The organism is Pseudomonas sp. PD9R, from assembly GCF_019200975.1.
GTDB lineage: Bacteria > Pseudomonadota > Gammaproteobacteria > Pseudomonadales > Pseudomonadaceae > Aquipseudomonas.
In genome coordinates this window covers 115,343-173,013 of sequence record NZ_JAHTMR010000007.1, presented here as the reverse complement: position 1 = coordinate 173,013, position 57,671 = coordinate 115,343, and the positions used below count along the sequence as shown (strand labels likewise).

The following is a 57,671-nucleotide window of genomic DNA, read 5'->3' as shown; positions in this document are numbered from 1 at the left end:
CCTTGGCGCCGTTGCCTGGTAAAGGCGCATTTGCCGGCGCGATTCTGTCTCACGACTTCGTCGAAGCTGCGCTGATGCGCCGTGCTGGCTGGGGCGTATGGATTGCCTACGACTTGCCGGGCAGCTATGAAGAGCTGCCGCCAAACCTGCTGGACGAACTCAAGCGTGACCGTCGCTGGTGCCACGGCAACCTGATGAACTTCCGCTTGTTCCTGGTCAAAGGCATGCACCCGGTACACCGTGCGGTGTTCCTGACTGGCGTGATGTCTTACCTGTCGGCGCCGCTGTGGTTCTTCTTCCTCGTGCTGTCCACGGCGCTACTGGCAGTCAATACGTTGATGGAGCCGCAGTACTTCATGGAGCCTCGACAGCTTTATCCGCTTTGGCCGCAATGGCACCCGGACAAGGCGGTCGCGCTGTTCTCGACTACTGTCGTGCTGCTGTTCCTGCCGAAGCTGTTGAGCATCATCCTGATCTGGGCCAAGGGCGCGAAAGAGTTCGGTGGCAAGTTCAAAGTGACGATGTCGATGTTGCTGGAGATGCTGTTCTCCATGCTGCTGGCGCCGGTGCGGATGATTTTCCACACCCGTTTCGTGCTGGCTGCGTTCCTCGGCTGGGCTGCGACCTGGAACTCGCCGCAACGTGACGACGACTCCACGCCATGGAGCGAAGCGGTCAAGCGCCACGGCCCACAAACGTTGCTCGGTTTCTTCTGGGCACTGTTGGTGATCTGGCTGAACCCGAGCTTCCTCTGGTGGCTGGTGCCGATCGTCGGTTCGTTGATGCTGTCGATCCCTGTTTCCGTGATCTCCAGCCGTGTCGGTCTGGGCCTGAAGTCGCGAGACGAGAGCCTGTTCCTGATTCCTGAGGAATACAATCCGCCACAGGCGTTGCTGGCAACCGACCAGTACACCCACGAAAACCGCTGGCACGCGCTGAACGACGGCTTTGTCCGTTCGGTGGTCGACCCTCAGCAGAACGCCTTGGCGTGCTCGCTGGCGACCTCCCGTCATCGTCAGGCCGAGCCGATCGAATGGCTGCGGGTCGAGCGGGTACGGCACGCGATGAAAGTCGGTCCAGAAGGGCTGACCAACAACGAGCGTGTGGCGTTGCTGAGTGATCCGGTGGCCCTGGCTCGCCTGCATGAGCAGGTCTGGAGCGAAGGTCACGCCGAGTGGCTGGGCGCTTGGCGCAAGTCGGTGAAAGCCGACCCCCATGCACCGATGCTGCCGCTCAAACCGTTAAGCATTCAGGCGCAACCGGCCTAAAAGAAAAACCCCGCGAAAGCGGGGTTTTTTTTGATCTGAATTTGATCTTCCGCTCGCGCGGGGCATTGAATGGCATGTAGATGCGGGCGTTCTGCGGCAGGTTCTGTAACGCTGGCGCCTGTCAGATTGCAATCGCCTCGGTCCATAGCAAACCGAGGCAATTGAATCACCTCAAACCTTGAACCGCCCCACCAGCATCTGCAGATGGGTGCCCAGTCGCGCCAGCTCAACGCTGGACGCCGCCGTCTCTTCACTGGCTGCCGAGGTCTGATCCGACACATCACGTACGTTCAGCACGCTGCGGTTGATCTCTTCGGCCACGGCGCTTTGCTGCTCGGCGGCGGCGGCGATTTGCTGGTTCATCGCCTGGATCGCCGACACCGTGCGGGTGATGCTCTCCAGCGAACCACCGGCGCGGCGTGTCAGTTCAACGCTGCTGTCGGTCAGGGCGCGGCTGTTGTCCATGATCGTTGCTACTTGCTGCGTGCCGTTTTGCAGGCCGACGATCAGCTCTTCGATTTCTTCGGTGGACTTCTGGGTGCGCTGCGCCAGGCTGCGGACTTCGTCGGCGACCACGGCAAAACCACGCCCGGCTTCACCGGCACGGGCGGCCTCAATCGCCGCGTTCAGCGCCAGCAGGTTGGTTTGCTGGGCCACGGACTTGATCACATCGAGCACGCTGCCGATCTTGTCGCTCTCGCGCTTGAGCTCGCCCATGGCTTCGGTCGAGTTGCCGACTTCCTTGGCCAGTCGCTCGATCTGGGCGATCGCTTCACCGACCACTTTGTCACCTTCGCGGGCCTGTTGGTCGGCGGCGACGGCAGCCTCGGAGGCTTCTTCGGCGTTGCGTGCGACTTCCTGCACGGTGGCAGTCATTTCGTTCATCGCCGTGGCGACCTGATCAGTCTCGACCTTCTGGCTGTTGACCCCGGCGCTGGTCTGCTCAGTGACCGCCGACAACTCTTCGGCGGCGCTGGCGATTTGCGTGACGCCATCACTGATGCCGCCGATCAATTCGCGCAGGCCGTGGGTCATGCTCTGAATGGCGCGCTGCAACTGGCCCAGTTCGTCGAGGCGCGGGGACGCCAGGTTGTGGGTCAGGTCGCCGGCGGCGATGCGTTCGGCCACTTTCAGGGTCTGGTTCAGCGGAATCACGATCTGGCGGGTGATGGCCCAAGCGGCAAACAGACCAAAGACCAGCGCCAAAGCGGTGGCCAGCAGCAGCATGTTCTTGGCGTGCGCTACGTCGGTATCGCGCACGACAGTTTGCGAAATCGTGAGCTTCTTGCTGACGTCGAGCAGGATCTCGCCTTGCGCTGCCATGCGCTTGAGTGCGTCGGCACTGGCAACCTGGGAATCACGGAACTGGCTGACTGCTGCGCGGTAGGCTTTGAGGGATTCGGCGGCCTGTTGCAGGTTGGCGATGTGTTGTTCCGGCAGTTTGGACGGCAGGCCTTCGAGGTATTTCAGCGCGTTGTCGATGGCGTCGAGTGCCGGCTGCTCAGCTTCGGTCTTGCCGCTGTAGGTGTAGCCGCGAACCTGAAAGCGCGCCTGCTGCAGCAGTTTGCTCAGGTCGATCACGCTGTTGAACTGCGTAACGCTGTCGCCTTGCAGCATGGACTTTTCGACTTCCGCGACCTTGGCTACAGCATTGTCGGCGGTGGCGCCGAGTTTGCTGCGGGCGTCTTCACGGTTGGCGCCAGCCTGAGTCATGGCAGCGAAGGCTTGCCGGTACTGACCGACGGCAGCCAGTTGCTGCTCGATCATGGCCACGTCGGCGGGTTGCTCGATCATCTGACGCCCGCTTTGCAGGCCGGTATCGAGCTTGCCCAGCAGGTCGTTGACGGCACCAGGACCTTGTTCGCCACGGCGCATTTCGTAGTCCAGGCGGGCAATACGCAGGTCTTTGGTCAAGTCATTGAGACTGGAAATGTACCCCAGTTTGTCGCCGCGACTCGTCACGTCACTCAGGCCGGTCCAGCCGGTGACGGTGATCAGCATTGTCAGCAGCAGCACCAGCCCGAAGCCGACGCCCAGTTTGCGATTGACGCCTACGTTTCCCAGCTTATCGGCCAGCCATTGGTACATGCTGCAACTCCCCCGGACCATACATTGGTTTTATGGACGTTGTATCGGCAGGCGAGCGCGAACCTGTAGGAGCTGCCGCAGGCTGCGATCTTTTGATCTTGATCTTTGGCGGACTCAAAAACGCCAGAATCAAAAGATCGCAGCCTTCGGCAGCTCCTACATGGGGGTGGTGTATGGCTAGAAGAGGCGGGCAAGCAGCGCGGTGACGGCGGTTTCGACGCGCAGGATGCGCTCGCCGAGCTGCACGGGTTGCAGGCCGGCCTTGCCCAGCAGGTCGATTTCGTAGGGGATCCAGCCACCTTCCGGGCCGATGGCCAGGGTCACCGGTTCGTCCAGGCCCCGGGGGCAGGGCGGGTAATTGCCGGGATGGCCGACCAGGCCGAGCGTGCCTTCGGCGATGGCGGGCAGGCGATCTTCGACAAACGGTTTGAAACGCTTCTCGATGACGATTTCCGGCAGCACGCTGTCCCGTGCCTGTTCGAGGCCGAGAATCAATTGCTCGCGAATCGCTACCGGCTCAAGGAACGGGGTTTGCCAGAAGCTCTTCTCGACGCGATAGCTATTCACCAGCACGATGCGTGGCACACCCATGGTCGCCACGGTCTGGAACACCCTGCGCAGCATTTTGGGCCGTGGCAGGGCCAGTACCAGCGTCAATGGGAGCTTGGTTGGCGCCGGTTGGTCGAGGACGACGCGCAACTCTGCTTCAGCAGCGTCCAGGCGCAGCACCTCGGCGGAGCCCATCAGCCCGCCGATGCGCCCGACGCGCATGCTGTCACCGACTTCACAGCGATGTACTTCCTGCATGTGCGTCAACCGCCGATCACGCAGGATCACCCGGTCGGCCGCAATGAAGTCGGCCTCTTCGAGTAACAGCAGGTTCACGGCTGGGTTGCTGGTGGCTGGTCGTTGTGATCGTCAACCGGTTGGTCGTCCGGGTGTTCGCCACGCTTGCTGACCAGGCTGCCAAACAGGATGCCGATCTCGAACAACAGCCACATCGGTACGGCGAGCAGGGTTTGCGAGAAGATGTCCGGCGGCGTCAGGATCATACCGACCACGAAGCAGCCAATGACCACGTACGGGCGGATTTTCTTCAGGTATTTGACGTCGACCACGCCGATCCATACCAGCAACACGACGGCGACCGGAATCTCAAACGCCACGCCGAAGGCGAAGAACAGCGTCATGACGAAATCGAGGTAGCTGGTGATGTCGGTCATCATTTCCACACCGGCCGGGGTGGCAGCGGCGAAGAACTTGAAGATCAGCGGGAACACCAGGTAATAGGCGAATGCCATGCCGGTGTAGAACAGCGCGATGCTGGAGACCAGCAAAGGCACCGCGATGCGCTTTTCATGCTTGTACAGGCCCGGCGCGATGAAGCCCCAGATCTGGTGCAGGATCACCGGGATCGCCAGGAACAGCGAGACCATCATCGTCAGCTTCAGCGGCGTCAGGAACGGCGACGACACGTCGGTGGCGATCATCGTCGCGCCCGCCGGCAGGTAAGCCCGCAGCGGTGTCGAGACGAAGGTGTAGATCTGCTGGGTGAAGGCGAACAACCCGGCGAAGATGATGAAGATTGCCGCTACGCAGCGCAGCAGGCGGGTACGCAACTCGGTGAGGTGCGAAACCAGCGGCATGTGCTGGTCGTTTTCAGGAAGATCGCTCATGGGGCTCGCGGCGGCAATGTTGGGTCATGAGGGGCCGGCGCAACAGGCTCAGCCGCGGGTGTTACGGGTTCAACTGGTGTCGCTGCAACAACGGGCGCAGGTTCGGCAATCGCTACGACGGGTGCTGGTTGCGCAGTCGCGGCGGGAGCCTGAATCGTCTGCTGCGCCACGTGTTCGACCGTCGTCGGCTCTTGCAGGGGCGGGGTGAAAATCTTCCGTGCTTCCTGCTCAAGCGACATGATGTGCTCGTTGTGCAGCTGCCGACGAATCTCGTCGGCACCGATTTCACGTTCAACTTCCTGTTTGATCGCGTTGAAGCTGCGCTTCAGACGCCCGACCCACAGGCCTGCGGTTCGCGCAGCGCCCGGCAGACGTTCGGGGCCCAGCACCAGCAGGGCAACGAGGCCGACGAGCAGCAGTTCAGAGAAGCTGATACCAAACATTAGTCAGTGCTCACACGTCTTTGCGGATTGGCTCTTCGACTTTTTGCGCCTGCACGTCGATCGTGTGCGGCTGGTTTACAGAAGCTTGTGGCTGCACCGGCGGAACCGGTTGGGCCGGGGTCGCAGTCGGGTCGGCCGGTTTTTCGTCGTCGTTCATGGCTTTTTTGAAGCCCTTGATCGACTCGCCGACGTCGGTGCCGAGGTTTTTCAGTTTCTTGGTGCCGAATACCAGTACCACGACGACCAGGATGACGATCCAGTGTTTCCAGTCAAAAATGCCCATGTTGCTGCTCCTCTCTAATAGTTATTCAGGCGGACGGGCGCGAGGCTTTCTCAGCGTGTCCGGACAGACCGAAACGACGGTCCAGTTCATCGAGTACAGCCTGTGGATGCTGCCCCAATTGGGCGAGCATGACCATGCTGTGGAACCACAAATCGGCGGTCTCGTAGATCACATCGCTGCAGTCGCCGCTGACGGCGGCGTCCTTGGCAGCGATGATGGTTTCGACCGACTCTTCGCCGACTTTTTCCAGAATCTTGTTCAAGCCCTTGTGGTACAGGCTGGCGACATACGAGCTGTCGGCGGCGGCGCCTTTGCGCTCTTCCAGTACCTCGGCCAGACGGGTCAGAGTGTCACTCATGTTTGTGTCCTGCGGAATAGATGGCGTGCGGATCTTTCAGGACGGGGTCGATGGTTGTCCAGTCGCCGTTCTCATAAACGCGGTAGAAGCAGCTCTGGCGGCCGGTATGGCAGGCGATGTCGCCGATCTGCTCGACCATCAGGATGATGACGTCGGCGTCGCAGTCCAGGCGCATCTCATGCAGGGTCTGCACGTGGCCGGACTCTTCGCCCTTGCGCCACAGCTTGCCACGGGAGCGCGACCAGTAAATGGCGCGGTTCTCGGCAGCGGTCAGTTCCAGTGCTTCGCGGTTCATCCAGGCCATCATCAGGACGCGCCCGGTCTTGTGATCCTGGGCGATCGCCGGCACCAGGCCATTGGCATCCCACTTGATCTCGTCCAGCCAGTTTTTCATCTTCGACTCCGACAGCGGGTTTGACACTTCATTAGTCAAACCCAGGCGTTCAAACAGTGTGCCAGTCGTTCACGCAACTGGCTATCGGCGAACGACCAGATACAAGCCGACGGCCATCATGATTCCGGCCGGCCAGTAGGCCAGATCGTTCAACGGCCCGCCGGCGGCCAGTATCGCACCGCCGGCCAGGTGGGCGGTGCCGAGCAGGCGCAGGAACCAGTCGTCGCGGCGACGGTGCCACGGTGGTGGCGGGTCATAGGCGTGGGGCTGGGACATGCGTTCGAGCAGGTCGCGAGCCATGTTGGCCAGGTGCGGAATCTGTTCGAACTGGCTCTGTACATTGCCAAGCAAGGCTTTGGGGCTGACGCGCTCGCGCATCCAGCGTTCAAGGAACGGCTGGGCGGTGTTCCACAAGTCGAGGTCCGGGTACAGCTGACGGCCCAGGCCTTCGATGTTCAACAGGGTTTTTTGCAGCAGAACCAGCTGCGGTTGCACTTCCATGTTGAAGCGTCGGGCGGTCTGGAACAGGCGCATCAGCACCTGGCCGAAGGAAATATCTTTTAACGGTTTTTCGAAAATCGGCTCGCACACGGTGCGAATCGCCGCTTCGAATTCGTTGAGTTTGGTTTCCGCCGGCACCCAGCCCGAATCGATGTGCAACTGCGCTACCCGTCGGTAGTCACGCTTGAAGAAGGCGAACAGGTTGCGCGCCAGATAGTCCTGGTCTTCCGGGGTCAGGCTGCCGACGATACCGCAGTCGATTGCAATGTATTGCGGGCTCCATGGATTGACGGTGCTGACGAAGATGTTGCCGGGGTGCATGTCGGCGTGGAAGAAGCTGTCGCGGAACACCTGGGTGAAGAAGATCTCGACGCCGCGCTCAGCGAGCATTTTCATGTCGGTGCGCTGGTCGGCCAGGGTCGCCAGATCGGTGACCTGGATGCCGTAGATGCGCTCCATCACCAGCACTTTCGGCCGGCACCAGTCCCAATAGACTTGCGGCACATACAGCAGGGGCGAACCTTCGAAATTGCGTTTCAACTGGCTGGCGTTGGCGGCTTCGCGGAGCAGGTCGAGTTCGTCGTAGATGGTTTTTTCGTAGTCGCTGACCACGTCCACCGGGTGCAGCAGGCGTGCATCGGCGGAGAGTTTTTCGGCGGCACCGGCGAGGATGAACAGCCAGGCCAGATCCTGCGCGATGATCGGCTTGAGGCCCGGTCGGATCACTTTGACCACGACTTCTTCGCCGGTTTTCAACTGCGCCGCATGCACCTGCGCCACCGAAGCCGAGGCCAGCGGTTCAACATCGAAACGGCTGAACACTTCGCTGATTTTTTTGCCGAGCTGCTCTTCGATCAGCTTGACCGACAGCTGTGAATCGAACGGCGGCACGCGGTCCTGCAACTTCATCAGCTCGTCGGCGATGTCTTCGGGCAGCAGGTCGCGACGGGTGGACAGGATCTGCCCGAACTTGATGAAAATCGGCCCCAGGTCCTGGAGCGCCAGGCGCAAGCGCGCGCCTCGGCTCAGGTCCAGCGTCTTGCGCGGGAACCAGCGCCACGGCAAGGCATAGCGCAGCGCCCGCAAAAACCAGGGCAGCGGCAGGGCGAACAGCAGGTCATCGAGGCGGTAGCGGATCACGACGCGCTGGATGCGCAACAAACGGCGGACGGCAAGCAGCTTCATGCGTTATCGCTTGGGTCGAGGGATCGGGAAAGGCGCTCGAAACGCGCCTCGAGACGTTCCAGATCGAGTTTGATCTGGTCCAGTTCACTGAATCGGGCTTCGGCTTCGCGCTGACCGACGAGGGCGCGCGATTCTTCGGCCAGGTATTCGCCCAGGTTCTGGCCAAGACTGGCGAACCCTTGCTTGTACCAGCGGGCGCGGCTGCGCAGGTGACCGCCGACCAGTTGCGTGGCGACGGGGCCGAGCCAGCGAGAGAGTTCGTACTCCCAGTCGAGCTCCAGGTCCTGGAGGATGGCCGCCAGTTCCAGCAGCACGCCGCTGTCACCATCGAGCTCGACTTCGGGGCCATGCAGGATCGAAGTCTTGTCCTTGCTCATTGCCAGCTTCAGCAGGCTGGAAGCCGGTGCACGCAAGGTGCAGTCGGCGCCGGTTTCCCACTGGGACGCGAGCATCAGGCCTTCATCGCTGGGCAGGATGAACACTTGCAACGCCGGGCTGCGGCAATCAACGGCAATCACTTTGCCGGTCAAATGCGCCAGCCGCGGCAGCGCCGTGCTGTCGAGGCGCAGCACCCGGTTCAGACCGAGTTCAACGCTGGCGAGCAGGCCGGCGAGCAGCATCAGGGCTTGATGCCGCGGTGCAGGGCGACGATGCCTGCGGTCATGTTGTGGTAGGTGACGCGGTCGAAACCGGCCTCGACCATCATCGACTTCAGGGTTTCCTGGTTCGGGTGCATGCGGATCGATTCGGCCAGGTAGCGATAGCTTTCCGAGTCGTTCGTGATCAGCTTGCCCATCAGTGGCATGAAGGCGAACGAGTAGGCGTCGTAGGCTTTGGACATCAGCGCGTTGGTCGGTTTGGAGAACTCCAGCACCAACAAACGGCCGCCAGGCTTGAGCACGCGCAGCATCGAGCGCAGGGCATCTTCTTTGTGCGTCACGTTGCGCAGACCAAAAGCGATGGTCACGCAGTCGAAATGGTTGTCCGGGAACGGCAGTTTTTCTGCATCGGCCTGGACGAATTCGACGTTGCCGGCGACACCCAGGTCCAGCAGGCGGTCACGACCGACCTTGAGCATGGACGCGTTGATGTCGGCCAATACCACCTGGCCGGTCGGGCCAACGAGGTGCGAGAATTTTTTGGTCAGGTCACCGGTGCCGCCGGCGATGTCGAGCACACGATTGCCGGTGCGTACGCCCGACAGTTCGATCGCAAAACGCTTCCACAGACGGTGCATGCCGCCCGACAGAAGGTCGTTCATCAGGTCGTACTTGGCGGCTACCGAGTGGAAAACTTCAGCGACTTTTTCCGCTTTCTGGCTTTCCGGAACGTTTTTGAAGCCGAAGTGAGTGGTGGGTTCGGCATCGCTGCCTTTGCGCTGATCAGTCATATCGCTGTCACCAAAAGAGAATGCGCGACATTCTAATCCCCAAGGGATGCTTTGTCTTGGAATGGCTAAAGGTAAGATAGGCAATCGCCGGGACGATTTGACGCAGCAAGGGTCAAGATATCCCGAACAAGCATTCATAAAGCAGGAGTCATTTGATGGCCCGTATTAGTGTTGAACGTGCCCACAGCCTGGGTAAGGACGCGGCGCGCGAGAAGGCCGACAAGCTGGCGCAGAAACTCTCCGATCAATATGGTCTGGAGCCGCAGTGGTCCGGCGACACCCTGAACCTCAAACGCTCGGGTGTTAAAGGCGCGGTGCATGTCAGTGAGGATTCGATCAAGGTTGATGTGGAACTGGGCCTGATGATGTCGGCCATGAGCAGCATGATCAAAGCGGAAATCGAGAAGGCGCTGGATAAAGCGTTGGTGTGATGGATGAAAGATCGCAGCCTCGTTGCATTCGACAGCTCCTACATGCGGCGGCATCCACCTGTAGGAGCTGCCGAGTGCTACGAGGCTGCGATCTTTTCCAAAAGCCACCATCGATTCATGTCAGTTGTTAGGGTGCCGTTTCTAATTTTTCTCCCTACTTTGTGCCAGAGCCCGACACTTTCGCGGGCAGTTCCTCAAACCTTCTGCGCGTGAGGTGCACCATGGCCAAAGTTATTTTGAAGAAAAAAATCGACGCATCGACCACTGCTCTGGGCGACGTCAAATCCTATGCCCGCAAGATCTGGCTGGCAGGCCTGGGTGCCTACGCCAAGGTTGGCCAAGAGGGCAGCGAATACTTTCAAGAGTTGATCAAGGCTGGTCAAACTGTTGAAAAGAAAGGCAAAAAAGTAGTCGCTGAGAAACTCGAGGCGGCGAATGCCGAGATCGATGAAGCGAAGACTGAAGTGAGCACTTTCAAAGGCAAGGTCGAAGTTCAGCTCGACAAGGTCGAGAAGGCGTTTGACTCGCGTGTCGCAAGTGCCTTGAATCGTATCGGCATTCCGTCTAAACATGACGTTGAGACACTCTCTGCTAAGCTCGATGAGCTGACGGCATTGCTCGAACGCGTCGCGCGTAAATCTTAAGGAGAACGGGATGGCTGGTAAAAAGAACACTGATAAAGAAGGCAGCTCGTGGATCGGGAAAGTCGAAGACTACTCCCGCAAAATCTGGCTGGCTGGTTTAGGCGTGTACTCGAAGATCGACACTGACGGCAGCAAACTCTTCGATGCATTGGTTAAGGACGGCGAGAAAGCCGAGAAACTGACCAAGAGCGCTGTTGGCAAAACTGTCGACGCCGCCAAGGACTCCGCTTCTTCGGCCAAATCGCGCATCAGCGGCGTGAAAGATCGCGCACTGGGCAAGTGGGATGAGCTGGAAGGGGCTTTCGACAAGCGCCTGAACAGCGCCATTTCGCGCCTGGGTGTACCGAGCCGCAATGAAGTCAAAGCACTGCACAGCAAGGTCGATACCCTGACCAAGCAAATCGAAAAACTCACCGGTGCCAAGGTTGCGCCTGTTGCGGCGAAAACCGCAGCGGCCAAGCCAGCGGCCAAAACTGCTGCCAAGCCACTGGTAAAAGCAGCGGCTAAACCAGCAGCCAAACCAGCGGCAAAAGCTGCTGCCAAGCCAGCGGCCAAAACTGCCGCCGCCAAACCTGCTGCTGCCAAGCCAGCGGCAAAACCGGTTGCTGCAAAAGCAGCGGCTAAGCCAGCAGCGAAACCTGCTGCCAAGCCTGCGGCCAAAACTGCCGCCGCTAAACCTGCTGCAGCCAAGCCAGCGGCAAAACCCGCTGCCGCGAAGAAACCCGCAGTGAAAAAACCGGCTGCTCCGAAAGCCGCCGCACCAAAACCAGCAGTGGCTGCCGCCAAACCGGCCGCCCCGGTCAGCCCGTCGAACTCCGCGGCTGCACCAACCCCTGCTGTAACCCCGACTGCCGCGCCAGCTCCGTCGACGCCAACCAGTCAGTCCTGATTTCAGGGCTCAAAAAAACGCCCGGCCTGCCAAGGTCGGGCGTTTTTGTTTGATTGAAAAAGTCAAAAGATCGCAGCCTTCGGCAGCTCCTACATTGAAACGCATTCCCCTGTAGGTGCTGCCGAAGGCTGCGATCTTTTGATCTTAATGGTCTTCGAGATACTGCATCGCCATTTGCTCCGTCGCCACCTTGATCGGCGGCAGCAAATGCGGCGCCACCAGCATCATGATCTGGTAAACCACCAACCGCACTTCGCCTTCACGATCCAGAATCCGCTGATAGTCCAGTGAGAACAGCAACGTCAGGGTGATCTGTTCCACCAACTGCCCCAGCGCCTGAGTATCGCTGACCAACTGACCCTGTGCCTTCAATCGCGCCAATAACGACGCCAATGTGCGTTTCAACGCATTGAGCAGGTTGCGAATGCCCTTGGCGAGCTTCGGCAAGCGTCCGGCGAGGTTAGACAAGTCCTGGAACAGAAACCGGTAGTGAGCCAGGCGTTCGACGATCAGGTGCAGGAACAGCCAGTAATCGTCGGGTCCCAGTTCAACGTCGGACGGTGGGTCGAGCAGCGGCGCCAGCTCGCTCTGGAAGCGTTCGAACAGCCCGAGAATCAGCGGCTCCTTGCCGTGGAAGTGGTAGTAGAGGTTGCCCGGGCTGATGCCCATTTCGTTGGCAACTTCCATGGTGGAGACGTTGGGTTCACCCTTCTGATTGAACAACTGCAGGGCACATTCAAGGATCCGGTCGCGGGTTTTCATCCAGTCTTCTTAATGATCGGGTCATGTCACGGCCGATGACGGCCGTGGGTCGTTGAACGTCAGCGCACGCGCACGTAAGTACCGGGCGCCGCCTCCATCGGTGGATAGTTCTGGTTGCCCAGCGCCATGTGGGTTTCTTTCTGCGCGCCCGAGCGTTCCTGAATCCAGCTCAGCCACTGGGTCCACCAGCTGCCATCGACCTGCTTGGCGTCGTAGTACCAGGCCCGTGGGTCGCTGCTCAGCTTTGCGCCCTCGACGTAGTTGGCTTTCGGATTGCTCGGCGGGTTGAGAATGCTCTGCACGTGACCGCTGTTGGACAGTACGAAGCGGCGCTCGCCACCTAACAGCAAGGTCGAGCGATACACCGCGTCCCACGGCGTGATGTGGTCGTTGATACCGGCGACGCTGAAGCTGTCGACAGTGACCTTCTGCAAATCGATCGGCGTGCCACACACTTCGAGACCGCCTGGATGGCTCAACGGGTTGTGTTTGAAGAAGTCCAGCAAATCGCCATGCAGGGCTGCCGGCAGGCGTGTGTTGTCGTTGTTCCAGTACAGGATGTCGAAGGCTGGCGGCTCTTTGCCCAACAAGTAATTGTTGACGAAGTAGCTCCAGATCAAGTCGTTGGGACGCATCCAGGCAAAGATCTTGGCCATGTCTCGACCGTCCAGCACGCCCTTTTGATAGGAGCGACGCTTGGCGGCTTCCAGGGTCTGTTCGTCGGCGAACAGGGTCGCTGGCGAGTCCAGCTGACTGTCGAGCAGACTCACCAGATACGTCGCGCTGGATACCCGGCGCAGCTGTCGCTTGGCCTGCAAGTGGCCTTGTAGCGCGGCGATGGTCAGCCCGCCGGCGCAGGCACCCATTAAGTTCACCTCACGCGCGCCGGTGATCGCCCGGCAAACGTTCATGGCTTCTTCCACCGCTTCCACGTAGGTCGACAGGCCCCATTCACGGTGGCGCACATCGGGGTTGCGCCAACTGATCACGAAGGTTTGCAGACTGTTCTTGAGAGCGTACTGGACGAAGCTGTTGTGAGGGCTCAGGTCGAAAATGTAGTACTTGTTGATCTGCGGCGGCACCACCAGCAGCGGCTTGGAATACTGTTTTTCGCTCATCGGCTTGTACTGGATCAGCTCCAGCAACTCATTGCGAAACACCACGGCGCCAGTGGTGGTCGCTACGGTCTTGCCGACCTCGAACGCCTGCTTGGTGACTTGCCGGGGCAGGCCGTCGTTGTGCAGCAGGTCGTCCACCAAGTGGCTGATCCCGCGCACCAGGCTGTTGCCGCCGGAGTTGAAAATCTCCTTGATCGCCAGTGGATTGAGCAGGCTGTTGGACGGCGACACGGCGTCGTTGAGCAGGGCGAATGCGAAGTGCGCGCGGGCACGATCGTCCGGGCTCATGCTGCTCTCGTCGATCCAGTTTTTGACCTGCTTTTGCCAGGCGAGATAGGCCTGCAGACTGCGGCGATAAAACGGGTTGAGGCTCCATGCCGGATCGGCAAAACGACTGTCCTGCGAGTTGGTCGGGTACAGGGTTTCGCCCAGCAGCACGCGACCCAGTTGGCCGCCCAGTTTCAACGCGTGCCGGGCGCTGTGCACCGGGTTGCGCAAGCCATGGGCGGCGACGCTGCGCAAGGTCGAAATCAGGTCCCGGCCACGCAGGCCGGTAATCGCACTCTGTGCGTTGATGAACGCGGCGGGAGTGGGCATAGAGTCCCGCGCTGCTTTGTCACGCATGAGTCAACACTCCTTCGTCTTCAGGCCAAAAACTAACAACCGAACCAGAACACCATAGTCGCTGTAATGGGTTGTTGCGCGGCGCGGCATCCTGCCGACTGACAATGGGGCGACTAACCGCCCAATGGCGATGGATGCGGATGCATCACGGCGCGTTGTCGTTCTTCCTCGAGAAATTTCATGATGATCGGTGCCACGGCTTCTGCACGGGTGATCAGGAACAGATGGCCGTCATCGATGATGTGCAATTGAGCGTTTGGAATTCGCCAGGCCAGCAAACGCATGTTGATCAGCGGAATCAGTGGATCGTCGTCGCCCGCCAGTACCAGCGTCGGTTGATGGATCTTGTGCAGCCAGTGAATGCTGGTCCAGCCGAGACCGGCGAACAGCTGCCAGTAGTAACCGAGCTTGCCCGCCGAACGCACTTTCGCTGCGTGGCTCGCGGCCAGCGTCGGGTCGCGACGGAACGAGCCGCCGTAGATCATCGGCGCAATGCGGATCACGTGCGACGGCTGAATGTAGCGTCGCGGGCTGGCCATCATCCACAGCACCTTCGGCTTGCCCGGCACCATCACCGCACCCGCCGCCGTGGCCGCCAGCACCAGTTTCTTGCAGCGCTCCGGGTAGTCGAAGGCGAACTGCTGGGCGAGGGCACCGCCCCAGGACACGCCGATCACATTGACCTGCCCGTAGTCGAGATAATCGAGCATGCGTGCCGTGAGCTTGGCCAGACCCGGAAAGCGATAAGGCCGATTCGGTGTCGACGAACCGCCGACACCGGGCACGTCGAAAGCGATGACTTCCAGGTCCGGGTCCAGCGCCGCGACGAACGGAAACACCAGCTCCAGGTTGGCGCCGATGCCGTTGAAAATCAGCAAGGGCGTCAAGTGAGGCTTGCCGGGGCGTACCGCCGTGCGGAGGGTCTGGCCATCCAGGTCGACGGTACGGAAAATGAACGGTTGCGGCATGCTCTGGCCCTGTTTATGAATTCATCCTCGATCCCCTGTAGGAGCTGCCGCAGGCTGCGATCTTTTGATCTTGATCTTTTAAAGATCGCAGCCTGCGGCAGCTCCTACAGAGTAGGGAGGTGTGTCAGTTACCGCTCGTGTACGTAAGTGCCCGGCGCCGCTTCACCTGCCGGATAAGCCTTGTTGCCCAGTTTTGCAGGCGCTTTTTTCAGTTCGCCCGAACGCTGGGCCTGCCACGCCTGCCAATGCAGCCACCAGGAATCGGTGTGCTTGGTGGAGTTTTCTTGCCACTCATCGGCAGTGGTCGCCATTTTTTCGGTGCTGGTCATGTAGCGCGATTTCGGATTGCCCGGCGGGTTCAGGATGCTCTGAATGTGCCCGCTGCTGGACAGCACGAATTCGACATTGCCGCCGAACAACTGCGCCGACTTGTAGCAGGACTTCCACGGGGTGATGTGGTCGTTGGTGCCGGCCAGGGAAAAGATGTCGGCCGTCACCTGCTTGAGGTCGATGGCGGTACCGCACACTTCCAGTGCATTCGGGCGAATCAATGGGTTGTTTTTGAACATCTCGATCAGGTCGCCGTGGAACGCTGCAGGCAATCGCGTGGTGTCGTTGTTCCAGAACAGGATGTCGAAAACCGGCGGCTCGTTGCCCAGCAGGTAATTGTTGACCCAGTAGTTCCAGATCAGGTCGTTGGGGCGCATCCAGGCGAAGACTTTCGCCATGTCGCGGCCTTCCAGCACACCGGCCTGGTACGAGTGGCGCTTGGCGGCTTCCAGAGTCTGTTCATTGACGAACAGGGCGACGTCGCTTTCCAGGGTGGTATCGAGCACGCTCACCAACAGGGTGAGGGCGTTGACCTTGTTCTCTCCGATCGCCGCGTAGTGACCCAGCAGGGCGGTGCAGGTGATACCGCCGGAGCAGGCGCCAAGCATGTTCACGTCTTTGCTGCCGGTGATCGCGGTGACCACATCGACCGCTTCCTTGAGAGCCTCGATGTACGTCGACAGGCCCCACTCGCGTTGTTCTTTGGTCGGGTTGCGCCAGCTGACGATGAAGGTCTGCACATTGCTGCGCAGGCAGAAACGCGCCAGGCTCTTGTCCGGGCTCAGGTCGAACACGTAGAACTTGTTGATCTGCGGCGGCACCACCAGCAATGGGCGCTCGTGGACCTGCTCGGTGATCGGCTTGTACTGGATCAACTCCAGCACATCGTTGCGAAACACCACCGCGCCTTCGGTCACGGCGAGGCTCTTGCCAACCTCGAACGCGCCCATGTTGACCTGACTCGGCATGCCGCCGTTGTGAACCATGTCCTTGGCCAGGTGCGACAGGCCGTCGAGCAAGCTCTTGCCGCCGGTTTCGAAGAAGCGTTTGACCGCCGCCGGGTTGGCCGCGCTGTTGGTCGGGGCCATGGCTTCGGTCATGAGATTGATCACGAAGTGCCCGCGAGCAGAGTCACTGGGTGAGAGGCTACTGTCGTCAATCCAGTCGTGGAGTTCCTTGCGCCACGCCAGGTAGGTTTGCAGATAACGTTTGTAGAGCGGGTTCTGGGTCCAGGCCGGGTCGGCAAAGCGACGGTCATCACTGGTCGGTTGCAGCGCGGATTTGCCGAACAGCACGTTCTTGAGTTCAAGGCCGAAGTGCGCAACATGCTTGGCGCTGTGAATCGGTTGTTTGATGGCCTGCCTGAGCACCATGCGAGCAGATGCCAGTAGATCCTTTCCACGCAGCCCAACGACAGGATTCAGTCCCAAGGTGTTTTCCGAGGCCTGATACTTCAAGTCATCGTTATTCTTGTTACTCATCTACGACGCTCCATTGTCCTGAGACGAGTACCCGGGGCCTTGCTGTGTAGTCACACAGCAAATGCCAGGTACTACTGCTCGGGTGACCGTTAATTCTGCATCGCTGCTTTTTAGTTCGCAGAGAGCACTGCAGGGAACTTGCCAGCTCCATTGGTTACCCGAGTTTAATTTTTTTCGCAAGCAGGCCAATCAACAGCCCTGAAGCGGAGCATTCAAACAGATGGAATTAGAAAATGCCCTCTAAAGAGCAAGAGGCTCAGGCTAGAGCATCAGCTTGACGATGGATTCATTCGGGTCGCGGGTTTTGCCGGCGGCTTTTAGCTCGGCAAGATAATCCTCCCAGAGTGCGTCATAACGTCGCCCCAGTTCGTAGAGGTATTCCCAGGTGAACAGGCCGCTGTCGTGACCGTCGTCGAAGGTCAATTTCAGTGCGTACTGACCGGCCGGTTCTATCTTGCTCAGGCCTACGTTGATCTTGCCAAATTGCAGGATAGGTTTGCCGTGGCCCTGGACCTCGGCGGAGGGAGAGTGCACGCGCAGGAACTCGGCGGGCAGGGTGTATTCCTCGCCGGACGCGTATTTGAGCGTCAGGGTTTTCGAGGCTTTGTGCAGTTTGATGTCGGTGGGGAGCTGGGTCATGACAGATCATCCAAAGCATCTGTAGGAGTTGCCGCAGGCTGCGATTTTTTGATCTTGAAATACAACGTCAAAAGATCGCAGCCTGCGGCAGCTCCTACAGGGGTGTAGGTGACCTACAGGATATAACGGGACAGGTCTTCGTTCTGCGCCAATTCGCCCAGGTGGCTGTTGACGTAATCAGCGTCAATCTGGATCGCCTTGTCGTCATGGGCACTGGCCAGGTCGCCAGCGCTGAACGACACTTCTTCGAGCAGGCGCTCAAGCAGTGTATGCAGGCGACGGGCACCGATGTTTTCGGTTTTCTCGTTGACCTGCCAGGCGATCTCCGCGATGCGCTTGATACCGCTCGGCTGGAACTCGATGGTCAAACCTTCGGTTTTCAGCAGCGCGCAATATTGCTCGGTGAGCGAGGCGTGCGGTTCGCTGAGGATGCGCTCGAAATCTTCTGGCGACAGGGCCTTCAGTTCAACGCGAATCGGCAACCGACCTTGCAGTTCCGGCACCAGATCGCTCGGCTTGCTCAGATGGAAAGCACCGGATGCAATGAACAGGATGTGGTCGGTCTTGACCATGCCCAGTTTGGTGTTGACGGTGCAGCCTTCGATCAACGGCAGCAAATCACGCTGTACGCCTTCACGGGACACGTCGACGCCGCCGGAATTACCGCGCTTGGCGACCTTGTCGATTTCGTCGATGAACACGATGCCGTGCTGCTCGACCGCTTCCAGCGCCTTGGCTTTCAACTCTTCATCGTTGACCAGGCGGCTGGCTTCTTCGTCGCGCACCAGCTTGAGCGCTTCCTTGACCTTGAGCTTGCGGGCCTTCTTTTTGCCCTTGCCCATATTGGCGAACAGGCTTTGCAGCTGGTTGGTCATTTCTTCCATGCCCGGTGGCGCGGAGATGTCGACGCCGGCCATTTCGGCGACTTCGATTTCGATCTCCTTGTCATCCAGTTGGCCTTCACGCAGACGCTTGCGGAACAGCTGACGGGTGTTGGAGTCGGCAGTCGGGGTGTCGTCGTTGCTGAAACCCATGCGCGCCGGCGGTAGCAGTGCGTCGAGGATGCGTTCTTCGGCGGCGTCTTCAGCGCGGTGGCGAACCTTGGTGATTTCCTGCTCGCGCAGCAGCTTGATCGCCGCATCGGCGAGGTCACGAATGATCGATTCAACGTCGCGGCCGACATAGCCGACTTCGGTGAATTTGGTCGCTTCGACCTTGATGAACGGGGCGTTGGCCAGCTTGGCCAGGCGACGGGCGATCTCGGTTTTACCGACACCGGTCGGGCCGATCATCAGGATGTTCTTCGGCGTTACTTCAACACGCAGCTCTTCTGGCAACTGCATCCGGCGCCAGCGATTGCGCAACGCAATGGCGACGGCGCGTTTGGCATCGTCCTGGCCGATGATATGGCGATTGAGTTCGTGGACGATTTCACGGGGAGTCATGGACATAATAGTTGGCGGACCTCAAGCAAGAATGAGCCGTGGCACAAAGGCCGGAACAGGCTTATTCGGCGCAGTCCTGCTCCTCAATGGTCTGGGTGTGGTTGGTGAATACACAAATGTCGGCGGCGATGCCGAGGGCGGTTTCGACGATTTCACGGGCCGACAGGTCGGTCTTTTTCAGCAGGGCGCTGGCAGCAGCCTGGGCGTAACCACCGCCAGAACCCATGGCGATCAGGCCGTTTTCCGGTTCAACCACATCGCCGTTGCCGGTGATGATCAGGGAGGCGTCTTTGTTGGCGACTGCAAGCATGGCTTCGAGGCGGCTCAGGGAGCGGTCGGTGCGCCATTCTTTGGCGAGTTCGACGGCGGCGCGAACCAGGTGGCCCTGATGTTTTTCAAGCTGGCCTTCGAAGCGTTCGAAAAGGGTAAAGGCGTCGGCGGTGGCACCGGCGAAACCGGCGATGACCTGGCCGTGGTACAGGCGACGAACTTTCTTCGCGTTGCCTTTCATCACGGTATTGCCGAGGGAAACCTGGCCGTCGCCGCCCATGACGACTTTGCCGTGGCGGCGAACTGAAACGATGGTGGTCAAGGGAAGAGTCTCCACGCAGCGGGGCGAAAATGCCTTATGCCAACTCATATGGGGGTGGTGGAGAGGATTTCAACCGCAGGACGCGGCGGGGGACGAGTGGTGCGAGGCGTGTAGGAGCTGCCGAAGGCTGCGATCTTTTGATCTTGCCCTTCGTCTTGCCAAACCAAACACGCTGCAATCTTAGAAAAGATCGCAGCCTGCGGCAGCTCCTACAGGGATTTGTGCCACCCATGGAAGCTGCGGTGGCAGTTGATCAACGGCTCTGGCGTTGTTGTAACAACAGGTTGCTGAACCCGGCGCCGGCCAGTTGCTTCTGCGCGGTGGTCAGTTGTTCGCGGTTGCTGAACGGCCCGACCAATACCCGATACCAGGTCTCGTCTTTCACCGTACCTGACTCAACCGCCACAGCCTGGCCGAGCAGAATGATCTGTGCCCGAACCTTGTCGGCATCCGCCTCTTTGCGGAACGAACCGGCCTGCAGGAAGAACTTGGTCACTGGCGCGGCTTTGGTGACCGGTGGTGGCGGTGGCGGGGTGATCCCGGCCAAGGCTGCCTGAGCCCGTGCAGTGTCGATCTTCGCCGCTTCCGCTGGCGTAACCGGCGTGGTCGGAACGGCCGGCACTTGAGGCGTCGGCAGGGTTTTTTCCGGCACGGCATCCGGCGGCACAATGACTTCCGATTCCGGCAGCAAGGTGTAGAAGTCGTACTTCGGCTTCACCGGTTGCGTCGGGCTCGGCGGAGTCTTGTTCGCTTCGGCGATCTTGGTGGCTTTCTGTTGTTGCTCCACTTTCTCGCGCTTGACAGTGTCACTGCCCTTGCCCGGTTCCAGCTTCATCAGAAAAACGACGAAGGCACCGACCGTCAGGCCGATGGCCATCCACAGCCAACCCGGGATCGGTTGCTTCGCTGGAGCTTGGTAACGGCTGGCGCCACGCTTGGGTGCAGGTTTTTTCTTGGCAGCCAACTTACATACGCTCCAGAGTTTCCAGACCCAAGAGTTCCAGGCCTTGCTTGAGAGTGCGACCGGTCAGCGCAGCGAGGCGCAAGCGGCTTTGCATTTGTTCCGGGGTGTCGGCGGCGAGGATCGGGCAGTTCTCGTAGAAACTGGAGAACAGGCCGGCGACGTCGTACAGGTAGGTGCAGAGGATGTGCGGCGTGCCTTTTTCGGACACGTTGTTCAGGATTTCGCCGAATTGCGCGAGTTTCGCTGCCAGCTCGTGTTCGTGCGGTGCTTCGAGAACGATCTGGCCTTCGACTTCACTGAAGTCTTTGCCGAGTTTGCGGAACACGCCGGCCACGCGGGTATAGGCGTACAGCAAGTACGGCGCGGTGTTGCCTTCGAAGTTCAGCATCAGGTCAAAGTTGAAGCTGTAATCGCTGGTGCGGTGCTTGGACAGGTCGGCGTATTTCACTGCGCCGATGCCCACGACCTTGGCGATGTTGCGCAACTCTGCTTCGGCCAGTTCCGGGTTCTTGTCTTTTACCAGTGTGTAGGCGCGTTCCTGGGCTTCGGTCAGCAGGTCGATCAGCTTCACGGTGCCGCCGTCACGGGTCTTGAAAGGACGGCCATCGGCGCCGTTCATGGTGCCGAAGCCCATGTGTTCCATTTCCATCGGGTGCGTCACGAAACCGGCCTTGCGCGCCACGGCGAACACTTGCTGGAAGTGCAGGGCCTGGCGTTGGTCGACGAAGTACAGCGCACGATCAGCCTTGAGCTTGCCGCTGCGGTAGCGCACGGCGGCCAGGTCGGTGGTGGCGTAGAGGTAGCCGCCGTCGGCCTTGACGATGATCACTGGCAGCGGATCGCCGTCAGCGTTTTTGAACTCGTCGAGGAACACGCACTGGGCGCCGTTGCTTTCGACCAGCATGCCGGCGGCCTTGAGGTCGTTGACCACGTTGATCAGGTCGTCGTTGTAGGCGCTTTCGCCCATCACGTCGGCCATGGTCAGTTTGACGTTCAGCAGCTCGTAGATTTTCTGGCAATGCGACAGCGAGATGTCTTTGAACTTGGTCCACAGCGCCAGGCAGTCCGGGTCGCCGGCTTGCAGCTTGACCACCAGGCCACGGGCGCGGTCGGCGAACTCTTCAGACTCGTCGAAGCGTTGTTTGGCGGCGCGGTAGAAGTTTTCCAGGTCCGACAGTTCGTCGCTGGTGATCGGGTTTTCTTGCAGGTAAGCCATCAGCATGCCGAACTGGGTGCCCCAGTCGCCGACGTGGTTCTGACGGATCACGGTATCGCCGAGGAACTCCAGCACGCGAGCCACGCCGTCGCCGATGATGGTCGAACGCAAGTGGCCGACGTGCATCTCTTTGGCCAGGTTCGGTGCCGACAAGTCAACCACCGTACGCTGCACCGGGCCGGCCTTGCGTACGCCGATGTTGGCGTCGGCGAGGGCGGCGTCCAGGCGAGTGGCCAGGGCTTGGGTGTTCTGGAAGAAATTGAGAAAGCCAGGGCCGGCGATTTCGGTCTTGGTGATGTTTTCGTCAGCCGGCAGCGCGGCAATGATTTTTTCCGCGAGGTCGCGCGGCTTCATGCCCGCTGGCTTGGCGAGCATCATGGCGATGTTGCTGGCGAAATCGCCGTTCTTCTTGTCGCGAGAGTTTTCCACCTGGATCGCCGGCGTCAGGCCTTCAGGCAACACACCTTCGTTGACGAGTTGGGTGATGGCTTGTTGGATCAGCTGGCGAATGGTGTCTTTCATGGTCTTCTCTTTCGACCGCTAGCGCGGCGGCGCATCAATGCGCGGGTGGAAAAACTGGGCATTATCCGTTGCCAAGGCAGGCTTGCCAACCTTAGCAGGCAGGTTGTGGATATGTGGTGACAAAAGCGGTAAAGATCGCAGGGTAGGCGCTGCCGCAGGCTGCGATCTTTTGATCTTGCTGTTAATACAAATCCACCGGATCCACATCCAGCGACCAGCGTACCGCCCGCCCGCTCGGCATCTGCTCCAGCACCAGCAACCAACTCGCCAGCAACCGATGCAGCGGTGCCCGCGCCGAGGCCTGCAACAACAGCTGTGCACGATAACGCCCGGCCCGACGCTCCATTGGCGCCGGCACTGGCCCCAGCAGCTCGATGCCGGTCAGATTATGCTCGCCCAGCAAACGCTCGGCCTCGCTGCACGCTTCATCGAGAAAACCTTCGGCCTGCCCTGGCTTGTGCGCCTCGGCCCGCAGCAGCGCCAAATGCGCAAACGGCGGCAGACCCGCCGCGCGCCGTTCACTCAAAGCCTGTTCGGCAAACGCGAAATAACCCTGCTCGGTCAATTGCACCAGCAGCGGATGGTCAGCCAGATGGGTCTGGATGATCACTTTGCCCGGTTCTTCTGCCCGTCCCGCGCGGCCGGCTACTTGCACGATCAGTTGCGCCATGCGCTCGCTCGCGCGGAAGTCGCCTGAGAACAACCCGCCGTCGGCGTCGAGAATCGACACCAGCGTCACCCGTGGAAAATGGTGCCCTTTGGCGAGCATCTGCGTGCCCACCAGAATGCACGGCTGGCCCTTTTGAATGGTCGCGAATAGTTGATTCATCGCATCCTTGCGTGACGTGCTGTCGCGGTCGACCCGCAGCACCGGATAGTCCGGGAACAGAATGCCTAATCGTTCTTCGGCCCGTTCGGTGCCGGCACCCACCGGCCGCAGATCGACCTTGTTGCACTTCGGGCACTGGCGCGGCACGTGTTCGACGTAGCCGCAGTGGTGGCAGCGCAGCTCGCCATGACGCTGGTGCACGGTCATGCGCGCATCGCAGCGCTGGCACTCGGACATCCAGCCGCAGTCGTGGCACAGCAGGGTTGGAGCGAAGCCGCGACGATTGAGGAACACCAATACTTGCTGACCGGCTGCCAGGGTCTGACCGATGGCTTGCTGCATCGGTCCGGAAATACCGCTGTCCAACGGGCGACTTTTTACGTCCAGACGCAGGAAACGCGGTTGTTTGGCGCCACCGGCACGTTCATTCAGCCGCAGGAGGCCATAACGTCCGGTGTAGGCGTTGTGCAGGCTCTCCAGCGAAGGCGTGGCGGAGCCGAGGACAATCGGGATGTTTTCCTGCCGGGCGCGCACCAGAGCGAGGTCGCGGGCGTGGTAGCGCAGGCCTTCCTGCTGCTTATAAGAGCCGTCGTGCTCTTCGTCGATGATGATCAGGCCAGGGTTTTTCATGGGCGTGAACAACGCCGAGCGGGTGCCAATAATAATGTCGGCCTCGCCGTCGCGGGCGGCGAGCCAGGCGTCGAGGCGTTCTCGATCGTTGACTGCCGAGTGGATCAGAGCGATGCGCGCATTGAAACGCTGCTCGAAGCGCGCCAGGGTCTGGGGGCCGAGGTTGATTTCCGGGATCAGCACCAGCGCCTGTTTGCCGGCCTCCAGGGTTTCGCGGATCAACTGCAAATACACTTCGGTCTTGCCGCTGCCAGTGACCCCGGCCAGCAAGAACGCGTGATAACTGTCGAACCCGGCGCGAATCGCTTCGTATGCTGCGCGCTGCTCGGGGTTGAGCGGCAGTTCCGGTTGCGCCAGCCAGTGTTCGTGGCGGGCGCCGGGGGCGTGCTTGCGCACTTCTACTTGCACCAGATCCTTGGCCAACAGCAGATCGAGGCTGTCTTTGCTCAGCATCAGTTTGCTGAGCAATTGATGGGCGACGCCGTGGGGATGCTGGGCCAGGGTTGCCAGGGCTTCGCGCTGGCGCGGGGCGCGAGCGATGCGCGGGTCATCGAGGCTGGCACCCGGTGCGGCGGACCAAAAACGTTCCTGGCGCGCTTCAGCCAGTTCACCCTGGCGCAGCAAAACCGGCAGTGCCCAGCTCAGGGTGTCGCCGAGGCTGTGCTGATAATACTGGGAGGTCCACAGGCACAGCTTGAACAGCGCGGGCGGTAGCGGCGGTGTGGCGTCGAGCAACGCCAGGGCCGGTTTGAGTTTTTCCGCCGGCACTTCGCTGGTATCGGTGACCTCCACCAGAATCCCGATCATCTCCCGTCGGCCGAATGGCACCCGCAGGCGCATGCCCGGGTGCAACTGGGCGCGCAGAACACCGGCCGGTGCGCGGTAATCGAACAGGCGGCGCAGTGGCGAAGGCAGGGCGAGGCGCAAGATGGCGTCGGGCACGCGGGGGGATCTCGATCAGCAAAAATGGGTGATATGACGCATACCCTGTAGGAGCTAGCCTGCTCGCGATAGCGGTTTGCCAGTCGCTGCAATTTTGGCTGAAGATTGCTATCGCGAGCAGGCTCACTCCTACAGGGGGCCGCGTATTGGGTCGGGAGCCTAGCAGACGACCGGTTTGAGGGACAGCTTGCGTGATTGGCATTGTCTGGTAGAATCCGCGGCCTAATTACGTGCGGTATTCAACAATAGTGTTGGGTGGCGGCACGCTAGCCTGAGGAAGACACCATGAAAGCTGATATCCATCCAGAATACCCAGCAGTTGCTGTTACCTGCAGCTGCGGCAACAAGTTCGAAACCCGTTCGACCTTCGGCAAAGCCCTGGCGATCGACGTTTGCAACGAGTGCCACCCGTTCTACACCGGTAAGCAGAAGACTCTGGATACTGGCGGCCGTGTACAGCGCTTCGCAGACCGTTTCGGTGCTTTCGGCAAGAAAGCTCCTGCTGCTGCAGAGTAAGGTTGCAAAGCCCGATGGGCTTTTCCTTGCTAATGAAAAAGGCGTCCCTTGCGGGCGCCTTTTTTGTGTCTGCAATTTGGCTCTCGGGTGCCCAGGCCTTCTGCCCGGCGCCAAGTGGGCTGCCATCCGTCGCAGTGCAGCGGGTGGTGGACGGCGACACGTTGCGCCTCGCCGATGGCCGCAGCGTACGCATGATTGGCTTGAATACGCCGGAGCTGGGCAAACAAGGTCGCACCGACGAACCGTTCGCCGTGGCTGCGCGCAAACGCCTTGAAGCCTTGGTCGCGGCAAGCGACGGGCGGGTCAGTTTGCTGCCCGGTAAAGAAGGCAAAGATCACTACGGCCGCACCCTGGCCCACATTTACGGCACCGACGGCACCAACCTCGAGGCGCAAATGCTCGCCGAAGGCCTGGGCTTTCAGGTGGCGGTCGCACCCAATGTGGACTTGGTCGAGTGTCAGCAGGCTGCGGAACGCAGTGCTCGTCAGGCCGGGCTCGGTGTGTGGCGCCAGTCTCCTGTGCTGAAAGCGGAGCAGATCAACACCTCCGGTTTTGCTGTGCTCAACGGGCGAGTAAGCAAGGTTCAGCGCAATCGCGGCGGGGTTTGGATCGAGTTGCAGGACTCGGTTGTATTGCGCATTGCGCCCAATTTGCTGGGCCGCTTCGACGCTTCCGCGCTTGATGGGCTTAAAGGCAAGCAAATCGAGGCGCGTGGCTGGGTGCTGGATCGTTCGCGCCGGGGTGGGCTCAAGGACGGTCAGGCGCGGTGGATGTTGCCGCTGACCGATCCGGTCATGCTTCAAATCATGCATTGATAAAAAATTGTAGACATTTTTTATGGCGATTGTGAACAGTCTATCCCTTGTGTTCCGCGGCTCTTGGCCCAAAGTCGTAAGGCAGGGCGCTTGACAGGGGTGACCGGTCAGTCTTGTGGGGATTTTGCGAGGCGCGTATCCTCGCTGACCAGTCTGTCCAACAGTAAAAGCGGAATGCCCACATGTCTGATTTGAAAACTGCCGCTCTCGAATATCACGCTAATCCTCGTCCAGGTAAGCTGAGCGTCGAGCTCACCAAGGCCACCGCTACCGCCCGCGACCTGTCGCTGGCCTACAGCCCCGGCGTAGCCGAACCAGTACGCGAAATCGCCCGCGATCCTGAACTGGCCTACAAATACACCGGTAAAGGCAACCTGGTTGCAGTCATTTCCGATGGCACCGCGATTCTCGGCCTGGGTAACCTCGGCCCATTGGCTTCCAAGCCAGTGATGGAAGGTAAAGGCGTGCTGTTCAAGCGTTTCGCCGGCATCGACGTTTTCGACATCGAAGTCGACTCCGAAAGCCCGCAAGCCTTCATCGACACCGTCAAGCGCATCTCCATCACCTTCGGTGGCATCAACCTGGAAGACATCAAGGCACCTGAGTGCTTTGAGATCGAACGTGCTCTGATCGAGCAGTGCGACATCCCGGTATTCCACGATGACCAGCATGGCACCGCGATCGTAACCGCAGCCGGCATGATCAACGCCCTGGAAATCGCTGGCAAAACCCTGCCGGAAGCCAAGATCGTCTGCCTGGGCGCCGGCGCTGCCGCCATCTCCTGCATGAAATTGCTGGTGAGCATGGGCGCCAACATCGAAAACATCTACATGATCGACCGTACCGGCGTGATCCACTCCGGTCGTGACGATCTGAACCAGTACAAAGCCGTCTTCGCTCACGCGACCGACAAGCGCACCCTGGCTGACGCCCTGCAAGGCGCAGACGTGTTCGTTGGCCTGTCCGGCCCGAACCTGCTGAGCGCTGAAGGCCTGCTGTCGATGGCGCCTAACCCGATCGTGTTCGCGTGCTCCAACCCGGATCCGGAAATCTCCCCAGAACTGGCGCACGCTACCCGTAACGACGTGATCATGGCCACTGGCCGTTCGGACTACCCGAACCAGGTCAACAACGTACTGGGCTTCCCGTTCATCTTCCGTGGTGCCCTGGACGTTCGCGCCAAACGCATCAACGAAGAAATGAAAGTGGCTGCTGCCAACGCCCTGCGTGAACTGGCCAAACTGCCAGTGCCTCAGGAAGTGTGCGACGCCTACGGCGGTATCAAGCTGGAATTCGGTCGTGAGTACATCATTCCGAAGCCAATGGATGCCCGTCTGATCACCCTGATCTCCGATGCCGTGGCCAAGGCTGCAATCGAGACTGGCGTAGCAACCCTGCCGTATCCGAAGAACTACCCGCTGAAAAGCGTGGATGATGTGTTCAACGGCTAAGTAGCAGCGCAATAAAAACCCGGCCAATGGTCGGGTTTTTTTTTTGAGTAAAAATCAAAAGATCGCAGCCTTCGGCAGCTCCTACAGGGGGGGCGCATTTTCATGTGGGAGCTGCCGAAGGCTGCGATCTTTTGATCTTGCCGCCAACAAAAAGCCCCGCTCTTCTCTCGAAGGCGGGGCTTTTTGTTGGCGGCAATCAGAACAAATCGATCGGTGCCGCTTCATCCGCTGGCAGCGGGCTGCCCGGTGCATTGCCGTTGCCCAGTTCGTTGACCGACGGTGGCGTGTCTTCGGCCTTGAACAGTTCGAAGTAGGCCCCAGGCGTGCTTGGGGCGGCTGCGCGGCCGCTGACCGGGTCCACGCGCAGGCTCAGGATGCCTTCCGGCTCTGGCTGCGTGTGAGGTGGCAAGCCCTTGAGCGCTGCGCCCATGTAATTCATCCAGATCGGCAGCGCGACGGTGCCCCCGAATTCCTTGCGGCCCAGGCTTTCAGGCTGGTCGAAACCGGTCCAGACCGTGGTCACGTAGTCGGCGTTGTAACCAGAGAACCAGGCGTCCTTGGATTCATTGGTGGTGCCGGTTTTGCCGGCGATGTCGCTGCGACCCAGGGCCAGTGCGCGGCGACCGGTGCCGAGCTTGATCACGTCCTCAAGCATGCTGTTGAGGATAAACGTGGTGCGCCCGTCGACGATGCGCTCGGCCACGGCCGGTGCTTGCGGCGTCGGCTGGGCGGTCAGCGTTTCGTCCGGTGTTGCGTTGACCGTAAAGGTATTGGCAGCAGGTGCGGCGATACCGTCGGTGGCGGCGCCGCCCTTTGGAACGCTCGGCGGGTTGGCGACGAACAGCGTGTCGCCATTGCGGCTGTCGATCTTGTCGATGATGTACGGGGTGATTTTGTAGCCGCCGTTGGCAAAGGTGCTCCAGCCGGTGGCGATTTCCATTGGCGTCAGGGTCGCGGTGCCCAGGGCCAGCGACAGGTTGGGCGGCAGATCCTGCTTGTTGAAGCCAAAACGGGTGATGTAGTCGATGGTCTTGCCAACACCCATCGCCTGCAACAGGCGGATCGAAACCAGGTTTCGCGATTTGTACAACGCTTCACGCAGGCGGATCGGGCCGAGGAACGTATTGGTGTCGTTCTTCGGGCGCCAGACCTTGTCCAGATACTCGTCGACAAACACGATCGGCGCATCGTTCACCAGGCTGGCGGCGGTGTAGCCGTTATCCAGCGCAGCGCTGTAGACGAATGGCTTGAAGCTCGAACCTGGCTGGCGTTTGGCTTGCAGCGCGCGGTTGTAGTTGCTCTGTTCAAACGCAAAACCGCCGACCAGTGAGCGGATCGCGCCGTTTTGCGGATCAAGCGACACCAGTGCGCCCTGGGCCTGCGGGATCTGGCTGAACTTCAGCGAATTGTCCGCCTGGCGCTGTACGCGAATCAGGTCGCCGACCTGGGCCACATCCGATGGCTGCTTCGGATTGGCGCCCATGCTGTTGGTGTTCAGGAACGGGCGAGCCCATTTCATGCTGTCCCAGGCGACGTGTTCGCTGCCGGTGCGGGTCAGTACCTGCAAGCCGTTCTTGTCGACCTGAGTGACGATGGCCGGCTCAAGGCTGCTGATGGTGCGCTGTTTGGTCAGTTCGGTCGCCCACGCCTCGTGTGTCTTGCCCGGCAGACGCGACTCGGGGCCGCGATAGCCGTGGCGCTGGTCGTAGGTCATCAAGCCTTCGTGGACGGCGGTATTGGCCATTTCCTGAAGATTGCTCGGCACCGTGGTGGTGACGCGGAAGCCTTCGGTATAGGCGTCGCTGCCATAGCGCCCGACCATTTCGGCACGGGCCATTTCGGCGATGTAAGGCGCATTCACTTCCGGCGTCGGCACGTGATAGCTGGCGTTCAGCGGCTCGTTGATCGCGGTGGTGTAATCGGCTTCGGTGATCTTGCCGAGCTTGTACATACGGCCCAGGATCCAGTCGCGACGCTCCTTGCTGCGGGCCGGGTTGGCCAGGGGGTTGAAGCGCGACGGGGCTTTCGGCAGGCCGGCGATCATGGCCATCTGCGCCAGGCTGACGTCACGAATCGATTTGCCGTAATAAACCTGCGCCGCCGCCTCGATGCCGTAGGCGCGGTTACCCAGATAGATCTTGTTGACGTACAGCTCAAGGATTTCATCTTTGGTCAGCTGCCGTTCGATCTGCAGGGCCAGGAGAATTTCAGTGGTTTTGCGCGAGAAGCTGCGTTCGCTGGTCAGGAAGAAGTTCTTCGCCACCTGCATGGTGATGGTGCTGCCGCCGGACTGAATGTGCCCGCTTTTAACCAATTGGGTTGCGGCACGCATCAGGCTGCTGGGATCGACGCCGTAGTGATTGGCGAAATTATCGTCTTCAGCACTTAGTAACGCATTAATGAAATTGGGGGGAATGTCGGCGAAACGGATCGGTGTGCGGCGCATTTCGCCGAATTCTGCGATCAACTTGTTATCGCTGCTGTAGACCCGCAAAGGAATCTGCAACTGGATGCTTCGCAGCGCCTCCACTGAGGGCAATCCAGGGCTAAGGTAAAGATACGCCCCGCTCAGACCCAAAAGGAGTCCGCAGAAAACCGCGACGATGGACCAACCGAAAAATTTCAGCAGACGAATCAAGGCTTTTGGATATCCAGGGCAAAGAATGAATTAGGCATCAGGGTTCAGGCTAAAGGAGAACGACCCGCGCTTGAGAAAAAGCGGAAAAAAACGCTGGGCATTATAAGCATTTTTCCATCGCAGGCGTCATTGGCGGCTGCTGTCAAGACGGGTGGATGGAACGCAACACACATTACAGAGTCCGTAACTCACGGATAGTCATAGGGAATTGCTAGTGCTAGGACTCTTCAACAAAAAGGCCAATACGCTTTTAGGGATCGACATCAGCTCCACTTCGGTGAAACTTCTGGAGCTGAGCCGCCAGGGCGACCGTTATCGGGTCGAGGCTTATGCGGTCGAACCGCTGCCCGTCAACGCCGTTATCGAGAAAAATATCGCCGAACTCGAAGGTGTGGGCCAGGCCTTGTCGCGCGTACTCGTTAAAGCCAGAACCAGCCTGAAGAACGTCGCCGTGGCTGTGGCCGGTTCGGCGGTGATCACCAAAACCATCGAGATGGATGCTGGACTTTCCGACGACGAGATGGAAAACCAGCTGAAGATCGAGGCTGATCAGTACATTCCTTATCCATTGGACGAAGTCGCCATCGACTTTGAAGTTCAGGGTGCGTCAACGCGCAACCCCGAGCGGGTCAGCGTACTGCTTGCGGCCTGTCGCAAGGAAAACGTCGAGGTTCGTGAAGCGGCCCTGACCCTGGCTGGCCTGACGGCTCGCGTTGTCGACGTGGAGGCCTATGCGCTGGAGCGTTCATTCGGGTTGCTGGCGAACCAGTTGGCCGCGTCCAGGGACCATCTGGTGGCGGTGGTCGACATCGGTGCGACCATGACCACCCTGAGCGTGTTGCTCAACGGGCGCATCATCTATACCCGCGAACAATTGTTCGGCGGCCGGCAGCTGACGGAGGAGATTCAGCGTCGATACGGCCTTACCGTCGAGCAGGCGGGGCTGGCGAAGAAGCAAGGTGGTTTGCCGGACGATTACGTCAGTGAAGTGTTACAGCCGTTTCGCGACGCATTGGTGCAGCAGGTGTCACGTTCGTTGCAGTTTTTCTTCGCCTCCGGTCAATACCACGCGGTCGACCACATTCTGTTGGCCGGCGGTACCGCATCGGTCGCGGGCCTTGATCGTTTGATCGAGCAGCAATTGAGCACACCGACCCAGGTGGCCAACCCGTTTTTCGAGATGACACTAGGCAGCAAGGTCAACGCTGCCGCCCTGGCCAGCGATGCGCCGGCCATGATGATCGCCTGCGGGCTGGCCCTCAGGAGTTTCGACTGATGGCGCGGATCAACCTTTTACCCTGGCGCGAAGAGCAGCGCGAAGAGCGGCGCAAACGTTTCTTGCTGATGTTGGTCGGTGTAATCGTGGGGTCGGCAGGGGCGGTGCTGATCGCTGATCAGGCCATCAGCGGCGCCATCGAACGGCAAATCGCCCGTAATGACTACATCAATAAGCAGATCGCCGTGGTCGACGAGCGGATCAAGCAGATCGGTGATCTCAAGGCACGTCGCCAGCAACTGGTCGAGCGCATGCGCATCATCCAGGACCTGCAAGGCAATCGACCGATCAGCGGGCGAATTTTTGATCAGCTTGCGCGCACCTTGCCCGACGGGGTGTACTTCACCGAAGTCAAAATGGTCGGCAAAACCCTGTCCATCGCTGGCGCGGCTGAATCCAACAATCGTGTTTCCGACCTGATGCGCAATCTGGATGCATCCGACTGGTTCGATGCGCCCAGCCTGACTGAAGTCAAAGCGACTACCGCCGGTCAGTTGGATCAAGCCAATGTCTTTCAGTTGACCGTTCGTCAGACGCAACCCGCTGCCGTGGAGGATGGGAAATGAGTCCGTCCCAATGGTTAGAAGGATTGCGCAAGATCGATATCAACGATCTGGACACCAGCAACATGGGTTCCTGGCCATCTGCGATCAAGGGCCTGGTGGTTGTGTTGGTCATGATGATGGTGCTTTCGCTTGGCTACAGTTTTTCGACGAGCGAACTTGAGAGTCAGCTCGAACTCAAGCGTGAAGAAGAATCGACCCTCAAGGAGCAGTTCGCGACCAAGGCCCACATGGCGGCGAACCTTGAGCTCTACACCCAGCAAATGAAGGAGATGGAAAACTCATTTGGCGTTCTGCTGCGGCAATTGCCCAGTGATACCGAAGTGCCCGGTTTGCTGGAAGACATCACCCGCACGGGTCTGGGCAGCGGCTTGGAGTTCGAAGAGATCAAGCTGTTACCCGAGGTCACCCAGCCGTTTTATATCGAACTGCCGATCCAGATCACCGTCACCGGCGCCTATCACGACCTGGCCACGTTCGTCAGTGGCGTCGCCGGGTTGCCGCGCATCGTCACCCTGCATGACTTCGATCTGACGCCGGTCAATCCGGACGGCGGGCCGAAGTTACGCATGAGCATTCTCGCCAAGACCTACCGCTACAACGACAAGGGGGCGCATCAATGAGCCTTCTGCGTTGTTTATCGGCGGCCGCTCTATTGGTCAGCGTGGCCGGTTGCGGTAGCGGTGGTGACTTCAGTGATCTGGACGCGTACATGAATGAAATGCGCCTGCGGGCACCGGGCAAGATTGAACCAACGCCGACATTCCGGTCTTACCCGACATTCACCTACAACGCCGCCAACCTGCGCAGCCCGTTTTCCCGGCAGGTCCGGATCGACCTGGCGGCTCAACAGCGCGGCTCGCGCAACGTCAAACCGGACCCCAGTCGGGTCAAGCAATACCTCGAGGGTTTCAACATCGAGCAGTTTGAAATGGTCGGCACGATGTCGAATGCGGCGGGCTCTTTTGCGCTGCTGCGCGGAGCCGGCGGTGTGCATCGATTGAAAGTCGGTGATTACCTGGGGCGTAACGATGGGCGGATTGTCGCGATCAGCGGTTCACAAGTCGATGTGGTCGAAATCGTCCCCGACGGTGAAGGCGCCTGGCTGGAACGGCCACGGACCATTCCTTTGAAAGAGCACACATAGTGGAACTCGAAAAATGAACAGGATTTTCTCCACCTTCGGAATATCGCTATGGATAGCGTTGCTGTCGCCGATGGTACAAGCGGCCAACCTCAAGGCGCTGGATGTCGCGGCGTTGCCAGGTGACCGGGTCGAGTTGAAGTTGGCGTTCGATGAACCGCCGCCAGTGCCTAACGGTTACACCACTGAGTCACCGGCACGGATCGCACTGGATCTGCCCGGTGTCGTCAGCCAGTTGGCGAACAAGACGCGCGATCTGGGTAGCGGCAATGCGCGCAGCGCGACAGTGGTGGAGGTCAAGGATCGCACGCGGCTGATCATCAACCTGACCCAGTTGACCCCGTACAACACACGAATCGAAGGCAATGACCTGTTTGTGGTGGTCGGGCAGGGTGCCAAAAGCCAGGCGTCCAGACCTCCGGCGGCCGTTGCAACGCCAACTCCTGCGCGAACACGAGCGCCTGCACCGTCGAGCAAGGCCATCCGCGGTGTGGATTTCCAGCGTGGCACCCAAGGCGAAGGCAATGTGGTGATCGATTTGTCGGATCCGTCCATTGCGCCGGACATTCAGGAGCGTGACGGCAAGATCATCCTCGGTTTTGCCAGAACCCAACTGCCTGAGCCCTTGCGCGTACGGCTGGACGTCAAGGACTTCGCCACTCCGGTGCAATTCGTCAATGCCAGTGCCTCCGGTGATCGGGCCACGATCACCATCGAGCCCGGCGGCGGCGCCTTCGATTATTCGACTTACCAAACCGACAACAAACTGACCGTCAGCATCCGGCCGATGACTGTCGACGATCTGCAAAAGCGCAACGCGGACCGCAATGCCTACAGCGGCGAAAAGCTCTCGCTGAATTTCCAGGACATCGATGTCCGCTCGGTGCTGCAACTGATTGCTGATTTCACCAATCTCAATCTGGTGGCCAGCGACACGGTGCAGGGCGGCATCACTTTGCGTTTGCAAAACGTGCCGTGGGATCAGGCGCTGGACCTGGTGCTGAAAACCAAGGGTCTGGACAAGCGCAAGATCGGTAACGTCCTGCTGGTGGCGCCGGCTGACGAGATCGCCGCCCGAGAGCGTCAGGAACTGGAATCGCAAAAACAGATCGCCGATCTGGCACCGCTGCGACGGGAGTTGCTACAGGTCAACTACGCCAAGGCTGCCGATATCGCCAAGCTGTTCCAGTCAGTGACCAGTGCCGAGGCGAAAGTCGACGAGCGCGGTTCGATTACCGTCGACGATCGTACCAACAACATCATTGCCTACCAGACTCAGGATCGCCTCGATGAGCTGCGACGGATCGTTGCGCAGCTGGATATTCCGGTGCGCCAGGTAATGATCGAGGCGCGAATCGTCGAGGCCAACGTCGACTATGACAAGAGCCTGGGCGTGCGCTGGGGTGGTTCGGTTCAGAACAAGGGCAACTGGAACTCTTCCGGGGTCAGCAACGGCGCCAATGCGTCATCGACCATCGGTACGCCGGGAAGCACCAGCACCAATTCGCCGTTCGTCGATATGGGCACGGCAGCGAATACCTCGGGGATTGGCATCGCGTTCATCACCGATAACGTTTTGCTGGACTTGGAGTTGACGGCCATGGAAAAGACCGGCAACGGCGAAATCGTCTCGCAACCCAAGGTGGTCACGTCCGACAAGGAAACCGCGAAAATCCTTAAGGGCACCGAGATCCCGTACCAGGAAGCCAGCTCCAGCGGCGCGACATCGGTGTCATTCAAGGAGGCCTCGCTATCGCTGGAAGTGACGCCGCAAATCACCCCGGACAACCGGATCATCATGGAGGTCAAGGTCACCAAGGACGAACCGGACTACCTGAACAAGGTCCAGGATGTACCGCCGATCAAGAAAAACGAGGTCAACGCCAAGGTCCTGGTCAATGACGGCGAGACCATCGTTATTGGTGGCGTTTTCTCAAATACTCAAAGCAAGGTTGTAGATAAGGTGCCATTTCTTGGCGATGTGCCGTATCTTGGCCGCCTTTTCCGGCGTGACGTGGTTTCGGAGAAAAAATCCGAGCTGTTGGTGTTTCTCACTCCGCGTATCATGAATAACCAGGCGATTGCTGTGAGTCGTTGATTCTGTGCGAAATTTGATTCTTGTAGGACCGATGGGCGCTGGAAAAAGCACCATCGGCCGGTTGCTGGCCAAAGAGCTGCGCTTGCCATTCAAAGATTCCGATAAGGAAATTGAATTACGCACGGGCGCCAATATCCCATGGATCTTCGATAAGGAAGGCGAACCGGGCTTTCGTGATCGTGAGGAGGCAATGATTGCCGAGCTCTGCGATTACGACGGTGTGGTGCTGGCGACCGGCGGCGGCGCAGTCATGCGCGAAGCCAATCGTCGGGCGCTGCACGCCGGTGGGCGGGTTGTTTACCTGCATGCGTCGGTTGAGCAGCAGGTCGGCCGCACGGCTCGCGATCGCAATCGGCCACTGTTGCGCACTGCCGATCCAGCCAAGACCCTGCGGGATCTACTGGCGATCCGCGATCCGCTTTATCGGGAAATCGCCGATCTGGTGGTCGAAACCGATGAGCGGCCGCCGCGAATGGTCGTGCTCGATATTCTCGAACGTTTGCAGCAGCTGCCTCCCCGTTAATGCGCAGCGCGAAATGCGCTATCCTCGGCGTCCTGCCACAACCGCTCAAGGTTGTGGCGGATGGCTACCGAACGGCGTCACACCAGCAGATGCCGTGGGCTTTCGATAATTCAAGGCGGGACGCCTGATTTCATCTTCACTGTGGGGACACATGCAGACACTCAAGGTCGATCTAGGCGAGCGCAGCTACCCGATTCATATTGGCGAAGGTTTGTTGGATCAGCCCGAGCTGCTGGCCCCGCATATTCGCGGACGGCAAGTGGCAATCATCACCAACGAAACCGTTGCGCCGCTCTATCTCGAACGTCTGAACCGCAGCCTGGCGCAGTTCTCGGTAATTTCCGTGGTGCTGCCCGACGGCGAAGCCTTCAAAACCTGGGAAACCCTGCAACTGATCTTTGATGGTCTGCTGACCGCACGGCACGACCGCCGCACCACGGTGATCGCCCTAGGTGGCGGCGTGATCGGTGACATGGCCGGTTTTGCTGCCGCCTGTTACCAGCGCGGGGTCGATTTCATTCAGGTGCCGACCACATTGCTGTCGCAAGTCGACTCTTCGGTGGGCGGCAAGACCGGGATCAATCATCCTCTGGGCAAGAACATGGTTGGCGCGTTCTATCAGCCGAACGTCGTGCTTATCGATACCGCCTCGCTCAATACCCTGCCGGCCCGCGAACTGTCCGCAGGCCTGGCCGAAGTCATCAAGTACGGGCTGATCTGCGATGAGCCGTTCCTGACCTGGCTCGAAGACAATGTCGATCGCCTGCGCAATCTCGATCAGCAAGCGCTGACCTATGCCATCGAGCGCTCCTGCGCGGCCAAGGCGGCCGTGGTTGGTGCGGACGAGAAAGAAAACGGCGTGCGAGCCACGCTCAACCTTGGGCATACCTTTGGTCACGCCATCGAAACCCATATGGGCTATGGTGTCTGGCTCCATGGTGAGGCGGTCGCTGCTGGCACCGTAATGGCCTTGGAAATGTCTGCGCGCCTGGGCTGGATCAGCGAACAGGAGCGCGATCGTGGCATTCGTTTGTTCCAACGCGCCGGCCTGCCGGTCATCCCGCCTGAAGAGATGACGGAAGCTGATTTTCTCGAACACATGGCAATTGATAAAAAAGTGATCGACGGTCGTTTGCGCCTGGTGCTGCTGCGCCAAATGGGCGAAGCGGTGGTGACCGACGATTATCCGAAAGAGGTTTTACAGGCCACGCTGGGAGCGGATTACCGCGCCCTGGCTCAGCTTAAAGGTTAATAAGATCGCGATGACTAGTTTGCATGCCGACGAGGCTTTCCTCGGCCACTACCAGTTGAACCACGACCCTTTTGCTCCACGGGTACCTGGCTTCAAATTTTTCCCGGCCCAGCGCAAACCAGTGTTGGGGCAACTGCACCACCTGGCGCGTTACAGCCAGTTGTTGCTGGTGGTCACCGGCCCGCAAGGCAGCGGCAAGACCCTGTTGCGCCAGGCCTTGGTCGCCAGCACTAACAAGCAGTCGGTACAGAGCGTGGTGGTTTCCGCCCGTGGCGCCGGTGATTCGGCTGGCATCCTGCGTCAGGTAGCCCAGGCGCTGGACGTTGCCCAGGCCGAGATCGGCGCGATTCTGGCGCAGGTGGTACAGCTGGCGCTCACCGGTCAGGCAGTCTATCTGCTGGTGGATGATGCCGAGCAGCTCGACGAATCCGCGCTCGAAGCCTTGATGGCTTTGGCGGCTGGCGCACCGGAAGGTCGCCCGCATGTATTCCTGTTCGGCGAGTCGTCGCTGATTGCTCAGCTTGAGGCTCTGCATCTCGAGGAAGAACGCTTCCACGTCATCGAATTGCAGCCTTACACCGAAGAAGAAACCCGCGAATATCTGGATCAGCGGCTCGAAGGTGCTGGCCGCGGTATCGAACTTTTCACCGCGGATCAGATCTCTGATATTCACGAAAGCTCCGACGGTTGGCCTGGCAACATCAACCAGGTCGCCCGCGATGCAATGATCGAAGCCATGATTGCCAGCCGCTCAGCGGTCAAGCGTCCAAGTATGGGGTTCAATATGCCGAAGAAACACGTATTGGCGATTTCCGCCGTCGTTGTGGTCGCGGTAGCCGCCGCCTGGTTGATGCCGGGTCGCAACAAAGCACCGACCACGGGTGCGCCTGCCAACGAACAGGCACAACTGCCGTTGGGTCAAGGCAAGCCACAAGCTAACGGTGGCGCTCCGGCCGTCGAATTCGCCGGCAACACGCAACCGATGCCTCTGCCGTTGGTCGGTAATTCGCAGCCGGTCATGCGGGGCCCGCTGGCCGAAGCCGCCGGTGGCATCACCGAGGGTGACGATGGTGTGCCGGTCGAAGGTTCCAGCGCTACGCCGCCGACCGTGACCACGACCGCACCGCCTGCGGGCGTTTCTGCTGGTCCAGCGCCTGCACCCGCCGCCAAGCCGACGCCGGCACCGGTTCAGGTTGCTACTGCCAAGCCAGCACCGGCACCAGCAGCCAAGCCTGCACCCGCTCCAGCCAAGCCAATTGCTGCCGCTGCATCCAAGCCTGCCGAGAAACCAGCCACCGTGGCCAAAGCTGCAGGCGGTACCTGGTACGCAGGACAGGCGCCGGGTAACTACGTGGTGCAAATCCTCGGTACCAGCTCTGAAGCGACCGCGCAAAACTTCGTCAAAGAGCAGGGCGGCGAGTACCGCTATTTCAAGAAAGTGCTCAACGGCAAACCGCTTTACGTCATCACCTACGGTAACTTCGCCAACCGCGATGCAGCCGTTACCGCCATCAAGGCCTTGCCAGCGAAGGTTCAGGCTGGTAAACCTTGGCCTCGCTCTGTCGCCAGCGTCCAACAGGAACTGGCAACAGCTCGCTGAAGATTCGGCGGCCTTACCCAGGCCGCCTCTCCAAGCACCTCAAAATTTCTGCACGGCATGCCGCCTCTACAGGCCGCGTGCCTTGTGGTGTCTGCGTCACAGTAGTCTTTGAGTCGTTGCAGTCAACATTAAAAAAGTTTTGACTAGCACAGCAGATCGCTTTAAACCTTTCATAAATGCGACATAGATTTGCGACATTTCGTCGTCAAATTTGTGAGCCTGAGTGTCGGTGTGTACAATGACCTCCCTTTTGCCCCCGCAAAGCTGGCGTACGTTCGGCGCGGATGGTAAGTGGTTGAATTGAAAAGAAATTTGCCTCGACAAGAGGCAGCCTGGTGAGAAAGTGTCTATGAAAGCAGGTCTGTACCAACCAGATGAATTCAAGGATAACTGCGGTTTTGGCCTGATAGCCCATATGCAGGGCGAGCCCAGTCATACCCTTTTGCAAACGGCCATCGAGGCCCTGACCTGCATGACCCACCGCGGTGGGATTAATGCCGACGGCAAGACCGGTGACGGTTGCGGTCTGCTGATTCAGAAGCCGGATGTATTCCTGCGAGCCATCGCCCAGGAAACGTTCGGCGTCGAACTGCCCAAGCAATATGCCGTGGGCATGGTCTTCTTCAACCAGGACCCGGTCAAAGCCGAAGCCGCTCGCGAGAACATGAATCGCGAGATCCTGGCCGCCGGCCTGCAGTTGATTGGCTGGCGCAAAGTGCCGATCGACACCAGCGTCCTCGGTCGCCTGGCCCTTGAGCGTCTGCCGCAGATCGAACAAGTGTTCATCGGTGGTGAAGGCCTCAGCGATCAGGACATGGCCGTCAAGCTGTTCACGTCCCGTCGTCGTTCGTCGGTGGCCAACGCCGCTGATACCGACCACTACGTCTGCAGCTTTTCTCACAAGACCATCATTTATAAAGGCCTGATGATGCCGGCGGATTTGACCGCCTTCTATCCAGACCTGAACGACGAGCGCCTGCAAACCTCGATTTGCGTGTTCCACCAGCGCTTCTCCACCAACACCCTGCCGAAATGGCCGCTGGCTCAACCGTTCCGCTTCCTGGCGCACAACGGCGAGATCAACACCATCACTGGTAACCGCAACTGGGCCGTGGCCCGTCGCACCAAGTTCACCAACGATCTGATGGACCTGGAAGAACTCGGCCCGCTGGTCAACCGTGTCGGTTCCGACTCCTCCAGCATGGACAACATGCTTGAGCTGATGGTCACCGGTGGTATCGACCTGTTCCGTGGCGTGCGGATGATCATTCCGCCTGCGTGGCAGAACGTCGAAACCATGGACCCGGATCTGCGTGCGTTCTACGAATACAACTCGATGCACATGGAACCGTGGGACGGCCCCGCCGGCGTAGTAATGACCGACGGTCGCTACGCGGTGTGCCTGCTCGATCGTAACGGTCTGCGTCCGGCGCGTTGGGTTACCACCAAAAACGGTTTCATCACCCTGGCCTCGGAAATCGGTGTCTGGAACTACCAGCCTGAAGACGTGATCGCCAAGGGCCGCGTAGGTCCGGGCCAGATCTTTGCCGTGGACACTGAAACCGGTCAGATCCTCGACACAGACGCCATCGACAACCGCTTGAAGTCTCGTCATCCGTACAAGCAATGGCTGCGCAAGAATGCCTTGCGCATCCAGGCGACCATGGAAGACAACGACCACGGTTCGGCGTTCTACGACGTTGATCAGCTCAAGCAGTACATGAAGATGTATCAGGTCACGTTCGAAGAGCGCGATCAGGTACTGCGTCCGCTCGGCGAGCAAGGCTACGAAGCCGTTGGCTCGATGGGCGACGATACGCCGATGGCCGTGCTGTCCCAGCGCGTGCGCACGCCGTACGACTATTTCCGCCAGCAGTTCGCGCAGGTCACCAACCCGCCGATCGACCCGCTGCGTGAAGCCATCGTCATGTCGCTGGAGATCTGCCTCGGTGCCGAGCGCAACATCTTCCAGGAGTCGCCGGAACACGCCTCGCGTGTGATCCTCAGCTCGCCGGTCATCTCCCCGGCCAAGTGGCGCTCGCTGATGAACCTCGATCGTCCGGGCTTCGAGCGCGCGATCATCGACCTCAACTACGACGAAAGCGTCGGCCTCGAAGCGGCGATCCGCAACGTTGCCGATCAGGCTGAAGAAGCCGTGCGCTCCGGTCGTACCCAGGTTGTATTGAGTGACCGTCACATTGCCCCGGGCAAGTTGCCGATCCACGCTTCGCTCGCCACCGGCGCGGTGCACCACCGCCTGACCGAAAAAGGCCTGCGCTGCGATTCCAACATCCTCGTGGAAACCGCGACCGCTCGCGATCCGCATCACTTTGCCGTGCTGATCGGTTTCGGCGCGTCTGCCGTTTATCCGTTCCTGGCCTACGAAGTGCTGGGCGACCTGATCCGTACCGGTGAAGTGCTGGGCGACCTCTATGAGGTGTTCAAGAACTACCGTAAAGGCATCACCAAAGGCCTGCTCAAGATCCTGTCGAAGATGGGTATCTCGACCATTACGTCGTACCGCGGTGCGCAGTTGTTCGAAGCCATCGGCCTGTCCGAAGAAGTCTGCGACCTGAGCTTCCGTGGCGTGCCAAGCCGTATCAAGGGTGCGCGTTTCGTCGACATCGAAGCCGAGCAGAAGGCCCTGGCCACCGAAGCCTGGAGCCCGCGCAAGCCGATCCAGCAAGGTGGTCTGCTGAAGTTCGTCCACGGTGGCGAATATCACGCGTACAACCCGGACGTGGTCAACACCCTGCAAGCCGCCGTGCAGCAGGGCGACTACAGCAAGTTCAAGGAATACACGTCGCTGGTGGACAACCGTCCGGTGTCGATGATCCGCGACCTGCTGAAAGTCAAAACCCTCGACACGCCGCTGGACATCAGCGAGATCGAACCACTGGAATCGGTGCTTAAGCGCTTCGACTCCGCGGGTATCTCCCTGGGCGCCCTGTCGCCGGAAGCTCACGAAGCCCTGGCCGAAGCCATGAACCGCCTCGGTGCGCGTTCCAACTCCGGCGAAGGCGGCGAAGACCCGGCGCGCTACGGCACCATCAAGAGCTCGAAAATCAAACAAGTGGCGACTGGTCGCTTCGGTGTAACCCCGGAATACCTGGTCAACGCTGAAGTGCTGCAGATCAAAGTCGCTCAAGGCGCGAAGCCGGGCGAGGGTGGTCAACTGCCAGGCGGCAAGGTCAACGGTCTGATCGCCAAGCTGCGTTACGCAGTGCCGGGCGTGACCCTGATTTCACCGCCGCCGCACCATGACATCTATTCGATCGAAGACTTGTCGCAGTTGATCTTCGACCTGAAACAAGTCAACCCGAAGGCGCTGGTGTCGGTGAAGCTGGTAGCAGAAGCGGGCGTCGGCACCATCGCCGCCGGTGTGGCCAAGGCCTATGCGGATTTGATCACCATCTCCGGCTACGACGGCGGCACCGGTGCATCGCCACTGACCTCGATCAAATACGCGGGCGCACCGTGGGAACTCGGCCTGGCCGAAACCCACCAGACCCTGCGCGGCAACGACCTGCGCGGCAAGGTCCGGGTACAAACCGACGGCGGCCTGAAAACCGGCCTCGACGTGATCAAGGCGGCCATCCTCGGCGCTGAAAGCTTCGGCTTCGGCACCGCGCCGATGATTGCCCTCGGTTGCAAATACCTGCGTATCTGCCACCTGAACAACTGCGCCACCGGCGTTGCGACTCAGAACGAGAAGCTGCGCAAGGATCACTACATCGGCACCGTCGACATGGTGGTGAACTTCTTCACCTACGTCGCCGAAGAAACCCGTGAGTGGCTGGCCAAGCTGGGCGTGCGCTCCCTCGAAGAGCTGATCGGTCGTACTGATCTGCTGGAAGTCCTCGAAGGCCAGACCACGAAGCAGCATCACCTCGACCTGACGCCGTTGCTGGGCAGCGATCACGTGCCAGCGGACAAGCCACAGTTCTGTGGTGTAGAGCGCAACCCACCGTTTGACAAAGGCCTGCTGGCCGAGAAAATGGTCGATCTGGCCAGCTCGGCCATCAACGACATGAGCGGCGCCGAATTCGCCCTGGATATCTGCAACTGCGACCGTTCCATCGGCGCGCGGGTCTCCGGTGAAATCGCTCGCAAGCACGGCAACCAGGGCATGGCCAATGCGCCAATCACCTTCCGCTTCAAAGGCACTGCTGGCCAGAGCTTCGGTGTGTGGAACGCCGGTGGCCTGAACATGTACCTGGAAGGCGACGCCAACGACTACGTCGGCAAAGGCATGACAGGCGGCAAGCTGGTGATCGTTCCGCCGAAGGGTAGCGTCTACAAGACTCAGGACAGTGCCATCATCGGCAACACCTGCCTGTACGGCGCCACTGGCGGCAAGTTGTTCGCCGCTGGCACCGCAGGTGAGCGTTTCGCCGTGCGTAACTCCGGTGCCCACACCGTCGTGGAAGGCACTGGCGATCACTGCTGCGAGTACATGACCGGTGGTTTCGTCTGCGTACTGGGCAAGACCGGTTACAACTTCGGCTCTGGCATGACCGGCGGTTTCGCCTACGTGCTCGACCAGGACAACTCCTTCGTTGACCGGGTCAACCACGAACTGGTGGAAATCCAGCGGATCAGCGGCGAGGCGATGGAAGCCTACCGCAGCCATTTGCAACGCGTGCTGAACGAGTACGTCGAGGAAACCGACAGCGAGTGGGGTCGTGAACTCGCCGAGAACCTCGATGATTACGTGCGTCGTTTCTGGCTGGTCAAGCCTAAGGCTGCCAACCTGAAATCGTTGCTTTCCAGCACCCGTGCCAACCCGCAGTGATATGCGCCTGAAGAGTTTGATGAGGTTTTAACAATGGCTGAACGTCTGAATAATGACTTCCAGTTCATCGAGGTCGGGCGCAAAGATCCGAAGAAGAAACTGTTGCGTCAACGCAAGAAAGAGTTCGTGGAAATCTACGAACCGTTCAAACCCCAGCAGTCGGCCGATCAGGCCCACCGCTGCCTGGGTTGCGGTAACCCGTATTGCGAATGGAAGTGCCCGGTGCACAACTTCATTCCAAACTGGCTGAAACTGGTGGCCGAGGGCAACATCCTCCAGGCCGCCGAGCTGTCGCACCAGACCAACACCCTGCCGGAAGTCTGCGGCCGGGTGTGCCCGCAAGATCGTCTGTGCGAGGGTGCCTGCACCCTCAACGACGGCTTCGGCGCGGTGACTATCGGTTCGGTTGAGAAGTACATCACCGACACCGCGTTCGCCATGGGCTGGCGTCCAGATATGTCCAAGGTCAAGCCGACCGGCAAGCGTGTCGCAATCATCGGCGCGGGCCCTGCTGGCCTGGGCTGTGCTGACGTGCTGGTGCGCGGCGGGGTGACTCCGGTGGTGTTCGACAAGAACCCGGAAATCGGCGGTCTGCTGACCTTCGGCATCCCCGAGTTCAAGCTGGAAAAAACCGTGCTGAGCAATCGTCGCGAAGTCTTCAGCGGCATGGGCATCCAGTTCCGCCTCAACACCGAGGTGGGCAAGGACGTGACCATGGAGCAACTGCTCGAAGAATACGATGCCGTATTCATGGGCATGGGCACCTACACCTACATGAAGGGCGGCTTTGCCGGTGAGGACCTGCCGGGCGTGTATGACGCGCTGGACTTCCTGATCGCCAACGTCAACCGCAACCTGGGTTTTGAAAAGTCGCCGGAAGATTTCGTCGACATGAAAGGCAAGAAGGTCGTGGTGCTCGGTGGTGGTGACACGGCGATGGACTGCAACCGTACGTCGATCCGCCAGGGTGCCAAATCGGTGACCTGCGCTTATCGTCGTGACGAAGCGAACATGCCGGGCTCGCGCAAAGAGGTGAAAAACGCCAAGGAAGAAGGCGTGAAGTTCCTCTACAACCGCCAGCCGATCGCCATCGTGGGTGAAGACAAGGTCGAAGGCGTGAAGGTGGTCGAGACCCGTCTCGGCGAGCCTGATGCCCGTGGCCGTCGCAGCCCTGAGCCGATCCCCGGCTCCGAAGAGATCATCCCGGCTGACGCCGTGGTCATCGCGTTCGGTTTCCGTCCAAGCCCTGCGCCGTGGTTCGAGCAGTTCAGCATTCAGACCGACAGCCAGGGCCGCGTTGTTGCACCGGAACAAGGCCAGTACAAGCACCAGACCAGCAACCCGAAAATCTTCGCCGGTGGCGATATGGTGCGCGGTTCGGACCTGGTAGTGACGGCGATCTTCGAAGGCCGTAATGCGGCTGAAGGGATCCTGGATTACCTGGGCGTGTAAATCTTCTGGATCGGCGTCGCCCCATTCGCGGGCAAGCCTCGCTCCTACAGGGGTTGCGTAAACCCTGTAGGAGCGAGGCTTGCCCGCGAAGAGGCCCGCCGTATCAGCACACATCTAGCCGACGAAACCCGCGACAAATTGACCCGATAGACAAAAGGTGCGGCGCTTGCCGTGCCTTTTGCGTCGCGCTCTGAGAAAATGCCCGCACTTTTTTTCCGGATGCCGACATGACTGCCCTGAAGAACGACCGTTTCCTGCGCGCCCTGCTCAAGCAACCCGTAGACGTCACCCCTGTGTGGATGATGCGTCAGGCCGGTCGCTACTTGCCTGAATACCGCGCCAGCCGCGCCAAGGCCGGCGACTTCATGAGCCTGTGCATGAACCCGGCGTTCGCTTGCGAAGTCACGATGCAACCGCTCGACCGCTATCCACAGCTGGATGCGGCGATCCTCTTTTCCGACATCCTGACCATCCCCGATGCGATGGGCCAAGGCTTGTACTTCGAAACCGGTGAAGGTCCGCGCTTCAGAAAAGTCGTCAGCACCCTGGCCGACATTGAGGCCCTGCCGATTCCCGATCCTCATAAAGACCTCGGTTACGTGATGGACGCGGTCAGCACAATCCGCCGCGAACTGAACGGCCGTGTGCCGCTGATCGGTTTCTCCGGCAGCCCGTGGACCCTGGCCACTTACATGGTCGAAGGCGGCTCGTCGAAAGACTTCCGCAAGACCAAAGCCATGCTCTACGACAACCCGCAAGCCATGCACCTGCTGCTGGATAAACTTGCGCAGTCGGTCACCAGCTACCTGAACGGCCAGATCATGGCCGGTGCGCAAGCGGTGCAGATATTCGATACCTGGGGCGGCAACCTGTCGGCGGCGGCCTATCAGGAATTCTCCCTGGCCTATATGCGCAAAATCGTCAGCGGCCTGATCCGCGAGCACGAAGGCCGCAAGGTGCCGGTGATCCTGTTCACCAAGAACGGCGGCCTGTGGCTGGAAAGCATCGCTGATGCCGGCGCTGACGCGCTGGGCCTGGACTGGACCTGCGACATCGGCAGCGCTCGTGCCCGCGTAGGTGACAAAGTCGCCCTGCAAGGCAACATGGACCCGACCGTGCTCTACGCAAAACCGGAAGCGATCCGCACCGAAGTCGGGCGTATCCTCGCCAGTTATGGCAAGGGCAGTGGCCATGTGTTCAACCTCGGACATGGCATCACGCCAGAGGTAGATCCGGAGCACGCTGGCGCTTTCTTGCGCGCGGTACATGAGTTGTCGGCGCAGTATCACGAATAAATTTATAACGTTGTAAAAAAGCCTGTCCGGCTTCGTGCCGGACAGGCTTTTTTTGTTTTTAAAAACGGCATGTTTAATTTGGATGTTGCTACTTGTAAGAAGTTTTTCATTCTTTGTCGGATAAAGGTATAGAGAGACTGTTCCCGCTCTAAGCAGAGACTTTCCCTACATAGAAAACGCTTTTATCCAAGTAAGGTTCCGGCTTCTTGCTCAGCCAAATACTGAGCAATATCGCAAATATCGGCGCCAGCAATGAGCGTCTTAATCTTCGATAAGTAGTCCGGAATTCATTCGATGAAAAATACTTCTTATAAAGGAAGTGCATTAGCAGCCTGCACTTCTTCAATGATCCTGTTATCGGCAATGATGGCTTCACAAACCGCTTCCGCTCATGGCTATCTGGACGTGCCGCCTTCGCGTGCGTTGTTGTGCCAGAAAGGGGCAAATACCAACTGTGGCGCCGCACAATACGAACCACAAAGCGTGGGCGAAACCTTCAAGGGCTTCCCGGCGGGTGTTGGTGGCGCGCCGTTACAGGGGCCGATCGATGGCAAGATCGCCAGTGGTGGTCACCCTAGCTTTTCGGCCATGGACGCCCAGTCGGCCACTCGCTGGGCCTTGACGGAAATCCGGGATCGCAACATCGATTTCGAATGGCAATACAAGGCACCCCACCCAGTCACCAAACACGAGTATTTCATCACTCGCAACGGCTGGAATCCTAACGAATCCCTCAAGCGCGTCTCGTTCGAAAATACGCCGTTCTGTGCTTTCGACGGCGGCCATCAGATGCCGGTTTCCGGCACCAAACAAAACTGCACCATCCCTGAAGACAAAACCGGCCAACACGTGATCCTGGCGATCTGGACCGTCGGTGACACCGATGCGGCGTTCCATAGTGTTGCCGATGTGAATATTCTTGCCGAACCTTCGCTTCCGGGTGGTTGGTCTTCGGTAGGTGGTATCGCCCCAACCACCCAATTGCTGGTCGGCGACAAGGTCAAGGCTCGTGCATTCACCGCCAGCGGCGAGAGTGCGCAATACAGCGTCGAAGTCAGCATCGACACTGCCGAAGAAGGCTCACCAAATAACTGGGCGTTCAAGCTGGCAGAGAAAATCAACAGCACTCACACACTTATCCGCGCCGGTATTCGCGACGAGAACGGCAACATCGAGCCGATCCGTGGCAACAACAGCCTGTACGCGCAAAAAGAAAGCGGTGTAACCCGTTACGAAGTGCAGTTGAACATGCAGGAAGATGCGGCGGCTCGCATGTCCGTTGCGTCTCAGCAATCGGAATACGTCCTGGAAAAAGGCCTGGCCAAGGTCGAGTTCAGCATGATCTCGAATCGCAAAATGAACATCGAGGCAACCTTGTTCGACGAGCACAACAAACCCGTCGGCTCCACTTCGGCACAGGTGGACAGTGGCCCGACATGGTTGGCCATGGATGTTCGCAGCAATCCAGGCGCGCACACGCTGACGCTTGTCGGCACCACGCTGGATGGCCGAACCACTCGCCAGGATACCCAAGTCACCAACATCACCGGTGAAGGTGCAGGTGCCGACTATGAGTTCGTGTTCCCGGAAGGCATCAGCGGCTACACCGCCGGTACCAAAGTGCTGCAACCAAAGACCAACGAAGTCTTTGAGTGCAAGCCGTTCCCGGAGTCGGGCTACTGCAAGCAATACAGCCCAACCGCCAACGGCTTTGAACCTGGCGTCGGTGCGCACTGGCATATGGCGTGGGACAAACTCTAAGTCCCCCCGGTAGTACTTCAGGCGACCTGAGTCGGGTCGCCTGAAGGCTGGTTTTCCTGTTGGTAATCGAGATGAAAATTAAGAATTCGGGCTACTCCAGGCAACGCGTGCTGCTGCACTGGCTGTCGGCGGTGGTCATCTTGTGGACTTTGGCATCCGGTTTTTATGTGACCGGAATTGAAGTTTCAGCCGGGGTCAAATATTGGGTCGGATTTATCAATGTGTCACTGACCACCGTATTCATACCGTTTTTTGTCTGGCGGCTGTGTATTTTTGCCGCTCATGCCCGCTACACGCGTGTGAGCGCTCTATTTTTTGAAGAAAAACTCGCCTTATTCGCGCACACGCTGATCTACCTCACGGTGAGTATCGTGCTGGTGACGGGTGTGTTGATGATGGATCGCCCGATCAATGTGTTCGGTGTGGTCGAGATTGCACAGCCGCTCAGTGATCCTGAGCTGATCGCGCAGTTCTTTACCGCTCATGTGTGGGCGTGTGTCGTGCTTTCGGGATTGATTGCAGTGCATGTCGCTGCGGTGATCGTGCATGAGGTGTGCGGACACCGCATATTGCGGCGAATGTCCTTGCGACTGTGCCCGAATCGTCCGAACGAGCGGTTCGAGTGAACCGTTCGTGAACTTTTCTCTGAAGGCGGCTGCCCGACTCGGCTTGCGCTTGAGCAATGTCTGCCTGCTGGCCTTGCCGGTGGGCTACGCCGTGTTTGTGGTGTGGCAGGAATGGCAGTTTCGCCAATATTTTGCGCGGCCATCACTGGCAGCCGCTACTGCAACAGCTGCGCCCGATCTTGCGCCGCTGGACGCAACGGCGGTCGCAACGGTGCTTGGCCTGTCGACGGATACCGCGTTAATGGCCAGCGCCGAACCGCTGATCTTGCAGGCGAGTTTTGTCGTCAGCAGTGGTTTGTCCAGAGCGCTGCTGGCCGATGCTCAAGGGCCGCGCATGTATCAGGTGGGCGAGCGCTTGCCGGGCGGCAGTACCTTGCGCCGCGTCGAGGCCAATCACGTGGTGCTGTGGAACAAGGGCCGGGAAGAACGTTTGACCCTGCAGCCGTCAGCTGCACGTTTCCTGCGTCCAGTTGAATCGTCAGCTGACACCCAAGCCTCTACGGTTTCTACACGTTTTCTACGCCCGCTTTCCGGGCCGTCCGAGTGATCAAACTCATGAACAGCTTCGTTGGCGCGCACGCCCTGCGCTCCATGCTTCTTCTTGCCGTTTTGGCGGCTGCGACCTTACCTGGCGTGCTTCGGGCCGCGGAAGAGAAATGGCAGTTGGCGATGAACAATGCCGAACTGCGGGACATTGTCGAAGAAATCTCGTCCATTCTCGGCACGACCGTGGTGCTTGATCCCCGAGTCTCCGGGCGCATCACCGTCATGTCCCATCAAGCCCTTGATCGCGAGGGTGTGCGCCGCTTGTTCTATGCGGTGCTCGATGCCCATAACTTCACCGTGATCGATGAAGGTGACCGCATTCTGATCACCCCCGTGGCTGAAGCCAAAACCCGCGCCGGCAGCGGTTCTGTGAAAAACGCCACGGCCTCGCAATTTGTCACCCGCGTCATTGAGCTCAACACCAACAGCGCTACCGATATTGCCGGGCTGGTCCGGCCTTTGGTCTCGACCCATGGCTATGTCGGCCCATCAGCATCGGCCAATGCGTTGGTAGTCACCGACACCGCCGCCAATGTGCAACGTATCGCCCAAGTGGTCCGGGAACTGGACGCTGGGCAAAACAACATGCATGCCGTGGTTCAGCTACGTCACGCTCAAGCCAGTGACGTGGCTCCAGTGATGGAAGCCGCCATGGGCAAGCGCAACGCCGATAGCGCAACCCAGGTGTTGGCCGACAGCAGAACCAACCGCCTGATCCTCATTGGCCCGCCCGCCGTTCGCCAACGCTTGGCCGACTTGGCGCGCAGTCTCGATACGCCAGCCATGCAGGCCCTCGACAACGCCCGGGTCATCCGCCTGCGCCACAGCGATGCCAAGCAATTGGCCGAGATTCTGGAAAGTATGGGGCAGGGCAGAAAAGCGCCTCCGGCCCTTGGTGGCAGTAAGGACGCCTCGCCTGGTGCAACCTTCATGATCAAGGCCGACGAAAGCCAGAATGCGTTGATTTTGATTGCCGACCCGGCGCAGGTCCGAACCATCGAAAGCATCGTGCGTCAGTTGGACCAGCCTCGGGCGCAGGTGCTGATCCATGCCGCCATCGTCGAGATTTCCGGCGACATCGCCGAGGCGGTGGGTGTGCAGTGGGGTGTGAGTACTGGCGACGCGAAAGGCTTCATCAACTTCCCGGGCACCGACATCCCGATCGTCGGCGGCCTGACCTTTGACGAGAAAAAATCGGCACCGGAAGGCGCGCTTTTACAACTGGGTGGTGATCGCTTTGGCGCGCTGATTTCGGCTTTGGCCAGCAGTACCCGGAGCAATCTGTTGTCCACGCCAAGTCTGCTGACACTGGACAATCAGGAAGCGGAAATCATTGTCGGCCAGAACGTCCCGTTCAAAACCGGCTCCTACGCCACCAACAGCAGCGGCGCCGATAATCCGTTTACCACGGTCGAGCGCAAAGACGTCGGCATCAGCTTGAAGATCAAGCCTTACATCAACGAAGGGTCGACCTTGCGGCTGGAGGTCGAGCAGGAAGTGTCAGACATCGCGCCTTCGGTGTCAGGCATCGATTCCTCGGACCTGATCACCAACAAGCGTGCGCTCAAGAGCACCATCCTGGCCGACGATGGCGAAATCATTGTCATTGGCGGGCTGATCCGGGACAGCGTGCGCACCCAGAAAAGCGGAGTGCCGCTGTTGCGTGACATTCCTTACTTGGGCGCGCTGTTTCGCTGGACCCGCGATACCCAGACCAAAAGCAATCTGATGGTGTTTTTACGACCGACCATCGTGCGCAGCAAAGAGGACCTGGCCGACGTCAGCCAACAGCGGTACAACGCACTGCATGACTTGAGCCAGCGTGGCGCACGGGACAATAACTCGTTGCTGCTGCCAGCGGACGCGCGTCAGCTGTTCGAACCGGGAGCCGAAGCGCCGGTGTTCGACCTGCGCAAAGCAGCGCCGGGTACGCCATGACCGGCACGAGCGAAATCCGCGCGCCGTTGCCCTTCGGTTTCGCCCGGCGTTTCGGCGTACTGCTGGAGTGCGACGACGGCGAATGGGGGTTGGCACTGCGGGCCGATACACCGCTCACCGCTGTCGCTGAAGCACGCCGCATGTACGGTCGGGCGCTGCCACTGCGGTTGCTGCAACCGGCTGTGTTTGCGGAGCGACTGGCAGCCGCCTATCGCGAAGGTCAGAGCGCGGCAGAGCAGGTTGCCCAAGGGCTGGATGAAGAACTCGACCTGCTCAGCCTGGTGGACCAAGTCCCGCAAACCGCCGATCTGCTGGAGCAACAGGGTGACGCACCGATCATTCGCCTGATCAACGCGCTGCTCAGCGAAGCGGTGCGCGAGCAGGCTTCGGACGTGCACCTGGAAACGTTCGAGCAGTACCTGTCCGTGCGCATGCGGGTCGATGGGCAACTGCGCGAAATGCTTCGACCACGGCGTGAACTGGCGACGCTGCTGGTGTCACGGATCAAGGTCATGGCACGCCTGGATATCGCCGAAAAACGTGTGCCGCAGGACGGTCGTATAGCCCTGCGCCTTGCCGGTCACGAAGTCGATGTACGGGTCTCGACCTTGCCATCGGCACACGGTGAACGGGTGGTCTTGCGCTTGCTCGACAAACAGGCCGGGCGCCTGGAGTTGCAGCGTCTCGGCATGCCGGACGAAACCCTTGCAGCCCTGCGCCAACTGCTGAGCAAACCCCACGGCATTCTGCTGGTCACCGGGCCCACCGGTTCCGGCAAAACCACCAGCCTGTATGCGGCGCTCAGCAGTCTGAACGACCAGACGCGCAATATCCTCACGGTCGAAGACCCCATCGAATATCACCTGCCGGGTGTCGGTCAGATGCCGGTCAATCCGAAAGTGGACATGACCTTTGCCCGGGGTCTGCGGGCGATCCTGCGCCAGGACCCGGACGTGGTGATGGTCGGCGAAATCCGCGATCGCGAGACCGCGGAAATTGCTGTCCAGGCCTCACTGACCGGGCATCTGGTGCTTTCGACGTTACACACCAACAGTGCGGTCGGTGCGGTAACGCGGCTGGTGGATATGGGCGTTGATGCCTACCTGCTGGCGTCCTCGCTGGTGGGTGTCCTGGCGCAACGTTTGTTGCGTACGTTGTGCCCGCACTGCAAGGCGACTTACATCGCGGATGCAACGGCTTGTCGGCGACTGGGACATGACAGCGCAATGCCGCTGCAATTGTTTCGGGCCGTGGGCTGTGAGCAATGTCAGCACGGTTATCGCGGGCGTATCGGGATCTATGAATTGATCAGCGTGACGCCGGCGATCTCGGCGCTGATTCATCAGGGTGGCAGCGAGCTGGCGTTGACCAACGAGGCACGCAAGCTGTCGCGCAGTTTGTTTCAGGATGGTCGCCAACGAGTGATCGACGGCCTGACCAGCCTCGACGAGTTGCTGCGCGTGACTCGGGAGGACTAGGAGATGCCGACCTTCGATTACCGCGCTGAGGATGCGCAAGGGCAGCGTTGCAAGGGACGGCTTGAGGCCGACAGCCCACGTCATGCGCGGCAACTATTGCGCGAGCGCGGATTGTGGCCACGTGACTTGAATGAGATCCGGGTGGCGGGTGGCACGCATGCACCGCGTAGCGTAGCGCGGTTGAATGCGGCAGACCTGGCGCTGCTGACACTGCAATTGTCCACGCTGGTTCAGGCCGGGTTACCGCTGGAAGAAGCCCTCGACGCAGTGGCCAAACAGAGCGCGAAACGTCGGGTCGCGAGTCTGTTATCGGCAGTCAGAAGCCGGGTTATGGAAGGTCATGCCCTGGCCATGGCATTAGGTCAATTTCCCAAAGCGTTCCCCGAATTGTTCCGCGCCACGGTGGCTGCCGGTGAACGCTCGGGGCATTTGGGTCACGTACTGGAACAACTGGCCACGTACACCCAGGCCCGTCAAGCCTCGCGGCAAAAAATCCAGATGGCCTTGGTGTACCCGCTGATCCTGATGCTGGCGAGCGTGGTGATCGTCGGGTTTCTGCTCGGCTACGTGGTGCCGGACGTGGTGAAAATATTCGTCGACAGCGGCCAGCCATTGCCGTGGCTGACACGTGCATTGATCGGCATCAGTGATGGGTTACGCCATTACGGCCTGCTGTTGCTGAGCGCATTGGCCATGCTGATGGGTCTCTGGCGCTGGAGTCTGCGCCAGCCCGTGTGGCGGCTGCGTTGGCATCGTCTGGCATTGAACATTCCGCTGATCGGCGAAGTACTGCGGACGATGGAAGCCGCGCGATTTGCCAGCACCCTGGCGATCCTCGGCAAGAGTGCGGTGCCTCTGGTGGATGCACTGGAAATCGCCGCCGCCGTCATCGGCAACTTGACCATTCGAGCACGCATGGCCGATGTCGCCCGCTCCGTCCGCGAAGGCGGCACCTTGACCCGTGGCCTGGAACTGAGCGGCGACATCCCTCCGATGATGCTGCACATGATTGGCAGCGGCGAACGGGCCGGCGAACTCGATCGCATGCTGGCGCGTGCTGCCGAGCAACAGGAAAACAGCCTTGCAGCACGCATCGCGCTGGTGGTGAGCCTGTTCGAGCCCGCCATGCTCGTGCTGATGGGCGGCGTCGTGCTGCTGATCGTCCTCGCCATCCTGCTCCCGATTCTTAGTCTCAACCAATTGGTGAATTGACCCATGAACGCACAACGTCACAGCGCTGCGCAGCGCGGTTTTACCCTGATCGAAATCATGGTGGTGGTGGTCATCATCGGCATCCTCGGGGCCATCGTGGTGCCGCAGTTCATGAGCCGCCCCGACCAGGCCAAAGTCACCGCCGCCAAAGTCGACATCCAGGCGATTGCCACCGCGCTGGAAATGTATCGCCTCGATAACTTCCAGTATCCCTCGACCCAGCAGGGGCTGGAGGCCTTGAGCAAACGCCCCTCCGGATCGCCGGCGGCGCGGAACTGGAACCCTCAGGGTTATTTGAAAAACGTGCCTGTGGACCCGTGGAACACTCCCTATCAATACCTCAATCCCGGTGTGAAATCAGTCGATGGGACCTACGATTTGTACTCTCTGGGCGCCGACGGTGTGGTGGGCGGCGAAGGGCACGCGGCCGACATCGGCAACTGGGGCGGTTGATCCATGCGGCACCGCTGTCGAGGGTTCACCTTGCTGGAATTGATGATCGTGATCGTGCTGATCGGCGTATTGGTGGGCATGGTGAGTTTTGCCACGGGCGTGAATCCGGCGCGTCAGGCCAGGCAGGAAGCGAACAACCTCGCAGGCGTGATTCACCAACTGCGCGAGCGGGCGGTGCTTGAAGGTCAGGAATACGGCGTGCGGATGAGTGTCGATGGCTATCGGGCAATGCGGCTTGCAGTACGGGGCTGGGAACCGGTGGCGAGTTTTTATCGATGGCCGGATAACCTGCGCCCGCGACTGCAACACGGCGGGTATGTCGTGAGCCTGGGCGCTGACGAAGGCTCGCCGCAACTGTTGATGCTCAGCAGTGATGAAACCAGCAGCTTCACGCTTACGTTCGAGAGCAAAGACCGGGTCTGGCTGAGCCTGTCCAGCGATGGTCTCGGCGAGGTGGTGATCGATGGCTAAGCCGTCGCTCAAGTCGCGCATGGGCGGCTTCACTCTGCTGGAAATCATGGTGGCGCTGGCGGTATTCGCGACGCTTGCGACGGCCGTATTGTCCGCGAGCCAATACGTTGTGAAACAGACGCGCGCCATCGAGGAACGCCAACTTGCCGCGTGGGTGGCGGACAACCATTTGAACGAGTTGCGTCTTCAGTCCGCACCCGCCATTGGGCAGCAACAAACTGTTGTGCCGATGGATAGGCGCGACTGGGTCGTGCGTCAAAACATCCGTGTCGCCAGCGACCCTCGTCTACTGGCGGTCGAGATTGAGGTCAGCCTAGCCGGTCGCGACCAAACCGTGCACCGCGCCAGTGGCTGGATACCCGGCCCTCATGAATAAACAGGCCGGGTTCACCTTGCTGGAATTGGTGATTGCCATTGCGATCTTCGCGTTGCTCGGGCTGGCCAGTTGGACCCTGTTCGATGGCGTGGTGCGCGTGCAGCGGGGCGTGAGCGCTCACGCGCAAGAGTGGCGAAGCCTGCAACGCGCCATGGCCATGATCGAGCGCGACTTGCTGCACATCACCGAACAACCCCTCTCGCTTGAGCAGACGCAACTGCAATGGCAGCGTGGTAACTGGCGCAATCCGCTGGACCAGCCGCGCAGTGAACGACAGGCGCTGACCTATCGTCTCGACAACGGCGCGCTGTGGCGCGACAGCCGTGGCGAGGGCACGCAGATCGTGCAGCGGCAAAAACTGCTCGACGATGTGCGGCACTTGAGTTGGCGCCTGTTCGACGATCAGACCGGTTGGCGCGGCGATTGGCCGACCGGGCTAAACGTGAAGGCACCGCTGGCGGTGGAAATGCGGGTGTCGACGGGGCGTGTCGAGGCGATCCGTCGAGTGTTGCTGTTGCCGGGAGCGTTGCCATGAAGTGGCGCCAACGTGGCATGGCGTTGATCAGCGTCTTGCTGGTGATGAGCCTGGCGTTGTTGATCATCGGCGCAATGCTGCGCAGCCATCATCTGTTGCTGCAAAGCAGCTCGCTACAACTGCAGCAGATGCATCTGCGACAACTTGGTATGGCTGGGGAAACCTGGGCGTTGTCGCTGCTGCAAACTCAGCAACAAAACAGCGCGCTGGTGCCTGATCAAACTCGTTCTTTCGACATCGAAGAGGCGCGGATCCTGGTCGACATCGAAGACCTGGCCGGACGCTTCAATCTCAATGCCGTGTTGATTCAGGGGCAGATCGATCAGGTCACGCTTAACCGTTGGGCGCGTTTGCTGGAGCTGCTTGATCGGCCTGCACTGCAATTGGATCAAGTAGGTGCGTTGCGAGAACTCAGTCAGCTGCGCCTGCTGCCGGGTGTCGACGGTCCGCTACTGCGCCAACTGGAACCCTGGGTCGCCCTGTTGCCCAAAGACGCCGCGCTGAACATCAACACAGCTCCAGCGTTGGTGCTGCGCACGCTCGACGGCATTGAAGCGACAACCGCAGACGCACTGCTGCGCCAGCGTTCCTCGTCCCCATGGGCGAGCGTTCAGGCCTTTACCCAGGACCCGCTGCTCGCCGGTGCAGGTGTGAGCAGTCACGGTTTGGGCATCGATAGTCGCTGGTATCGGATCACGGTTCAGGTGACCCAGGGGCAACGTCGTTTACGCCTGGCCACCGATGTCGAACGCGACGCCAAAACTCATCAACTGAAGGTCCTGCAACGACGCTTACTGCCGTCACATTCCTCTGAGATAACCCAATGAAAACCTGGCTCTACCTGACGGCAGAAGGTCTGTCCGCACCGTCGCCCGACTGGCCTTGCTGTGTGTGGTCGTCGACCGGTCAACGACAGTTCATGCCCGTGAGCGAAGTGGCGCAAGCGTTGAATGGACAGGCGATCGATGTGCTTTTGCCCATGGAATTTTGCAGTTGGCTGCGCACTGAACCGTGGCCCTCCAAGCGTCGGCCCGATGCACAAGCCATCGGGTTCGCCGTTGAAGAGCAGCTGTGCGAAGCGCTGGAAAAGCTGCACCTGAGCGTTGGCGCGCGCGACCCGCAAGGGCGCTATCCGGTGATGGTGGTGGACCGGGAGCGCTTTGCTGCCGTGCTCGCGCTGCTGGTCGAAGCGGGAATTGAAGCGCGTTCTGTATTCGTCGACGCTGATCAGTTGCCGCAGGAGCGGGCGCTCGGTGTCTGGTGGTTTGGTCGCTGGATGTTAGGTGGCGGGCTGCCGGCCCGGTTGACGCTGTCAGAGGATGGATTGGCGCTACTCGGATCGGGCCTGCCTTCGGACATTCAATGGCGCGACGAACGAGCGGACATTGCCGCTATCGATCAATGGCTGACGTTGGAAAACCGCCAGGCGATCAATCTGCTGCACGGTGATTTCGCCGCCCGCCGCAAGCGTCTGTCCTGGCGTCTCGGCGGGTGGGCAATATTGATGTTGATGCTGTTGAACTGGGGCGCCAGTGAGGCACGCATCCGCTTCCTGCTAAGCGAAAGCCATCAGCTTTACAGCCAGAGCGAGCAGCGATTCAAGACGCTGTATCCGGAGCAGACCCGCATCGTTGATTTATCGGCTCAGCTCAAAGCGCTGCAAGGCCAAGGCGCGCAGACGCAAGGCAGCCGTGTCGCCGGGCTGGTCAATCTGGTCGAGCAAGTCATTGGTGCCAGCAATGTCGACGTCCAGCGCATCGAATTTCGCGAAGGCGACGGCTGGAAAATCCAGCTGACGGCCAACAGCTTTGCCGAGCTGGAACTGTTGCGCGAACGTGGGCGACAACAAGGTCTGCCGGTGCGACTCGAGAGCGCCAGCAAGGACCGCAACCGGGTGCAAGCGACTCTGACGATGGAACAAGACTTATGAAGCAAACGAGATTGAAGACAGCGGCAGCGATGTGGCAACGCTTGTCTCTTCGCGAACAACGGCTAGTGTTGGCGCTGAGTATTTTTGTCCTGGGCGTTACGGCGTTCAGTCTGATTTGGCAACCGACACAACAACGCATGGCGATCGCCGAGCGTCAGCATCACCAGCAATTGGCACTGGTCGCACAGTTGCAACAGGCGCTGCCTCGCAGCCATATCCCCGCGCCTGTCACTCAGCCGTTGTCGCTGCGCATCAGCGAAAGCGTCACCGCAGCGGGGCTTGAATTGCAGCAGATGGACAGCGACAACGATCTGC

The 57,671-nt window shown here is 59.9% G+C and carries 52 protein-coding genes and 1 pseudogene (2 of these 53 running past the window's edge); 31 read left to right on the top strand and 22 right to left on the bottom strand.

Features of this window, described 5'->3' with window-relative positions; genetic code table 11:
* On the top strand, positions 1 to 1,268 hold the final stretch of the coding sequence (mdoH, locus tag KUF73_RS16050; RefSeq protein ID WP_218439044.1) for a glucans biosynthesis glucosyltransferase MdoH. 1,303 nt of this gene lie to the left of the window's left edge; 1,268 of the gene's 2,571 nt are visible here — the last part of the coding sequence; its start codon lies off the left edge, out of view; its stop codon occupies positions 1,266 to 1,268.
* Between the two features lie 171 nt (positions 1,269 to 1,439).
* Here the strand turns inward: mdoH and KUF73_RS31755 are convergent, their stop codons facing one another.
* The 11 genes and pseudogenes from KUF73_RS31755 to ubiE all read right to left on the bottom strand — a co-directional run bounded on the left by KUF73_RS31755 (position 1,440) and on the right by ubiE (position 9,586).
* A complete protein-coding gene (locus KUF73_RS31755; RefSeq protein ID WP_371135496.1) occupies positions 1,440 to 2,153 on the bottom strand; it encodes a methyl-accepting chemotaxis protein in 714 nt (237 codons plus the stop codon).
* Positions 2,154 to 2,294: 141 nt separating this feature from the next.
* Positions 2,295 to 3,269, bottom strand: a pseudogene (locus KUF73_RS31750) (methyl-accepting chemotaxis protein); the annotation flags it as partial.
* Between the two features lie 264 nt (positions 3,270 to 3,533).
* A complete protein-coding gene (locus tag KUF73_RS16040; protein ID WP_218439042.1) occupies positions 3,534 to 4,241 on the bottom strand; it encodes a 16S rRNA (uracil(1498)-N(3))-methyltransferase in 708 nt (235 codons plus the stop codon).
* Complete coding sequence (gene tatC / locus KUF73_RS16035; protein WP_371135487.1) at positions 4,238 to 5,032, bottom strand: twin-arginine translocase subunit TatC; 795 nt, start codon at positions 5,030 to 5,032, stop codon at positions 4,238 to 4,240. Before tatC ends, KUF73_RS16040 begins: the two co-directional genes overlap by 4 nt.
* On the bottom strand, positions 5,029 to 5,475 hold the full coding sequence (gene tatB, locus KUF73_RS16030; protein WP_218439041.1) for a Sec-independent protein translocase protein TatB: 447 nt from the start codon (positions 5,473 to 5,475) through the stop codon (positions 5,029 to 5,031). The genes tatC and tatB overlap by 4 nt, the downstream gene beginning before the upstream one ends.
* A gap of 10 nt (positions 5,476 to 5,485) precedes the next feature.
* Entirely contained in the window at positions 5,486 to 5,758 is a 273-nt protein-coding gene (locus tag KUF73_RS16025) for a twin-arginine translocase TatA/TatE family subunit (RefSeq protein ID WP_218439040.1), read from the bottom strand.
* Between the two features lie 25 nt (positions 5,759 to 5,783).
* Entirely contained in the window at positions 5,784 to 6,116 is a 333-nt protein-coding gene (locus tag KUF73_RS16020) for a phosphoribosyl-ATP diphosphatase (protein WP_007975564.1), read from the bottom strand.
* Positions 6,109 to 6,510 carry a phosphoribosyl-AMP cyclohydrolase gene (hisI, locus tag KUF73_RS16015; protein ID WP_218439039.1) on the bottom strand — a complete coding sequence of 134 codons (402 nt, stop codon included), beginning with the start codon at positions 6,508 to 6,510 and terminating at the stop codon, positions 6,109 to 6,111. Before hisI ends, KUF73_RS16020 begins: the two co-directional genes overlap by 8 nt.
* 81 nt (positions 6,511 to 6,591) lie before the next feature.
* Positions 6,592 to 8,196, bottom strand: a complete 1,605-nt coding sequence (gene ubiB / locus KUF73_RS16010) for a ubiquinone biosynthesis regulatory protein kinase UbiB (RefSeq protein ID WP_218439038.1) — start codon at positions 8,194 to 8,196, stop codon at positions 6,592 to 6,594.
* Positions 8,193 to 8,816 carry an SCP2 domain-containing protein gene (locus KUF73_RS16005; protein ID WP_218439037.1) on the bottom strand — a complete coding sequence of 208 codons (624 nt, stop codon included), beginning with the start codon at positions 8,814 to 8,816 and terminating at the stop codon, positions 8,193 to 8,195. The genes ubiB and KUF73_RS16005 overlap by 4 nt, the downstream gene beginning before the upstream one ends.
* Entirely contained in the window at positions 8,816 to 9,586 is a 771-nt protein-coding gene (gene ubiE / locus KUF73_RS16000; protein WP_218439036.1) for a bifunctional demethylmenaquinone methyltransferase/2-methoxy-6-polyprenyl-1,4-benzoquinol methylase UbiE, read from the bottom strand. The genes KUF73_RS16005 and ubiE overlap by 1 nt, the downstream gene beginning before the upstream one ends.
* Before the next feature lie 155 nt (positions 9,587 to 9,741).
* On the opposite strand from ubiE, the gene KUF73_RS15995 reads away from it, so the two are divergent.
* From KUF73_RS15995 to KUF73_RS15985, 3 genes are all read left to right on the top strand, one after another.
* Positions 9,742 to 10,017, top strand: a complete 276-nt coding sequence (locus KUF73_RS15995) for a polyhydroxyalkanoic acid system family protein (protein ID WP_218439035.1) — start codon at positions 9,742 to 9,744, stop codon at positions 10,015 to 10,017.
* A gap of 221 nt (positions 10,018 to 10,238) precedes the next feature.
* The gene (locus tag KUF73_RS15990; protein ID WP_218439034.1) at positions 10,239 to 10,661 is read left to right on the top strand and encodes a phasin family protein; all 423 of its coding nucleotides are present in this window, start codon (positions 10,239 to 10,241) and stop codon (positions 10,659 to 10,661) included.
* Positions 10,662 to 10,671: 10 nt separating this feature from the next.
* Positions 10,672 to 11,550 carry a phasin family protein gene (locus tag KUF73_RS15985; RefSeq protein ID WP_218439033.1) on the top strand — a complete coding sequence of 293 codons (879 nt, stop codon included), beginning with the start codon at positions 10,672 to 10,674 and terminating at the stop codon, positions 11,548 to 11,550.
* Between the two features lie 144 nt (positions 11,551 to 11,694).
* Here KUF73_RS15985 and KUF73_RS15980 read toward each other — a convergent pair whose 3' ends face one another.
* The 10 genes from KUF73_RS15980 to KUF73_RS15935 form a co-directional block, all read right to left on the bottom strand.
* Positions 11,695 to 12,312, bottom strand: coding sequence for a TetR/AcrR family transcriptional regulator (locus tag KUF73_RS15980; RefSeq protein WP_218439032.1), 618 nt, complete (start codon positions 12,310 to 12,312; stop codon positions 11,695 to 11,697).
* A 59-nt stretch (positions 12,313 to 12,371) separates the two neighbouring features.
* Positions 12,372 to 14,054, bottom strand: a complete 1,683-nt coding sequence (gene phaC, locus KUF73_RS15975; RefSeq protein WP_218439031.1) for a class II poly(R)-hydroxyalkanoic acid synthase — start codon at positions 14,052 to 14,054, stop codon at positions 12,372 to 12,374.
* 113 nt (positions 14,055 to 14,167) lie between these two features.
* A complete protein-coding gene (phaZ, locus tag KUF73_RS15970) occupies positions 14,168 to 15,022 on the bottom strand; it encodes a poly(3-hydroxyalkanoate) depolymerase (protein WP_218439030.1) in 855 nt (284 codons plus the stop codon).
* Positions 15,023 to 15,150: 128 nt separating this feature from the next.
* Positions 15,151 to 16,833, bottom strand: a complete 1,683-nt coding sequence (gene phaC, locus KUF73_RS15965; RefSeq protein WP_218439029.1) for a class II poly(R)-hydroxyalkanoic acid synthase — start codon at positions 16,831 to 16,833, stop codon at positions 15,151 to 15,153.
* Between the two features lie 261 nt (positions 16,834 to 17,094).
* Positions 17,095 to 17,472 carry a gamma-butyrobetaine hydroxylase-like domain-containing protein gene (locus KUF73_RS15960; RefSeq protein WP_218439028.1) on the bottom strand — a complete coding sequence of 126 codons (378 nt, stop codon included), beginning with the start codon at positions 17,470 to 17,472 and terminating at the stop codon, positions 17,095 to 17,097.
* A gap of 113 nt (positions 17,473 to 17,585) precedes the next feature.
* Positions 17,586 to 18,923 carry an HslU--HslV peptidase ATPase subunit gene (gene hslU, locus KUF73_RS15955; protein ID WP_218439027.1) on the bottom strand — a complete coding sequence of 446 codons (1,338 nt, stop codon included), beginning with the start codon at positions 18,921 to 18,923 and terminating at the stop codon, positions 17,586 to 17,588.
* A gap of 55 nt (positions 18,924 to 18,978) precedes the next feature.
* The gene (hslV, locus tag KUF73_RS15950; protein ID WP_218439026.1) at positions 18,979 to 19,509 is read right to left on the bottom strand and encodes an ATP-dependent protease subunit HslV; all 531 of its coding nucleotides are present in this window, start codon (positions 19,507 to 19,509) and stop codon (positions 18,979 to 18,981) included.
* 253 nt (positions 19,510 to 19,762) lie between these two features.
* Positions 19,763 to 20,473, bottom strand: a complete 711-nt coding sequence (locus tag KUF73_RS15945; protein WP_218439025.1) for an SPOR domain-containing protein — start codon at positions 20,471 to 20,473, stop codon at positions 19,763 to 19,765.
* A gap of 1 nt (position 20,474) precedes the next feature.
* Complete coding sequence (gene argS / locus KUF73_RS15940) at positions 20,475 to 22,211, bottom strand: arginine--tRNA ligase (protein ID WP_218439024.1); 1,737 nt, start codon at positions 22,209 to 22,211, stop codon at positions 20,475 to 20,477.
* 181 nt (positions 22,212 to 22,392) lie between these two features.
* Entirely contained in the window at positions 22,393 to 24,612 is a 2,220-nt protein-coding gene (locus tag KUF73_RS15935) for a primosomal protein N' (RefSeq protein WP_218439023.1), read from the bottom strand.
* A gap of 285 nt (positions 24,613 to 24,897) precedes the next feature.
* Between KUF73_RS15935 and rpmE the strand changes: the two genes are divergently transcribed.
* From rpmE to KUF73_RS15920, 3 genes are all read left to right on the top strand, one after another.
* Positions 24,898 to 25,128 carry a 50S ribosomal protein L31 gene (gene rpmE, locus KUF73_RS15930; RefSeq protein ID WP_053153366.1) on the top strand — a complete coding sequence of 77 codons (231 nt, stop codon included), beginning with the start codon at positions 24,898 to 24,900 and terminating at the stop codon, positions 25,126 to 25,128.
* A 14-nt stretch (positions 25,129 to 25,142) separates the two neighbouring features.
* Positions 25,143 to 25,943: a thermonuclease family protein gene (locus KUF73_RS15925; protein WP_218439022.1), complete on the top strand. Its 801-nt coding sequence runs from the start codon at positions 25,143 to 25,145 to the stop codon at positions 25,941 to 25,943.
* Positions 25,944 to 26,125: 182 nt separating this feature from the next.
* Positions 26,126 to 27,394 (top strand): malic enzyme-like NAD(P)-binding protein, encoded by a 1,269-nt coding sequence (locus KUF73_RS15920; RefSeq protein WP_217872650.1) that lies wholly within the window; start codon positions 26,126 to 26,128, stop codon positions 27,392 to 27,394.
* A gap of 196 nt (positions 27,395 to 27,590) precedes the next feature.
* On the opposite strand, the gene KUF73_RS15915 is transcribed toward KUF73_RS15920, so the two are convergent.
* The gene (locus tag KUF73_RS15915; RefSeq protein ID WP_371135495.1) at positions 27,591 to 30,029 is read right to left on the bottom strand and encodes a penicillin-binding protein 1A; all 2,439 of its coding nucleotides are present in this window, start codon (positions 30,027 to 30,029) and stop codon (positions 27,591 to 27,593) included.
* 217 nt (positions 30,030 to 30,246) lie between these two features.
* Here KUF73_RS15915 and KUF73_RS15910 point away from each other — a divergent pair, with 217 nt between their 5' ends.
* From KUF73_RS15910 to gspM, 24 genes are all read left to right on the top strand, one after another.
* Positions 30,247 to 31,308: a pilus assembly protein PilM gene (locus tag KUF73_RS15910; RefSeq protein ID WP_218439020.1), complete on the top strand. Its 1,062-nt coding sequence runs from the start codon at positions 30,247 to 30,249 to the stop codon at positions 31,306 to 31,308.
* Positions 31,308 to 31,874 (top strand): PilN domain-containing protein, encoded by a 567-nt coding sequence (locus tag KUF73_RS15905; RefSeq protein WP_218439019.1) that lies wholly within the window; start codon positions 31,308 to 31,310, stop codon positions 31,872 to 31,874. Before KUF73_RS15910 ends, KUF73_RS15905 begins: the two co-directional genes overlap by 1 nt.
* Positions 31,871 to 32,494, top strand: coding sequence for a type 4a pilus biogenesis protein PilO (gene pilO, locus KUF73_RS15900; RefSeq protein WP_218439018.1), 624 nt, complete (start codon positions 31,871 to 31,873; stop codon positions 32,492 to 32,494). Before KUF73_RS15905 ends, pilO begins: the two co-directional genes overlap by 4 nt.
* Positions 32,491 to 33,018: a pilus assembly protein PilP gene (locus tag KUF73_RS15895; RefSeq protein ID WP_218439017.1), complete on the top strand. Its 528-nt coding sequence runs from the start codon at positions 32,491 to 32,493 to the stop codon at positions 33,016 to 33,018. Before pilO ends, KUF73_RS15895 begins: the two co-directional genes overlap by 4 nt.
* A gap of 13 nt (positions 33,019 to 33,031) precedes the next feature.
* Entirely contained in the window at positions 33,032 to 35,113 is a 2,082-nt protein-coding gene (pilQ, locus tag KUF73_RS15890; RefSeq protein WP_218439016.1) for a type IV pilus secretin PilQ family protein, read from the top strand.
* A gap of 4 nt (positions 35,114 to 35,117) precedes the next feature.
* On the top strand, positions 35,118 to 35,636 hold the full coding sequence (aroK, locus tag KUF73_RS15885; RefSeq protein WP_053153402.1) for a shikimate kinase AroK: 519 nt from the start codon (positions 35,118 to 35,120) through the stop codon (positions 35,634 to 35,636).
* Positions 35,637 to 35,787: 151 nt separating this feature from the next.
* Positions 35,788 to 36,888: a 3-dehydroquinate synthase gene (gene aroB / locus KUF73_RS15880; RefSeq protein ID WP_218439015.1), complete on the top strand. Its 1,101-nt coding sequence runs from the start codon at positions 35,788 to 35,790 to the stop codon at positions 36,886 to 36,888.
* Positions 36,889 to 36,898: 10 nt separating this feature from the next.
* The gene (locus KUF73_RS15875) at positions 36,899 to 38,488 is read left to right on the top strand and encodes an AAA family ATPase (RefSeq protein ID WP_218439014.1); all 1,590 of its coding nucleotides are present in this window, start codon (positions 36,899 to 36,901) and stop codon (positions 38,486 to 38,488) included.
* Positions 38,489 to 38,837: 349 nt separating this feature from the next.
* A complete protein-coding gene (gene gltB / locus KUF73_RS15870) occupies positions 38,838 to 43,283 on the top strand; it encodes a glutamate synthase large subunit (protein WP_218439013.1) in 4,446 nt (1,481 codons plus the stop codon).
* A gap of 33 nt (positions 43,284 to 43,316) precedes the next feature.
* Entirely contained in the window at positions 43,317 to 44,735 is a 1,419-nt protein-coding gene (locus KUF73_RS15865; protein WP_218439012.1) for an FAD-dependent oxidoreductase, read from the top strand.
* Between the two features lie 227 nt (positions 44,736 to 44,962).
* Positions 44,963 to 46,030 carry a uroporphyrinogen decarboxylase gene (gene hemE, locus KUF73_RS15860; protein ID WP_218439011.1) on the top strand — a complete coding sequence of 356 codons (1,068 nt, stop codon included), beginning with the start codon at positions 44,963 to 44,965 and terminating at the stop codon, positions 46,028 to 46,030.
* Between the two features lie 294 nt (positions 46,031 to 46,324).
* Positions 46,325 to 47,791, top strand: a complete 1,467-nt coding sequence (gene gbpA, locus KUF73_RS15855; protein WP_218439010.1) for an N-acetylglucosamine-binding protein GbpA — start codon at positions 46,325 to 46,327, stop codon at positions 47,789 to 47,791.
* A 71-nt stretch (positions 47,792 to 47,862) separates the two neighbouring features.
* Positions 47,863 to 48,417, top strand: coding sequence for a cytochrome b (locus KUF73_RS15850; protein ID WP_371135486.1), 555 nt, complete (start codon positions 47,863 to 47,865; stop codon positions 48,415 to 48,417).
* 7 nt (positions 48,418 to 48,424) lie between these two features.
* Positions 48,425 to 48,964 (top strand): type II secretion system protein N, encoded by a 540-nt coding sequence (locus KUF73_RS15845; protein ID WP_256345651.1) that lies wholly within the window; start codon positions 48,425 to 48,427, stop codon positions 48,962 to 48,964.
* An 8-nt stretch (positions 48,965 to 48,972) separates the two neighbouring features.
* Complete coding sequence (gene gspD, locus KUF73_RS15840) at positions 48,973 to 50,901, top strand: type II secretion system secretin GspD (protein WP_218439008.1); 1,929 nt, start codon at positions 48,973 to 48,975, stop codon at positions 50,899 to 50,901.
* Complete coding sequence (gspE, locus tag KUF73_RS15835) at positions 50,898 to 52,379, top strand: type II secretion system ATPase GspE (protein WP_218439007.1); 1,482 nt, start codon at positions 50,898 to 50,900, stop codon at positions 52,377 to 52,379. Before gspD ends, gspE begins: the two co-directional genes overlap by 4 nt.
* A gap of 3 nt (positions 52,380 to 52,382) precedes the next feature.
* Positions 52,383 to 53,591 (top strand): type II secretion system inner membrane protein GspF, encoded by a 1,209-nt coding sequence (gspF, locus tag KUF73_RS15830; protein ID WP_218439006.1) that lies wholly within the window; start codon positions 52,383 to 52,385, stop codon positions 53,589 to 53,591.
* A gap of 3 nt (positions 53,592 to 53,594) precedes the next feature.
* A complete protein-coding gene (gspG, locus tag KUF73_RS15825; RefSeq protein WP_218439005.1) occupies positions 53,595 to 54,044 on the top strand; it encodes a type II secretion system major pseudopilin GspG in 450 nt (149 codons plus the stop codon).
* Positions 54,045 to 54,047: 3 nt separating this feature from the next.
* Complete coding sequence (gene gspH / locus KUF73_RS15820) at positions 54,048 to 54,515, top strand: type II secretion system minor pseudopilin GspH (RefSeq protein ID WP_218439004.1); 468 nt, start codon at positions 54,048 to 54,050, stop codon at positions 54,513 to 54,515.
* On the top strand, positions 54,508 to 54,891 hold the full coding sequence (gene gspI, locus KUF73_RS15815) for a type II secretion system minor pseudopilin GspI (RefSeq protein WP_218439003.1): 384 nt from the start codon (positions 54,508 to 54,510) through the stop codon (positions 54,889 to 54,891). Before gspH ends, gspI begins: the two co-directional genes overlap by 8 nt.
* Positions 54,884 to 55,426, top strand: coding sequence for a type II secretion system protein GspJ (locus KUF73_RS15810; RefSeq protein ID WP_218439002.1), 543 nt, complete (start codon positions 54,884 to 54,886; stop codon positions 55,424 to 55,426). The genes gspI and KUF73_RS15810 overlap by 8 nt, the downstream gene beginning before the upstream one ends.
* Positions 55,423 to 56,253 (top strand): general secretion pathway protein GspK, encoded by an 831-nt coding sequence (locus KUF73_RS15805; protein WP_218439001.1) that lies wholly within the window; start codon positions 55,423 to 55,425, stop codon positions 56,251 to 56,253. Before KUF73_RS15810 ends, KUF73_RS15805 begins: the two co-directional genes overlap by 4 nt.
* Positions 56,250 to 57,356: a type II secretion system protein GspL gene (gene gspL, locus KUF73_RS15800; protein ID WP_218439000.1), complete on the top strand. Its 1,107-nt coding sequence runs from the start codon at positions 56,250 to 56,252 to the stop codon at positions 57,354 to 57,356. The genes KUF73_RS15805 and gspL overlap by 4 nt, the downstream gene beginning before the upstream one ends.
* Positions 57,353 to 57,671 carry the 5' portion of a type II secretion system protein GspM gene (gspM, locus tag KUF73_RS15795; protein ID WP_218438999.1) on the top strand. 137 nt of this gene lie beyond the right edge of the window, so 319 of the gene's 456 nt are visible here — the first part of the coding sequence; its start codon is at positions 57,353 to 57,355; its stop codon lies beyond the right edge, outside the window. The genes gspL and gspM overlap by 4 nt, the downstream gene beginning before the upstream one ends.

Bases quoted from the DNA above. Each gene is read 5' to 3' on its own strand.
- KUF73_RS15925 (WP_218439022.1), top strand. From the start codon at position 25,143: ATGGGCTTTTCCTTGCTAATGAAAAAGGCGTCCCTTGCGGGCGCCTTT.
- phaZ (WP_218439030.1), bottom strand. From the start codon at position 15,022: ATGCCGCAACCGTTCATTTTCCGTACCGTCGACCTGGATGGCCAGACC.
- tatC (WP_371135487.1), bottom strand. From the start codon at position 5,032: ATGAGCGATCTTCCTGAAAACGACCAGCACATGCCGCTGGTTTCGCAC.
- KUF73_RS16020 (WP_007975564.1), bottom strand. From the start codon at position 6,116: ATGAGTGACACTCTGACCCGTCTGGCCGAGGTACTGGAAGAGCGCAAA.
- ubiE (WP_218439036.1), bottom strand. From the start codon at position 9,586: ATGACTGATCAGCGCAAAGGCAGCGATGCCGAACCCACCACTCACTTC.
- pilQ (WP_218439016.1), top strand. From the start codon at position 33,032: ATGAACAGGATTTTCTCCACCTTCGGAATATCGCTATGGATAGCGTTG.
- KUF73_RS15920 (WP_217872650.1), top strand. From the start codon at position 26,126: ATGTCTGATTTGAAAACTGCCGCTCTCGAATATCACGCTAATCCTCGT.
- gspE (WP_218439007.1), top strand. From the start codon at position 50,898: ATGACCGGCACGAGCGAAATCCGCGCGCCGTTGCCCTTCGGTTTCGCC.
- KUF73_RS15985 (WP_218439033.1), top strand. From the start codon at position 10,672: ATGGCTGGTAAAAAGAACACTGATAAAGAAGGCAGCTCGTGGATCGGG.
- hisI (WP_218439039.1), bottom strand. From the start codon at position 6,510: ATGAAAAACTGGCTGGACGAGATCAAGTGGGATGCCAATGGCCTGGTG.
- hslU (WP_218439027.1), bottom strand. From the start codon at position 18,923: ATGTCCATGACTCCCCGTGAAATCGTCCACGAACTCAATCGCCATATC.
- gspI (WP_218439003.1), top strand. From the start codon at position 54,508: ATGGCTAAGCCGTCGCTCAAGTCGCGCATGGGCGGCTTCACTCTGCTG.
- hemE (WP_218439011.1), top strand. From the start codon at position 44,963: ATGACTGCCCTGAAGAACGACCGTTTCCTGCGCGCCCTGCTCAAGCAA.
- KUF73_RS31755 (WP_371135496.1), bottom strand. From the start codon at position 2,153: ATGAACGAAATGACTGCCACCGTGCAGGAAGTCGCACGCAACGCCGAA.
- KUF73_RS15895 (WP_218439017.1), top strand. From the start codon at position 32,491: ATGAGCCTTCTGCGTTGTTTATCGGCGGCCGCTCTATTGGTCAGCGTG.
- KUF73_RS15980 (WP_218439032.1), bottom strand. From the start codon at position 12,312: ATGAAAACCCGCGACCGGATCCTTGAATGTGCCCTGCAGTTGTTCAAT.
- phaC (WP_218439029.1), bottom strand. From the start codon at position 16,833: ATGAGTAACAAGAATAACGATGACTTGAAGTATCAGGCCTCGGAAAAC.
- pilO (WP_218439018.1), top strand. From the start codon at position 31,871: ATGAGTCCGTCCCAATGGTTAGAAGGATTGCGCAAGATCGATATCAAC.
- ubiB (WP_218439038.1), bottom strand. From the start codon at position 8,196: ATGAAGCTGCTTGCCGTCCGCCGTTTGTTGCGCATCCAGCGCGTCGTG.
- KUF73_RS15875 (WP_218439014.1), top strand. From the start codon at position 36,899: ATGACTAGTTTGCATGCCGACGAGGCTTTCCTCGGCCACTACCAGTTG.
- KUF73_RS16005 (WP_218439037.1), bottom strand. From the start codon at position 8,816: ATGCTGCTCGCCGGCCTGCTCGCCAGCGTTGAACTCGGTCTGAACCGG.
- KUF73_RS15805 (WP_218439001.1), top strand. From the start codon at position 55,423: ATGAAGTGGCGCCAACGTGGCATGGCGTTGATCAGCGTCTTGCTGGTG.
- gbpA (WP_218439010.1), top strand. From the start codon at position 46,325: ATGAAAAATACTTCTTATAAAGGAAGTGCATTAGCAGCCTGCACTTCT.
- gltB (WP_218439013.1), top strand. From the start codon at position 38,838: ATGAAAGCAGGTCTGTACCAACCAGATGAATTCAAGGATAACTGCGGT.
- gspH (WP_218439004.1), top strand. From the start codon at position 54,048: ATGCGGCACCGCTGTCGAGGGTTCACCTTGCTGGAATTGATGATCGTG.
- gspG (WP_218439005.1), top strand. From the start codon at position 53,595: ATGAACGCACAACGTCACAGCGCTGCGCAGCGCGGTTTTACCCTGATC.
- gspL (WP_218439000.1), top strand. From the start codon at position 56,250: ATGAAAACCTGGCTCTACCTGACGGCAGAAGGTCTGTCCGCACCGTCG.
- KUF73_RS15960 (WP_218439028.1), bottom strand. From the start codon at position 17,472: ATGACCCAGCTCCCCACCGACATCAAACTGCACAAAGCCTCGAAAACC.
- aroB (WP_218439015.1), top strand. From the start codon at position 35,788: ATGCAGACACTCAAGGTCGATCTAGGCGAGCGCAGCTACCCGATTCAT.
- KUF73_RS15865 (WP_218439012.1), top strand. From the start codon at position 43,317: ATGGCTGAACGTCTGAATAATGACTTCCAGTTCATCGAGGTCGGGCGC.
- KUF73_RS15850 (WP_371135486.1), top strand. From the start codon at position 47,863: ATGAAAATTAAGAATTCGGGCTACTCCAGGCAACGCGTGCTGCTGCAC.
- KUF73_RS15995 (WP_218439035.1), top strand. From the start codon at position 9,742: ATGGCCCGTATTAGTGTTGAACGTGCCCACAGCCTGGGTAAGGACGCG.
- phaC (WP_218439031.1), bottom strand. From the start codon at position 14,054: ATGCGTGACAAAGCAGCGCGGGACTCTATGCCCACTCCCGCCGCGTTC.
- KUF73_RS16025 (WP_218439040.1), bottom strand. From the start codon at position 5,758: ATGGGCATTTTTGACTGGAAACACTGGATCGTCATCCTGGTCGTCGTG.
- gspF (WP_218439006.1), top strand. From the start codon at position 52,383: ATGCCGACCTTCGATTACCGCGCTGAGGATGCGCAAGGGCAGCGTTGC.
- gspD (WP_218439008.1), top strand. From the start codon at position 48,973: ATGAACAGCTTCGTTGGCGCGCACGCCCTGCGCTCCATGCTTCTTCTT.
- KUF73_RS15990 (WP_218439034.1), top strand. From the start codon at position 10,239: ATGGCCAAAGTTATTTTGAAGAAAAAAATCGACGCATCGACCACTGCT.
- rpmE (WP_053153366.1), top strand. From the start codon at position 24,898: ATGAAAGCTGATATCCATCCAGAATACCCAGCAGTTGCTGTTACCTGC.
- KUF73_RS15810 (WP_218439002.1), top strand. From the start codon at position 54,884: ATGAATAAACAGGCCGGGTTCACCTTGCTGGAATTGGTGATTGCCATT.
- tatB (WP_218439041.1), bottom strand. From the start codon at position 5,475: ATGTTTGGTATCAGCTTCTCTGAACTGCTGCTCGTCGGCCTCGTTGCC.
- argS (WP_218439024.1), bottom strand. From the start codon at position 22,211: ATGAAAGACACCATTCGCCAGCTGATCCAACAAGCCATCACCCAACTC.
- KUF73_RS15905 (WP_218439019.1), top strand. From the start codon at position 31,308: ATGGCGCGGATCAACCTTTTACCCTGGCGCGAAGAGCAGCGCGAAGAG.